Raw genomic sequence first — 57,671 nt, forward strand, 5'->3', positions numbered from 1 at the left:
GACCGGCGAACAATAAACCCACCAGACATACCACGCTGCGATTCATTTGTGCCTCTTTGCGGTTCCGGCCGCGTTGAAGGTGGGCAAATCCAGAACAGATCTGCCGCGACACCCTTTTAGGACGATTTGCTGGCAATAGTGTCACACGCGAATTTTTTCGCCGGCGACTCTCGCTGCCCAAGTAGCTGAATTCGCCGGAATTCAGATGGTCGCCTCCGTTTGCTGGTCACCTCTGTTTACCAGTCCTGAATTCTGGCAAATTCAGCTACTTTCAGGCCGGCGGATTGCTCTTGGTCGCCCGAATGCAGTCAGGCTATAACTTTGGCGGACGGAACCCGGTTTTTGGTCCAGGAAGGACTTGCCGTGCGCACTTCAACACCGATCGCGGCCAAGCCCGAGCTGTCGATCATCGTCACGACATTTCAGCGGCCGCAGCATTTGCAGCGGGTGCTCACTTCCATCGCTGCGCAGCGAGGCCATGGCGTTTCCTTCGAAGTGGTGGTTGCCGACGACGGCTCGACCGATCACACGCCCGATGTCGTCCGCGAGTTCGCTCAAACGGCCGACTTTCCCGTTCACTTCACGACGGCGCCGCACCACGGCTTTCGCGCTGCCGCCAATCGCAACCGCGGGGCCGCCGCCAGTTCGGCTTCATACCTGCTGTTTCTCGACGGCGATTGCCTGATTCCTCCCGATCACCTGGTGAAGCATTTGGCCGCCCGCCGCGCAGGAATCGCCAATACCAGCTACTGCGTTCATCTCGATCAGCCGTCCAGCGAAAGTCTCGGTGTCGCCGAAGTAGCGGCGGGCAAATTCACGCAGCTCGGAACCTGGCGGAACCGTTTCAAACTGTGGAAAGACGCCCAGAAGAGTCGGCTTCATTTCTTCTTGAATCATCCAAACAAGCCGCGGCTGACGTCGGGAAACTTTGCTCTCGCCCGGACCGATTTCGAACGAATCAACGGTTTCGATGAATCGTTCGTCGGCTGGGGCTGTGAGGACGACGATCTGGGAATGCGACTTCGCGCCGCTGGCATACGGGTTGCTTCGATCCTGCACCAGACCCACACCTATCATCTGTGGCATCCCAAATCTCCCTCGGTGCCGAAGACCTGGCGCGATGGCGCGAACGTCGCCTACCTACATCGCCGCGGCAAACTCGCCCGCTGTGCCAATGGCCTCGTGAAGCGTCGCCGGGGTGATCTGCAACTGCATATTTTGGAAAGCGCCGCGCTGCTGCTCGCAGCGCCGGGACTCGCCAAGTCGCTGCAACGTTATCAAGTAATCGCCGAGCCAACGGCTGCCGATGTCGAGATTCGCCTGGCAGGCGACGGCGCGTTTTCGAAATCGGCGAGCGTGAAATTGCTCGTGGTCAATCACTTCACGCCGGCGCTCAAGAGCTGCCGCGGCGCTGATTTGATTTTGTGCGATTTCGAAGTCCCCGCCGAGTTTGCTCAGCGAACTTGGCCGCTTCATGCACTCGACATCGCGCTCGAGTCGTTGCTTTCGCGCCCTGAGGCAACCGAGCCGCGCCGTGCGGCCGCTTGAGGAGTGAAACATGCCCACTTCCACAATCAATGCCTTCTGGTGGCGAGCCGAAAACTTCGGCGATTGCCTGACCGAAACGCTGCTGAATCATTACGGCTTGGGCGTGCAGCACGCTCACCCTTACTTCGCACAACTGATCGGCGTGGGCAGCATTCTCGAACGCGTGCCGCAGGGCTTTGCCGGCTACGTTCTCGGCGCCGGCTTGTTGCATGAACACAGCCGTTGTGAATTGCCAGAGGCAAAGCTACTCGCCGTTCGCGGGCCGCTGACTTGGGAGCGCGCGGGGCGTCCGCAAGGTTGCCTCTTTGGCGATCCCGGTTTGCTCGCGCGACAATTGCTGCAACAAGCGCCCAAGAAACGCTACAAGCTGGGCGTCGTCCTTCATTACGCCGATCAGCAGACGGCAGCCTTTCAAGAATTGGCCGCTGCTCATCCGAGCGATGTGCTGTTGATCGATGTCCGCCGTTCACCAGCTGATGTGATTCACGCGATCGACAGTTGCGACGGCATTGTGTCGTCTTCGCTGCATGGTTTGATCGTGGCCGATGCGTTGCAAATTCCCTGTGCTTGGAAATCGGCCGGCGAAGTTCTCGGCCATGGTTTCAAATTTGCCGACCATGCCCAAGCCGTGAAATCGCCGCGCAAGCCGCTCGATTTTCGCGGCCCGCTCAGTCTGGTTACGGTTCTTTCGCAACTCACTCCACCGCCGCCGCAAGCCGTGAGCGCTGCAGCCGAGTTGCACGATCTGATGCGTTCATTACCCCAGCGGTTGCAAGCCGAACCGCGCCTGCCGCGACTGCCGTGGCTTCGTTATTCCGTCGCCAAGGTGCAGCGCCTGCTGCGTCTGAAGCGCGCTGCCTGATCACCAACCTCGAGAGATTGAACATGAGCATTTTGAGTCAAATCCTGAAGCCCTTGCAGCGTTGGACTTCGCAGGCCTATCCGATCGTCGAGATTCCCGCGCAGGACTTGCCGAACCTGCTGTTCGGCCAGCAGCACTTGGGAACGCAGGATTATTTCAAGCAGAAGTGCGGACAGTATCACACCGTGCCGCTCGCCCAGTTTCCGCATCGGCAGTTCATGCAAGCGCTGGCTGATGACAAGCCGCAACCCGAACAGGCTTATCTCGATTACCTGACGGCGAGCTGGTCGTATCACTACGGCCCGGAGAAGAACACGCCGGAACTGCGCGCTGCGCGAGCTCTGCGCTTCGCCGAGCAATACTTGTTGCTTTCGAAGAGTCGACAGATCGAACCGATTCGTGTTTGCCAGCGACCCGATGGTCGACTGGTTGTCGTCGACGGCAATCACCGCGTCTCGATCGCTCATCAGTTGGGCATGAGCGTGCGGGCCGAAATGATTCCGCTGCAGCAACACCTCCGTTCGGTCGCCACGATCCCCGATGAGTTCTACGGCTCGAAGCGGCTCGACAAACCGTATCAAAGCATCTTCCACCAAGGCAAAGAATTGCTCGAAGGCCGCCGCAAGGATGTCGCCGAGCGGATGAAGATGATTCGGCCTGCCGACCTGCAAGGCAAAAGCGTCATCGACTTCGGCTGCAACCTGGGTATGAGCTGCTACCTGGCCGCCGAGCGCGGCGCGCGAGAAGTACTCGGCATCGAAGGAAGCAAAAACATCGCTACGGCTGCCATTCGTTTGAACGCGCTGTTTGCCGCCCCGTGCTCATTCCGTCAGCACGACTTGGGGATCGAAACCACGACCGGCAAGTTCGACACGGTCTTCTGCTTTTCGATCATCAACCACGTGCAAGATAAAGAAGCCTTCGTGCGTACGATCGATCAAGCCCTCGGCGGCGTGATGTACTTCGAAGGGCACGCCAACACCACGCAGCACAACTACGATTACCTGCTAAACGATCAGCGGTTCTCACAAATGGAACTGCTGGGCTACACGCAAGACGGCATTCACAAGACCTCGGCCTCGCGGCCGTTGTGGCGCTGTGTGAAGCGATAGAACCGTAGAACGTCGTAACTCTCGTAGGACGAACCATTGGTTCGTCCCGCGCGAAGGTAATTTGCAAAACGACGTCAGTACCCGCTGCCGGTACGGACCAATGGTCCGTCCTACGAATCGCTTGGCAACAACAGCTTACGCGACAAACAGCGAATCTCCGCCGCGAATATCAAAGACACGGCGCGGCGTGTTGCCTGCTGCCGGCCGGACGTTTTCACCGAGCGGCTTGAACACGCCTTCGGCAACGTCGTACGAATTAACACCGCCGGTCGCGATGTCATAGATCCAGGCGTGAATGCTGAGCGAATCCTTGGCCATCGCCACGGCCACGGCGGGATGGGTTTGCAGATTTTCGATCTGAGTGAGGACGTTCTCTTCGGTCATCACTCGCAGCAACTCATCGCCGGTGGCTTCGGGATACTTGGCCTTCACCAGCCGACGAGTCGCTTCGGCGTGTCGCAGCCAACTGGCGACCGACGGCATTTCGCCCAGCGCGCCGGGATTGATCAAGCCCTTCATCGCACCACAGCAAGAGTGGCCGCAGATCACAATGTGCCGCACGCCCAAGGCTTGCAGGGCAAACTCGATGGTCGCTTCTTCGCCGCCGGTCTGCACGCCGAACGCAGGAATGAGGTTGCCCGCATTACGAATGACAAACAGATCGCCCGGATCGGTGTGGGTGATCAGGTTGGGATCGATGCGCGAATCGGAGCAAGTAATGAAGAGCGTCTGCGGACTCTGACTCTTGGCAAGTTCCGAAAAAAGTTCCTGCTGCGTGTGAAAGACGTTCTGGCGAAAATGTCGCACACCAGAGAATAGATCGTTCATTCCTGTCCCTTCATTCTGAAAGTTCTTCCCGGCAGTGCGTTCGATCCGACTGCGGCCAAATCTAACGGAACTGTAAGGTTGAGGCCCGAGTGAGGCAAGAGCGGAAATGCCTGCGCGAAGCCGCGAATGCATCGCCCGCCGCCATCATCGCGGCTGACAAGCCGTTTGAGAACTGCGGGGAGACGCAGGCCAAGATGAAAAAACTGAAATAGCCGGGAGTTCACTTTTCGGACTATCATGCGAGCAGAACGCTCGCTGTCTTGTCTTTTCAACATGTTTTTTTGCGGGGAGATTGCCATGGGATTGCTGAAAGAGTTTCGCGACTTCGCAATGCGAGGAAACGTCATCGACATGGCCGTGGGCGTGGTAATCGGTGCGGCGTTTGGCAAGATTGTGACTTCAATCGTTAACGACGTCATGATGCCGCCGATCGCCTATTGGCAAAAAGGAGCCGACTTTTCGAAGCTGGGCCAGGTCATCGGCACCATCAGCAAGGAAGTGGAAAAAGACGGCGTTAAGACAATGGTCACCGAAGACGTCACGGTGAAGTACGGCGCGCTGATTCAAACTTGCGTCGATTTCGCCATCGTGGCCTTCTGCCTGTTCATCGTCATCAAGCTGGTGAACACAGCCAAGAAACGTTTCGAAGAAAAGAAGCTCGAAACCCCCGCCGAAGCGCCGGCCGATATCAAGCTCCTCACCGAGATCCGCGACCTGCTGGCCGCGAAGCGGTAACCAAGGAAGCCCGACGCGTGAGCGAGGGTTTGGGCGAGTGGAGTTAGTTGCCACCAAACGTGCGGCAGCACCAAAACGGTCGAGGTGTGCGAAGTCGGGGATCTGCTACGACTCTTTTTTGTGCTTCCGCACGTCGGTGAACCAGGAGTGAACTCGCGGCCCTCCCTCGCTAACGCGTCGGGCTACCTTTTCGTTGCTACGCAACATCAACAAAAAAAGCCCTCTCGACCGAGAGGGCTTTTTCGTGCGCGTGGCTGACTGCTGGGAGCCGGCGTTGCTGTCGGTAGTGATCGCGATTCCTCAGGGCAGGAGCGGCGGGCACAAGGACGGGTTTGGGTTAACAGGAGCGTGGGCGTCTGCAGGTGCGGCGAAACCAATGCGGACGGTGGTGCTGCTGCCCAGTGTTGCTGCGAGTTCGCAGGTTGATGTTTGCGGTTCGCAGCGTTGTCTTCTCTCGCTCTGCGGAATCACGCGGCTCTGGTAGCAATCTGGTGGGCCTCACGGAGTACCGTTCGACCCACCCTACGAGACGCGTTCTTTTGCGGAGCAAAAGACGACACTACGATCTGCGGCTACACGAGCCGCGGCGGGTCTTCGGCGACGAAGACACAAGTCGAACGGTAAGAGAGCGTAAGTCTCCGCGAACGAGGTGGGGGTGGACCATCGAAGTCCGGGTAAATGTCATACGGCGTGGCCGCGGCGGTGTCGATGAACAACCGCCACTTCGTGCCCTTGGCGACCGGCGGCAGGATGAACTCGCGCGGTTCGCTCGTGGCATTGATCAGGATCAAAACATCGCGTGCTTCGGGATGCTTCTCGACCAGGTCTTCCGCTTTCAATAAGCAGATGAGGGTATTGTCCTCACCATGCCAATCGACCGCGGTGCCGAGAGCGCTGTACCAGCTGACGTCGGGCAGAGCCCCTTCCGGCGCTTTGCCGGTGAGGAACGATTCGCGGCGAATCGTCGGCTGCACGCGGCGGAACTTGATCAAACCCTGCGTGAAGCGGAGCAGATCCTTGTTCTGATTGACCTTTGACCAGTCGAACCAGCTGATGTTGTTGTCCTGGCAGTAGGCGTTGTTATTGCCCTTCTGCGTGCGGCGACATTCATCGCCCATCACCATCATCGGCACACCCTGACTCATCAGTAGCGTGGCCAGGAAGTTCTTGATCTGCCGCTGACGGAGGTTTTCGATCTCCGGCCGAGTCGTCGGACCTTCCACGCCGTAGTTATCGGCGTAGTTGTTGTTGTCGCCGTCGCGATTACCTTCGCCGTTCGCGTCGTTGTGCTTGTCGCGATAGCTCACCATGTCGCTCATGGTGAAACCATCGTGCGACGTAATGAAGTTGATGCTGCAGTGGGGCGTGCGGCCCGAGTGTTCATACAGATCGCTGGAGCCAGCGAGCCGAGTGACGAACGCGCCGAGCAAACCACGATCGCCCCGCCAGAAGCGGCGCACGTCATCGCGATACCGGCCGTTCCATTCCGCCCAGCGCAGATCGCCGAACGAACCAACTTGATAAGCACCGGCAGCATCCCAGGCTTCGGCGATGATCTTGGTATCCGCGAGCAGCGGATCTTCCGAAATCGCTTCGACCAGCGGCGGGTTCGGCACAAGGTTGCCGTTCCGGTCGCGACTCAAGATCGAGGCCAGGTCGAACCGGAAGCCGTCGATGTGATAGTTGTGCACCCAGTGACGCAGGCAGTGGAAGATCATTTCGCGAACGACCGGATGGTTGCCGTTCACGGTGTTACCGCAGCCCGAGTAGTTCATGTAATGCGTGCCACCATTGGCCAGCATGTAATAGGTCTTATTCTCGAGCCCCTTGAAGCTCAAGGTCGGACCCATCTCGTTTCCTTCGGCCGTGTGATTAAACACGACGTCGAGAATCACTTCCATTCCGGCTTCATGCAGGGCTTTCACCATCTGCTTGAACTCGTTCACCTGGCTGCCAGGCTCATTGCTGCTGGCGTAGCCTCGGTGTGGCGAGAAAAACGCCATGGAGTCGTAACCCCAGTAGTTCTCGCGTTCGAGCTTCTGGCCGTAGATGCCACCGATCGGGAACTCATGGATCGGCATGAGTTCAACGGCAGTCACGCCCAGCGATTTCAGGTACGGAATCTTTTCGATGATGCCCGCATAAGTGCCAGGATTTTTGCACTGGCTGCTCGGGTCTTTGGTGAAACCCTTCACGTGGGTTTCGTAAATGATCGTTTCGCTGATCGGACGACGGAGATGGCGATCGCCTTCCCAGTCGAAGTAGTCGTCGACCACCACGCACTTCGGCGGACGAATCACGCCGTCGGTGCTCTCTTGAAAGTTACCAGCCAGGGCTTTGGCATAGGGATCGATCAGCCGGGCTCGCCCGTTGAAGCGATGACCATTGGCGGGATCGAACGGCCCGTCGGCTTGAAAGTGATACAGCTGGCCGGCGCTCAGGCCTGGAACAAAGATGCTCCAGATGTCGCCCCAGCGATCCGTGGCTCGCTCGAAATCGATGATCTCGATGGGTTCGCGGTCTTCGACCGCATCATACAACAGCAAACGCATCGCTTCGGCGCTGCGGCTGTAGACGACGAACTGCACACCATTCTCATGAAGAATGGCGCCGTACGGCATCGTGTAAGTGAACTGAAGTTTGGGATGAACGTGTCGCATGAGCATGTGGTGGGGCCTCGTGCTACTCAGGTGGGTGCGACTGACTGCCATTTCCAAGTGGCTTGTCATGTCGCTGCCCACCGCGGAGAGATGCGGAGAAACCAACGAAGAACAAACCTGGCAGACCACTACGCCCAAAACGTACATCACCTGCAGCGCGAGGCGGCTCAGACAGCCAATATACCTGCAAAAAAAGCCGGATCAGCGGTCTGACACGCGGATTGCCAAAAGTTTGTCCGTCGGCGCGGTCCCTCGCATCGGCTAAACGTTGCCGCCTGCGAAAGCTGTCCGGCGGAAGCTGTGAGCCTGGTTGGGGCTGTAACGGCTGTGCCGGAAGAGGGAGGCGAGGGACGAGAGGCGGGAGAAGGACCGAAGCGTGATCGTGCGTCAGCTCAAGCTCCCTCTCCTCGGTACTCCGGGGAGAGGGTTGGGGTGAGGGGCCGAAGCGCGAAAGGGCACTGACTTACTCGAACGGGTCTTTCTGGAGCTTCGCGGGCTTTACGTTTTCTTCCTCCTGCTCTTCCTCATCTGCGGAGCGCGGCACCACGACCCAGCGCAATTTCGCCTGGGCGCTAGCCTTCAACACCCACGTATCGCCAGTTTTCGAATCAAGCAGCATCGTGTTGCCTGGCAGCGAGACAATTCGAAAACGGCCCGTGTCGTCGGCCGGTGTTTTCCGCAGGTGCAAGTCGTTGATCAGCTCCATATTTTGCGTTGGGTTGCTCGGCTGTGAACCGAACTGCCCCCAACTGACGGCCACTACCATGCCCAGCATCACGAATGACACCAGCGTCACAATTACCACCGAGCGGAGTTTCATGGCGATCCCCCAGAGTTAGCTGCCCCAGGCGATTGATTATAGAAGCTCCCTCGCTTACTCGCTTGTGCTACCTCTCTCCGAAGTTGCGGAGGGGATCCTAAAAAGGCAGCAAGCCGATGGCCGCGTTGTATTGGGCCTCGGCTTGAAAATAGTCCTGCAATGCCTCGATCTCGAGAATCTGCGCGTCGAGCTCGGCTGCTTCCTGGATGGCGATGCGCAGCAGGTCGCTGTTTCCCAACTCAAAGCTGCGATATTCGGCCAGCACCAATTCCTTGGCGAGCGCCGCGCCGCGGCGAGCCCTGCCGACGCGCTCAAAGGCGGCCACACGGCCCACCTGGGCGTCTTGCACTTCGGCGACCACTTTGTTGACCGTGAACTGTTGCTTCTGGGTTAATTGGTTCAGCTTACCGCGGGCGGCTTGGATCTTGCCGTGTGCTTTGTTGCGTTGAACAGGAACATCGAACAACAAACCGGCTTCGAGTTCGAAAGGTGTTTTGTCCCCTTTGCTGCTGGCGGGATAACCGACATCCTTCGAGGCTTCCATCACCGCGGTCAGGTTCGGTAGCAACTCGTTCTGGCTTAATTGCAAATCGACGTCGACCAGTTGGCGGTCGATCTGCAACAGCTGCAGTTCGGGCCGGCGATCGAGGGCGGCGGTGATCGCATCTTCGAGCGGGAGCTCGCGCGGGTCGACCATCGTGGGAAAGTCGATGGGGAGTTGCTTGACGGTGGGAACGATCGGATCGCCCGCGGCGTCGCGCAGGAAGAGGGAAAGTTTGACGGCAGCGCCTTGCAGCTTGCGGTTTGCTTCGATCAACTTGGCCTGGCGAGTGGCGATCAGGCGTTCGTTCTGTTGCACTTCGGTGCGGGGCAAGTTGCCGAGTTCTTCCTGGCGAGCCAAGCCGCGATTTCGCTGCTGGGCGACGTCGAGCAGCGATTCGGTGGTGACATACATTCGCCCCGCGGCCACCCAGGACCAATAGACATATGAAGCCACCAAGAGCGATTCGAGTTGCTGTTGGCGAATGATGGGATCGACCGCACCCGCTTGCAGATCGGTGCGAAAGATTTCGGCGCGTCGTTCATCGATCGCGCGGCCTCGCAGCAACGGCGTCGCAAAGCCCAGCTTGAACTCACCACCTTCGTTCGTCGCTCGTTCGCCGTACCACGGCTGAAAATAGCCGCGACCAATTCGATATTGCCCATACACCGAACCGCCGGCCAGGGTTGGTTGCTCGGCTTTGACCAGATGGCGGTAGTTTTCGTAATAGCCTTGCGGCATGTTCAGCGATTCGGCGACCAGCTTGACGTCGAAAGCCCCCTGGGCCGCTTGTTGCTTGCCGGCAATCACCTGCGCTTCTTGAATAGCTGCCAGCACGAGAGGAAACTGCTGAATCACCGACTGCTGAATTTGCTGCAGCGGCAACGGCCCGGCGGGAAGTGCATTCTCCGGTGTGTCGATGAGCGGCAGCAGCGCATCGAAACGCTCGCGCGCAGTGCGAGAAGGCGTGGCCGTCCCTTTCGGCTGCGCAAGCACTTCGGGAGCCTTGGAATTTTCCTTGGGGCGCGGCGTTTCTCGCGGCGCAGGGAGTTCAGGCGGCGCGGTTACTTCGGGCGGTGCGTCAGCTTGCGCGGATTGCTTCGACTCGGCGAGCATTCCGCGACAACCCAGCGACGTCACGCCAAGGCAGAGTCCAACCCAAAAAGACATCCGTGTCATTTCGGTAGTTTCACTTTCTTCTTTTCTTTCTCGTCGTCTCCCGAATCGTCCGATCCCTTGTCGGAATATGACGCCGCCGGGGGAAATCCATTCAACTGCCGCCACAATTCAAATCCCAACGTGACTTCATTCAGAAGCACCCAGCCATTGGCCCGCGCCCCCTGTCGCAAATAAGTTACCGAGGGCCAATCCTGATCGGCGCCGGGCCGAACGAGCACGCGGAACTTTCCTCGACCGTCGTCAGTTGCATCAACGGCGATTACCTCACCCCCAAAGGTTCCCACGGCGACACTGGGCCACCCGGCAAACTGCACCGCCGGCCAACCCTCGAACTGCAGTCGCACCTCGCGGCCAAGCTGCACGAGGGGAACATCATTGCCATTAACCCACAATTCCACGGCTTGTTGCGAAGTCTCGGGCACGATCGTGAAAAGTGGGGCTCCCTTTTTGAGCATCTGCGCGTTGTCCGACACCAGAATCCGATACAGAATTCCGTCGCGCGGTGCAGCCACGCGTCGTTGACCAAATTCGGCAGTTTTGCCCTGAATTTCTGCTAGATCCTTGCGGGCCAATGATTCTTCGCCCTGGGCGTTCTGATGTTTGGCCGCGGCTTCTTGAACCTTGGTCACGGCTTCGCGCGCCTTGGATTCGCCCTCAGCGAGCTTGGCGCGGCGATCGTTGATGCTGGCGGCCACATAGTTCTCGGCGGCCCGGCGCTTGCTCACCGCCTGATCGTATTTAGCTTTCGCTTCCTGGGCTTTTACGACGCCCACCAAGCCCTCGTTGGCGAGTGTCGATTGCCGTTGATAATCCAACTCGAGTTGCCATTCGGCAGCCTTAGCTGCCGCAAGATCGGCCTCGGCCGCCTGAATCTTTTGCTCGCCGACCGCGACCAGTTGGGCATACGATTCGATGACCAATTTGTTGGCCTGGCGGTATTCTTCGATCTGCGAATGGTACGAACCGACTTTCTCGGTTGCAAAGGCTAGCTTTTGCATGGCGGCTTCGACCTGTTGTTGCAGACGAACGTCGCGCGAGTTGTCGTTGTCGGCAATCTCCAGAATGAAGTCACCCTTGGCGACGCGTGTCCCTTCCACGATGTTTTCACCCCAGCGCGCGACCCGGCCGTCGATCGGCGCCTCCACCGTTTGTGGGCGTTCGGTCGGATGATAGGCGATGACGCGCCCCGCCCCGCGCGACGTCTGTTGCCACGGCACGAACAACATCGCCAGGATGGTTCCCACTAGCGCCACCAGAATGACACTCGCCAGCAAACGAGTGCTGAACAACGGCTTCATGAGCTGCATCGACTTCCACTGCGTGATCGCCTGGGAACCGACAGGAATATTGATCACGGTAGTTGCCATTGCAGTATCGCCAGTGAAATCAGGAGAGGTCGTCGTCGTTGTCAGGTTTCCAGCCGATCGCAACTAGTGCAACGAAACCAACTCAGCGCTCGAATCGGGAAGGTCAGAATCGCGCAGGTAAGGCAAGGCTGACCCGGGCGCCGGATCGCGCGGCGGCAGCGACAACTCGCGATCGCAAAAATCGGCGAGCCGCTCGCGATTCGAGATCAGTAGCACCGTGCAGGGCTGATCGCTCGCACCCATGGCCGTGAGCGCCTGCCGCAAATGCGTCTCCGACAATTGATCGAGGAGTGCGTCGATGAGCAGCAAGCGAGGATGTCCCGCGAGGGCTCGCGCCAGCATCAGGCGAATTCGCTGACTTCCCGAAAGACCACCGCCACCGAACGCGACGTTTGAGTCGAGCCCTTCCGGCAGGTTCATGATCTCCTGCCACAGCCCGACCGCTTCCAGAGAACGGCGGACGTCGCTGTGCGTCACGTTGGGGCGACCGAGGTGAACATTCTCGGCAATCGTGCCGGCGAGTATCTCTGGGTCGCGCAGCAGGACGACTTGTTCCCGCAGCTTTGCAGGGCAGATCGAACGCAGGTCGATGCCGTCGAACTCGATGTAGCCCGCGGTGGTCGAGTAGAGCGCGTAGAGCGTATCGAGCAGCGAGCTCTTACCGCTCGCCGACGGTCCGGTGATCAAAATTCGTTCGCCAGGCCGAATCTCGAAGGTGAGTGCGCGGCGCGGAGCGTGCGAACCGGCAGGCTGTTCGTAGCCCAACGGCCAGTGAACCTGATGAAACCGCAAATGGGCTCCCTGACTGGTTCGCGGCGGCGCGTGACCGGTTTCCTCTTCGATCGGCAGCTCGAAGAGATAGCCGAGCTTGTCGCAAGCCGCGAGCAAGTCGTAGTAGCTCTCCATGTGCTTGCCGAGTTTGGCGAACGAACCGACGACCACGGCCACGATGAGTTCAGCGGCTACCAACTGCCCCAACGTCAATTGGCCGTTGATCACCAGAAACCCGCCGATGCCAATCATTCCCGCCGCGGCGCAAGCCTGCGCTGCAAGGGTGAACGCGATTTGACGAAACAACACGCGGAAATGAGCGGCCCGCGCCTCCAGATAGGCCACGGTCAAGTCGTCGGCCGTTTGCAGCGCGTTGTGCAAGCCACCACCGAGCTTGAACGTGGTGGGATAGAGCGCGAGTTGCTCCAACCACGAGGCCACCGCGTACTTCTTGTAAGACTCGTCGATCGCTGTTTGCACGGCGCCGCGCCCCAAGGCGAAGACCGCAAACAGAACCGTGCCGATCAGCACGATGTTGAAGCCGAGTAAGTATGGATGGTAGAGCGCGAGCACAATCATGCCGATGATGCCGGTAATCACGATCGCAATGCCATCGAGCACCAGCACGGCGGCCGATTTCTGCACCGTAATCACTTCGAAGAAGCGATTGAGCATCTCCGCGCCGTTCTGCCCGGCAAACGCCGAGCCCCGCGCACGCGGCAAACGCTCGGCGAGATAGGCCACCACGCGTACAAAGATCCGCCGCTGCATCACCTCGGCGACGTAAGCCTGCAAGCAACGCAGAAACGCCGCAAACGACAAAAACGTAAACAAGAGCAACGCAAGGACAAACAACGGCTGCAAATACCGGCCGAAGGCGACCGTGTTGACGAGCGCTTCGACGGTGATCGGCGTGGCCAGCGACAGGATGCCGACAATCAACGAGAACAGCGTGACGACGCCAATGTCGAACAACTCGGGTTGCAACAGCTTGGTCAATCGCCGGAGCGGCGACTGATGATGGGCGTCGTTGTGATGTCCAACCATGGGCAGCCCTTAAAATCTGACTTGAGAATACAAGACGCCGAAAAGATTACAACTCCGTAAGTATCGCAACCTAGCCGCCTAAAGGCAAAGAGCAAAGCAGCCGCGCGAGTCATTGAAAAAAGCAATGGCCCCGTCGCCCACAAGCCGGCGACAGTCGTCCCAAATAACCACATCGGCCGCTGTAAATAGCGGTAGAAACGCCTGAAGAGGGGCGACTACAACGCGATCGGCAGACAGTCGCTGCCGATCGCACCATACGCGTGGGCATCCCAATTAGCGGCTAATGCATCCGTCAGCCTGACGCAGAGTCGCCACTCATTCCAAGACTTCGCCGCCGCAGCGCGACAGCATGGCCGAGAAGAGCTTGATATCCATCGAGTTCATCAAAAACTGCGTCGAGCCATCACCGAGCAAAAAGTGACAGCCGCCGGCGTGCCAGCTGTGAAACTCTTGGCCGTAGTCGCAAAAGTTGCCGACCTTGCTCCGTAGCGTCGTGCCGCACGAGCTCCAGGGCGTGCCGATTTGTGAGCTCGGCGGGCTGCTCTGGTCGAAGACGTTCTTGTGGCCGATCCACAGCGAGTGCAGCCCCTCGGGTGCTTCGCCGAGCACGATCGTGTTCGTCAGTCCGTCGGTGATGTCCTTGAAGCCTACGTTCGGCTCGGTGGCCATCAACATCACGCCGCGGCCCGTGCCGGCAAGTTGTCCGGTGTCGCCGTAGTTGTTCTGACAATTGGTGCTGGGAAAACAACGCAAGCCGCGCTCACCCCAGTTGCCACCGTAATCGCTGCGAGCGTAGGTGGTCGTGTTGTTCGGCGTATCGCCATTCGGTCGCATGAGCGGCGATTTGCCAGACGCCGTTGGGCACAGATACACCTTCAACACCGTCTGCCCCGGCACCAAGTTATCGGCGTGGAGATACGGCTCGTTTTGATTGATCGTCGAGTAGAGATTGGTCTGCTCGATCCCCGGCAAGATCGCGGCGCCCCAACTCAAACAGGCCCGCGCTCGCGTCACCGGAATCGTCAAGCTCGCCACACCAGGCCCACCCTTGGGCAACATGAAATGGACGTCGTGATAATTGTGCAGCGCAATTCCCATTTGCCGGAGATTGTTTTTGCACTGCGTACAACGAGCCGCTTCGCGCGCGGCTTGCACGGCGGGGAGGAGCAGCGCGACTAAGAGACCGATGATGGCAATCACGACGAGCAACTCAACAAGAGTGAAAGCTGCGCGACAACTTCCGGCTCCCTCTCCTCGGTACTCCGGGGAGAGGGCTGGGGTGAGGGGCTGATCTACGAGAAGACTCCGGCTGGGCGAGATTAGTACCCGCTTCCGCCCCCTCACCCTAGCCCTCTCCCCGTGAGTACACGACGCGAGGGAATGATTCCTCGCTACGCGAGGCCGGTGACTGCCAGTGTGGAAATACGCGGAAGAGATACGCGACATCGAACAGGGTCCTTTCGGATACTGCGTGCCGCGGCCGCGCGGGGATACCATGGGCGCTAGACTACGAGCGCCGAAACATGCCCCCAGGATGCTTAAAGGCCGAAGCATCGCAGGCTACCCGAAGGGCCGTATTCTGGCTCGCGAGTCGAACGGTCCGGACGCCTTCCCGCGATCGCCCCGGCTGATTTAGCCGCGCAATCGCAGTGGCATATTGTCCGCAACCTTCTCGCTTACAGCGGCGGTCCCGCGCCGGATTTACACCGGCTTCCTGTTCTGCGGCGAGGTTTTTGATCCTCCCCACAAAACGCCCATCGGGCGTGCGTGAATCCTTTATAGCCTCACAGGCTCGATTCGTAAGGTGTCCTCATGCTCCACTCCCTCTCCTCGGTACTCCGGGGAGAGGGCTGGGGGTGAGGGGCCGAAGTGCGATAACCGCCTCCCAAACTTGCGATCGCATTTCCCCCGCAGCTAGAGCGGTCAACGCAATCCCCAAAACCTGTTTGAACCACTCCCGCCCATCGGCCATAATCCACGCTTAGCCCGCCTTCCAATCTGCGATCTGAAATCCTCAATCTGCAATTGGGCCCCTCCCATGCTCCGCCTCCTTGCCGACGGACAGACGTTTTGTGATGGTCATTCGCGCCGCGAAGCCATGCGCGTTGGTGGTTTGGCACTGGCCGGTTTATCGATGGCTGGAGTTGCACAGTCGCGGGCTGCGGTGGAAAAAACCAACAGCACTTCGGCTTCGTTCGGCAAAGCGAAATCCGTCATCGTCTTCGGCTTGATCGGTGGGCCGCCGCAGCATGAGACGTTTGATCCCAAGCCGGATGCGCCAACCGAGATTCGGGGCGAGTTCGGCGTGATCCCGACGAAGACGCCCGGTTTGCAATTTGGCGAATTGCTACCGCAGACGGCGCAGTGGTCCGAAAAGATGGCGATCCTGAGGGCCGTCGTGACTGGAGACAGCGCGCATTCGAGCAGTGGCTATCAGATGTTGACCGGCGTGCCGCACGTGCCGCTGAATGCCGAGAGTGCCACGCCGAAAGCGCCGAACCATTGGCCGTCGCTCGGCGCGCTCGTCCGCACGCAACTCGATCGCGCCGGCCATTTGCCGGCCGCAGTCACCTTGCCCGAACACATTTGGAACGACGGCAACTTTCCCTGGCCCGGTCAAGACGCCGGTTGGCTCGGTCGGCAACGGCATCCGTGGTTGCTGCACTGCGATCCTTCGGCGGCCGATTTTTCGGTGCCCGGTCTCGCACTGCCCGAAGGAATGCCAGCCGTCAGGTTGTCGGAACGGAGGAATCTGCTCGAACAAATGAACGGCGGCCTCGATTCGCTGGCTCGCTCACGACAAGTCGATGGCTATGGCACGCACGCCCGCAAAGCCATCGATTTGCTGACGAGTTCGTCGGCCCGTTCGGCGTTCGAGATTTCGCAGGAGAGCGATAAGACGCGCGATCGCTATGGCCGGAGTCGCTTTGCCCAAAGTGTCCTCCTCGCGCGACGGCTGGTCGAAGCCGGCGTGTCATTGGTGCAGGTCAACTGGACGCGGATCAAAGACCAGCCGAATCAAGGAGGCTGGGACACGCACGCCAAGCACAATGAGTCGTGCAAAAAGCTCCTCATGCCGATCGCCGATCAATGTTTCTCGGCGCTGCTCGCCGATCTGCAAGAACGAGGTCTGCTCGACGAAACACTGGTGGTGTGGTTCGGCGAGTTCGGCCGCACACCGAAGTTCAACGCCAACGGCGGCCGCGATCACTGGGGCCGTTGTTTTTCACTGGCGCTGGCCGGCGGCGGAATAAAAGGTGGCGTGGTGCACGGCGTGAGTGACAAACAGGCGGCAGATCCCGTCGAAGGAATAGTGCGCGCGGCAGACCTGCACGCCACCATTTTTCATTGCCTGGGCTTATCGCCCGAAACACAATTTCACGACGTCGTCGGTCGGCCGTTGCCGCTCACGCGCGGCCACGTGATTGCGCCGATTGTTTCCTGATTCCGTCAAGACATTTGGTATGGATCCCGACTTAGAGCTCGCGCTAAACGATTTCGATGCTCCGCCGGGAAGTGAAGACTGCGCAGACATACTTTTGCTGCGTGCGATTAAGGCCCGCATGTTCTGCATGTACCTGGAGCCGGATTCACCTCACTACGAGTTAGGGGTGAAGCTAAAAGCTTGGCTCAGGTCATCAGAAGGCATGACTCGCATTCGTCGAGGAATCGAAGACCCTCATCCCGAACTACGAGGCCTTTGTGGACGGCTCTTAATTTTGAAGAAAGAGCCCGGAGCAGAAACAACGGCCCTGAAAATGTTGTCCGATCCGGCGTGGGAAGTTCGCGAACTGATTTGCGAGACTCTACATAGCTCACCATTGGCCAACTGCGAAGATCGCCTGCTGGAACTCGCACAACGCGACGACAGTTTCGTTGTTCGCGGCCGAGCCGCGAAAGCCCTCGCCCGTTGTTCACGCGTACGAGCGATTCCGGTGCTCTTGGCGATGATGGAGTCGGACCATGAAGTCGACAGCGATCCCGACGTGCTCATCCCGCCTCCCAGCAGCGTCGCAGCGTCGGCACTCGATGAACTGCTCCATACGAACTGGGTTGAAACTCGCTTGCCAGGAGGAACTGCCACATTTCCACCTGGAATAATCGACCTCGACCGTCTCAAGGAGCAAGCGATTTTGGAACTAGATCGCCTCCGTCGACTCGAGCGATAGCCGTGAATGCCTGAGTGTGCCACTGGCCAGAGCCAGTGCTCGTTGGGCGCCGAACGGCGACACTCGGCGCGACGGTGACACTGGCCATTCTGGCATGAGGCTGAGCTGCGATCCGAAGGTTGTTGGTAACAACCGTGCCCGCCTCGGATGCTAGTGCAAAATCACGGCTCCACCGAGCAAGCTCGGCGGAGGCCGCTCGGCGATTGCGGCTATCCGTCGCATTGGAATTTTCTTTTCCCGAAAAGCCACTTTTTCGGCCTTTTTTGGCATTTCCTCCGCCCCAAACGGACCTTGCTCCGTAAGATGGGGCATGCCTTTTTTAGACTCCATTTCGACCTTCGGAAATGCCTTCCTGCTGGCCGCGGCTGATGCTGTGCCAGTCGTGGCCGACGCCGCCCATGAAGCTGCCGCGCATGGCGGGCATTTGGAACTCATCATCACGCTGACGGTCGGCTTGGCAGCGGCCCTGTTGATGGGCTACATCACGCAGCGACTCGGCTTGTCGCCCATCGTGGGCTATTTGCTCGCGGGCATTTTGGTCGGCCCATATACGCCCGGCATCGAAGCCAACGCCGCGCTCGCGCAAGAGATGGCCGAAATCGGCGTGATCTTGCTGATGTTTGGCGTGGGTTTGCATTTTCATTTCAAGGAACTGCTAGCCGTGCGGCGCGTTGCCGTGCCGGGCGCGATTGGCCAGAGCGTCATTGCAACGCTGCTCGGCATGCTCGTCGGCTGGTTGCTCGGCTGGGATGTCGCGTCGGGAATCGTCTTCGGTCTCGCGATCTCTGTAGCGAGCACGGTGGTGCTGCTGCGCGTCCTCTCGGATAACAACGATCTGCATACGCCGACCGGGCACATCGCCGTCGGTTGGCTGGTGGTCGAAGATTTGTTCACCGTGCTGGTGCTCGTGCTCATGCCAGTGCTGTTTGGGCCGAACAAAGGTTCGCTGGCAACCATCTCGACCGCCGTGGCCTTGGCCGTGGTGAAGATCGCCCTGCTGGTGGCCTTCGTGATTTTCGTCGGCGGTCGTTTCGTACCGTGGTTCCTTGCTCGGATTGCGCGGACTCGTTCGCGCGAACTCTTCACGCTCACGGTACTCGTGATCGCTCTCGGCATCGCCGTTGGCGCCGCAAAAATTTTCGATGTGTCGATGGCCCTTGGTGCGTTTCTCGCCGGCATGGTCGTCGGCCGGAGCGAGTTCAGCTCGCGGGCGGCTTCCGAAGCGTTGCCGATGCGTGATGCCTTCGCGGTGCTCTTCTTTGTTTCCGTCGGCATGCTGTTCAATCCGCATTACCTGATGTCGACGCCCGTGCTGATCGCGGCGACGCTCGGCATCGTACTCATCGGCAAACCGCTGGCCGCGCTGGTGATTGTGATTGTGCTTCGCTATCCGCTCCGCGTCGCGCTGTCGGTCGCCGTGGCCCTGGCGCAGATCGGCGAATTTTCGTTCATCCTGGCCAACGTTGGCATGGGACTAAAGGTGTTGTCGGGTGAGCAATTCAACGCACTTATCGCCGCGGCCATCGTTTCGATCAGCATCAACCCAATTCTCTATCGTCTGGTCGATTGGTTCGAGAATCACGCGAAGAAATCACCGCTCCTGTGGAGCTGGCTCAACGCGCGTTCGAAGATGTCGCTCGTCAGTTCGCCTGACGACGAGGAAGAAGAAGCGGATATCAAAAAGCACAGCCGGGCCGTGGTCGTGGGTTATGGCCCGGTCGGTCGCACGCTTGTTCGTCTGCTCACCGAAAACGGTATCGATCCGACGATTATCGAGCTCAATCTCGAGACGGTTCGTTCGCTGCGCGAAGAAGGAATCAGCGCGGTCTATGGCGATTCGACGCACAAAGAAACGCAACTCGAAGCCGGCATGAATGAAGCCCGCGTCCTCATCCTCAGTGCGTCGGGTCTCAACAACAGTCAGGAAGTGATTCGCGTCGCGCACGAATGCAACCCGGCAATTCGCGTCTTCGCCCGCGCGACTTACCTGCGCGAGATTCCCTCCTTGACCAAAGCCGGCGCCGACGTGGTGTTTACCGGCGAAGGTGAAGTGGCCATGACGATGACGGAGTTCATCCTCCGTCAGCTTGGCGCCAGCGGCGAACAGATCGATCGCGAGCGCGACCGCATCCGCAACGAACTCTTCGGCAGCCCGGCGGCACTAGAGATCCTGCTGCCGCCCGTGGCGAAGACAACTACCGCGATGCCCATCCTCGAGCCACCCAAGGACTAGGCGGCTTCTCCGTAGTCGACTTTCTGCTACGTCGACTACGGATCCTGTGGAGCTGCGCAAAGCACGCAATTCTCGACGATCAGCTGTCTGCCAGTGTGTTGCCGAAATTGGCCTAGCACGGTTAAGGTTTGGCCCTCTTTCAGGTCTTTCCTCAACTCGTCTGCAAGTGACCACGAAAGTTGGGCGTTGGCCCGCGTACCGGTTTCCAGGATCGTGAAGGGTCCTTTCGCATTCAAAACCTTGCCGGTGATGACCACCCACTTGTCCGCATACTTTTTGTTCCTCTCTGCACGCTGATTTGGATCGGCAAAGAAGCTCCCGAGTGCTTCGGCGGTCATGACGGGGGGAGGCGGCTCCTCGGACTTCACGACGTCCGATTCCTTGAGGTAGAGATAGGATTCCCCCTGCACGGCTTTGCCTTTGATCGTGACGCGCATACCGGGCGCGACTGTCTTCAAGTGATGCTTTCCAGGGAGTCTCGCACTGATCGGGATGTCGGTATTCGTCCGGAAATTGAGGGTGGGCTCCGCTGTGCGGTAGTCGTAGTCCACTCGCTCGAGCTCGCCCGAGACTTCCACGATTCGGCCGTTGTACTTGTCGAAAATATCTTTCCAGTTCGAGTCCAAGGCTTCCCGCAGAGTGCGCGCGTTGATCGTCAGGGAAACATCCTTGGTGATCGCGGGCGGGTGAGGATTTTCATCATCCTGGCGAGCTCGCGCTTCGGTGGCCAGCGCTACTTGTTGGCGCTTTTCAATTTTCGCGATTGCCGCCTGCGCTGCTTCCAGGGCTTCAGGAGGGAGCGTGGTCAGCTTCGGCAGTAGCTCGGCAGTCGCAGCGTCGCCGAACTCGCCCAGTTCGGCGATGATGCTTGCCTTTTGCAACTTACCCTTTTCCTCCCCCGCTGGTAGCCAATCCAAAACGCACCGCTCTCCTTGCGGTCCCATGGCTTTCAGCTCGTAGAGATATTGGAACGCCCCTTCTTTTTCCTCGCCTAACGCATCGATCATCAACGTGCAGTAAGTAGCAGCAGCTGCTGGACTGCGAAAATTCTCCAGGCGACGTCGCGCTTTAACTCGCGCGTCAAAGTTCATCGACGTGGAGAGTGTCTCCGCGATTTTTGCCAAGGCATCCTTTTCTTCCGGACTGCCGGGCGGTGGCGGAATGAAGCTGGTCGGCAACTCTTCCCAATTCCAAGTGCGCGTCTTGGAATCGAACTGTCGCCTGCCCGGAGGATCCCAGATAAAGAGAATTCCGAACTTACTACGCATGTCCCGCACCGGGCCGACGATGAGCGTGGCCGTATTATCCTGCAGGTTGACATACGACGATTGTTTGAGTCCGGGCGTCGCTAGGAAAGGGGCTATTCCTCGCAGCCAATCGGCTGTTTGCGGAGGCGCTGGGCCATCGTTGAAATGGAGCACGACCTGGCCGACGCGGTTGTTGCCGTAGTGAGCGACCATTTTTTCCCAGGCATCGTCCACGGCCACTTCGGGTCCGATCGTGATCGGCTCGAGGGTATAAGCAGCGGGAACCGGCGGAACTGCCGACGGGGTCTTGCGCGGCGGCGCGATCTTCACCGGCTGCACTTCCGGCAATGCGGCGCACAGCACGCCGTCTTCGAAACTCAGGTACCGGCCATTGTTACGCGAGAACTTCACGAGCGTGACCAACGTCTGTCCGACTCGCAATTGCTTCTTGAGAGTTTGCGAGAGATTCAACGCCACATACGCTTTGGGCTCCGTGCCTGTTTCCAGAATGGCGAAGTTGCCACTCCCTTGCACCTCCAAGATCTTGCCCGTAAGGACCATCCACTTGCCGGAAAGCTCTTGATTGGTCTGAGTCAGTTTGGCCGGATCACCATGCTCGGCTCCAAACGCTTCGGCAGTCACTTCCGTGGGAGGAGGCCCGTCAACCTTCAGCACCTCGGCGTCTTTCAGTTCCAGAAACATCTGAGCAGCAAGTTTGCCTTTGATGGTCACGCGCATTCCCGGCGCCAGTGTCTTGGGAAAATGCTGGACCTTCAGCTTGGCGGGAATGCTGTCGGAGTTGGTCGCAAGCTCGAGTTTGGGTTGCCCATTCTCCTCCCATCCATAGCCCAAGCTCTTCAAATCACCCGTGATCTCGACGAGCTTGCCATCGTATTTCTGAACGGTCTCCTCCCGATTCGCTTGCAGGGAGTCCCTCAGCTTGCTCGCGGTGATCGTCAACGATGTGTCTCGCGAGAGCGCAGCCGGAGGCGAAGTGTCTTCGTCGAGGCGGGCTTGATTTTCCTTCGCCAAAGCCACTTGTCGTCGCTCTTTGATCTGCGCGATCACTTCTTGCGCTGCTGCCGCTTCTTCGGGCGAAAGCGATGTCATCTTTGGCAGTTGCTCGACCGAGGCCGGGCCGCCGAACTCGGCGAGTTGCCCAATCACATACGCTTTGTTGAGCACACCTTTTTCTTTTCCTTCGGGCAGCCAATCCAAGAGAAAGCCTTCCGCGTGCGGTCCAAAGTTTCTCAAGCTCGGCAGGTAATCGATCCAGTCCGACTTATCGTTGCGCATGCGGTCGAGCATCAATGTGACGAAGGTAGCAGCTCCCGCCGGCGTGCGAAAATCTTTCAAGCGGTGGTTGGCATCAAGCTTCGTTTGGAAATCCTTGCTCGTGGATAATGTTTCCGCGCGCTTGGCCAACTCGGCCGTTTCCTCCGGACTGCCGTCGGCAGGCGGAATGTAGGCCATCGGCAATTTGCCGCTGAGCGTGCGCGATTCACGGTCGAGATTAAACTCGGCGGGGCTTCTTGAAGGGAACGCGTGCAACAAACCGACGTCGCGCACGGGCCCGATAGTCGCCGTGGCCGTCTCGCCTTGCTGACTGATGTGCGACGATTGCTGAATGCCGGGCACCGCAAAGAAATGCAGCAACCCACGTAACCAATCGCTGGTTTGCGGCGGCGCAGCACCATCGGTGAAGTTGAGCACAATGCGCACCACTCGATTGTGGCCATAGTGAGCGACCATCTGTTGGTGCGCGGCATCGGGCGCTACTTCAGACCCAATCGTGATCGGCTCAAGCGTGTAAGCAATGGGTGTTGCAGCAGCCGACGTGGGTTTGACCGGCGGCGTCATCGGCGGACTGGCAACGCCCGGCTCCGGACCGTTTGTCGGCATTGCCGGTGGCGGATTCACGGGAGCAGGCTTTGATTTGCCGCAACCCACGGCGAGCGCTACGCCCAGCCCAGCCAACAACAATAGGTTTCGCACGCCTACTTGCGACATCGCTACATACCTCTTGATAGCCACGTAGTCCCCTCTACTCTGAATGGGTGGTGATTATCAGAGGCTGAAATTGCAGCGTCAAGCGTCTACGAGCGCAATCGTCCAGGTGTTCCCAGGAGAAACCTGCTTGCCGTGGATGCCGAATAAACGGCGGGAGGGCGAGGCGCCTCGCCCTCCCGAAATCAGCACCAGCGTGAATCGTTACCATGCCGATTTCGGCCAGACCAAAGTTGGCAACGCGCGTGTGTCTCTAAGTTTGGGGGATCCTCCGAATTTCAATGTGTCGCCATAGGTAATCATGCTCCAAAAGGCGACTGCTCAAGCAACTTGACAACCACCCGAATTGACTATTATAAAGTGCGATATTCCAACGACGAATTTACGATCGAAATGAACATTAAAGCCTTCACAAAAAACAACTTACGAAACATTTTGAGAATCGCATAACCTGTTATATCTCAATGCCCCGAAAGGTGGGTGCCTGCGATCGGAAAAATCACCGATTCCGGCGAACCCCGCCGTCGATCGGCCACGCTCTCCCCAGGTCGCACAATCCCGATATGATTGGGGCTTACTAGCAACCTAACCAAAATGCTATTCACGGAGGCTCTGTATGTTTCGCTCGTTGGTCGCCGCTGTTTCACTGTTGTTGTTCAGCGCGTGGCAACTCCCCGCCGCTGAAGTCCTTGTCGGCGACGCTGCTCCGCCACTCGCCGTGAAAGAGTTCGTCAAAGGCGAACCGGTGAAGGAATTCGCCAAGGGGAAGGTTTACGTTGTCGAGTTCTGGGCCACCTGGTGCGGCCCGTGCATCAAAGCCATTCCGCACGTCAGCGAACTGCAAGCCAAGCACAAAGCGGTTACTTTCATCGGCGTCGATGTGATGGAGCGGGCCGATGACGAGGTGAAGGCGTTCGTCAAAAAGATGGGCGACAAGATGAACTATCGCGTCGCCATCGATAAGCCCGACGGCGACGGGGACAACGGCGTGATGGCTCAGACCTGGCTCGACGCCAGCTATCAGATGGGCATCCCTTGCTCGATGATCGTCGATGGCGCCGGCAAGCTCGCTTGGGTTGGCCATCCGATGAAACTCGAAGAACCGCTCGAAAAGGTCATCGCCGGCAAATGGGATCTCGCTGCCGCGGCCAAGGAATTCAAAGCCGAAATCGAAGCCGCCAAGATCGAAGCGAATCTCACCGAAGCCGTTGATAAGCTAATCGACGCCGAAAAGTACACCGAAGCCATCAAGCTGCTCGACGAAGGTTTTGCCAAGGCCCCAGCGCTCGAACAGAAGTACGGCATGGTGAAGTTCAGCGCTCTTATCGCGCAAGAAAAGGAAGCCGACGCTTACGCCTATGGCAACAAGTTGCTGGAGAAGTTCGGCAAGGAAGACCCGAACATTCCGTTTGGTCTCGCCATGTCGGTGCTCACCGACGACGACGACAAACCGGTCACCGAGCTCGAAGCCCCCGCCGCCAAGTTCGCCGTGACTGCCACTTCGCAACTCGTCAAAACGATGACCACTTTCAAAGGTGTCGACGACGCCAACCGCTCGGTCGCCAACGAGACTCACGCGTTCGCTCTCTTCCTCAGCGGTAATGCCAAGGAAGCCGCGGCGACTCAGGAAAAGGCCATCGCTCTCGCCAAAGGCACGCCGCGGGAAAAGGACAAGACGATGGTGGAGAAACTGAAGAAGTACCAGGCCGGACTGAAGAAGTAAGAAGCAGGATAGGAGGCGGGGAATACAAGGCATTTGCCTTTCCCTCGTCTCCCGTCTCTCGCCTCTGCTCTTACAGCACTCCATACTTCTTAAACGCCGCTGTCGCCGTCATTCCGTCGGCGATGGCTTGGCGGACGATGTTTTCGTCGTGGACTTTGTTCCAGGCGTGACGGACAACTTCTGCTTCGACGGCGCGCGGGATAACCACCACGCCATCGATATCGGCGACGACGAGATCGCCAGGCACAAACCGCACGCCATCGATTTCAACCGGCACGTCGATGTCGATCACGCGATTGCGATCTTTGCTGTCGTAAAGACTCGTGCCACGGGCCCAGATCGGAAAGCCCATCTGAGTCATCTTCGCTCGGTCGCGGACAGCGCCATCGACGATTGCGCCGACACAACCGGTTCGCCGAGCAGCGGTCGAGAGTAGTTCGCCCCACAGACCTGAGCGAAACGTTCCGCCAGCCGCAGCGATGATCACATCGTCCGGCTGACAAGTGTCGACGGCTTGGAGCTCGAGTTCGTAGGGACTCGGATCCGGATGAGCCATGTCGGCCCAGAGGGTTGTCTTGCAACGGCCAATTAACACGCCAGTCGTCGTCAGCGGCGAGAGCGGCACTCGTGGCGATTGGTGCGGGTAGCCCAGCGCATCGAGGGCATCGCAAACCACGGCAGAATAAAAGACAGCCCGCATCTGCGCGAGCGAAATCGATTCATCGGCAGGCATTTTGTCTTCCCTCGTCTCCCGCCTCTCGTCGCTCGCCTCAGGAACTACCGCCGCCAGCGATCCTGCCACACGCAGCCCGCCCAACTCCAGCCCACGCCGAAGCCGATGAGCATGTTGCGCATCTGGCGGTTGAGTTTTCCCTTACGGCGGAGATCGTCGATCAAGATCGGCAGCGTCGACGACACGGTGTTGCCGCAATGCTCGAGCGCCATCGGCATTCGTTCTTCACTGAGGCCCAGCCGTTCGCGCAGCTGATCGAGCATCTTGCGCGTGGCTTGGTGAAAGAGGAACAGGTCGATGGCATCGCTCGTCAGGTTCGCGGCACGGCAGGTGTCATCGATCAACTGCGGCACGGCCGTCACCGTGAAGTTGATCAGGCTCGGCCCGTCCATGTAGAGCGCGCTCTGCCAGCGATGCCGATGCCGCGGTTTGATCGCAGCGTCTTCGGCGCGATTGCCACCCTTGGTCACAAGCAGCGTATCGGCCCCCGTGCCATCGGTGCCAAACTGAAATGCGGTGAGAGACGGCTCATCGGCTGCTTCGATCAGCGTCGCCGCAGCGCCATCACCAAAGATTGTTCGCAAACTGCGATCGGCTTCGTGAATGTATTTGCTGTAGGTCTCAGCCGTGATCAGCAGCACCCGCTTCACCGAACCGCCGCGGATCAGGCCATCGGCCAGCGACAGACCATACACAAAGCCGGAACAACCGAGGTTGAAATCGAGCGCGCCGACGTTGGTGCGGAGGCCCAAGCGATGTTGTAACAAGCAAGCCGTCGTCGGCAGCGGATAGTCGGGAGTTTGTGTGCAGAGCAGAATGAAATCGATCGACTGCGGATCGATGTGGTGTTCGGCAAATAGCTTCTGACAAGCCTTCACGGCCAAGTCGGAGGCACACTCATCGGGCGCGGCAATGTGCCGGGCAGCGATGCCGGTCTTCTCGTAAATCGTGTCGAGATCCCAGCCGGGAAACAGCTCTTTTAATTGGGCATTCGTCTCGACCCGCTCGGGGAGATGAATGGCGATGGGTCCTACCGCTGCGTACTTCACGATCGCTGTTTTCCCGTTGCTTCGATCCTTATGGCGACCGGCGCGACCGCCCTGCCGAATCACTCAACCTTAGCGGTGGCGGAAACTTGGGTCAATTGGGAGAGCCCGCACATCGGCCCACTCCGCTATCCTTAATCCCCAGTCGCATCCTACCACCGGAACTCTCCATGCCAGCCGTCGCTCAAACCAAAGTCCAAGCCAGCAAAGTCGTCAAAGCCCTCGCCCTGGGTTACCCCGACGCCGAATGTGCGCTGATCCACGATAGCCCGTTCCAACTGCTGATTGCCACCATCCTTTCGGCCCAGTGCACCGACGAGCGGGTAAACATCGTCACCAAGGACCTCTTCGCCCAGTGCCCCACGCCACAAGCCATTGTCGATCTGCCGGTGAAGGATCTGGAAAAAATCATCCAAAGCGCCGGCTTCTACCGCATGAAAGCCAAGAACATCAAAGGCTGCTGCCAGAAGCTTGTGGATGATCACGGCGGCGAAGTGCCGCAGTCGCTCGCCGAACTGGTGGAACTTCCCGGTGTCGGCCGGAAGACGGCCAATGTCGTGCTCGGCACCTCTTTCGGCATTCCCTCGGGAATTGTCGTCGACACCCACGTCACGCGGCTGACCAATCGCCTCGGCTTGACCGACAAGCAGGACGCCGTAAAGATCGAAACTGAACTCATGCCGATCGTGCCGAAGCAGGAATGGATCAACTTCTCGCACCGCTTGATTCACCACGGCCGGCGGATTTGCAAAGCGCGCAAGCCACTGTGCAATGACTGCCTCATGCTGAAGTTCTGCCCGCAGGTGGGTGTGGATCAGATTGGCGAGAAGAAAAAGGACGCCGAGTAAGCCGTTGTCGCCTAGCCGAAATTGAGCACGCCGGGCCGACTCTTTTGGCCCAGAAAGGCGTTGAGTTGCGCCAGGTATTTGGGCGTAACACGGGTTTTGTGCGCGGTCACTTTTTTCAGATCGCGATACTGCTCGCCGGCGAACTCTTGCAGGTCAGCATCGCGAACGTTGGAGCCGGAGAGATCGATTTCCTCCAGGCCCGGGCGATTGCTGAGCCATTCGTGTACCAGTGCGAACATTCCTGGCTGGAAGGGAAAATTGTGAATCGTGACGAGGTGCGGCTGGTTTTTCTTCCAGGTGATCTGGCCGTTAAATGCCTGCATGATTTCGCTGAGGGTCTTATGGCCGAACCACCACTTCAGCTGATAGCCGAGTTCTGAGCCAGAAGCGATCGCCGTGATCACGTGACCAGCCGTGTGAATGATGTGATACACATGGACATTCTCGATCTGCGTTTCGCGAACAGTGATCGAAAGAAGGGCCTCGGACCCGGGCACGAGAGCCCCCAGCGGAATCGGCGCCCAGACGACGGGCTTGCTGATGGCGACCTGTTCGAGCTTGACCTCGATGTGTTTCACCTTGTCCCACGGAACCACCTGCGTGCCCCGCGGCCAAGGATAGTAAATCGTCAGCTCGTCGCCAAAGACCACCTCACGGCCGTTGCGGTAGGCATCGTAGAGAAAGTAGCAGCCGGTAAAACCCGCCAAGATGGCCACTAGCGAAAGCACGTAGCACGGAATGCCGACGAGCATGTTGGTGTCTTCGTCACCGAACGGCTGCGACGCAGAAACCCAAGCCGCGAACGCCAGCAGGGCGATTCCTGCCGGCAACGCCAGCGGCGCGAGGAGCAGTTGAAAGAGACTGTATTGGTTGGAGACCAGGCGATACATGGCAGGACTCGCGCGGGCTAAAGTAAAAATCTGGGCAGATCTGGATGCGAATTCTAATCCCAACTCGTTCGCCGGTTGGCTTTTGTTTGTGACTTGCTTTTCTTCTCGTTCAGCCGCCGCACCTTCGACCCCTTCGTGGGTTTCGTCGGTCGGCGTTTCTTCGGCGGGACGAGAATCTCTAGGATCATACCGCGAAGTTTGTCGAGGCAGAGCTGAATATTCTTCGGCTGATCGCGCGATTCCTGGCTGATGATCACGATCTCGCCCTGCGTGGTAATCCGGCTGGCAAACTTGTCGAGAAAGCGCCGCTTCACATCGTCGGGGAGCGAGGGGGACTGCGTCGCATCCCAATGCATGGTCGCTTTGCTACTGACCTTATTGACGTTCTGGCCGCCGGGGCCGCTGCTGCGAGCAAAGGTGAAGCGGAATTCGCTATCGGGAATCAAGATGCGGGAACTGATTTGCAGATCGGCCATGGATTGAGTTCACGGGTTAAGGTTTTGCTATCTGCAACCTTACAACCCCTGCCGGGCCAGAGCGAGATGCCGGGCTGACAAAATTACGCATGCGCATAAAAAAGCCCCGCGGCGAACCCACAACGCCGCGGGGCAGAAGGCACTCGTTATTTGCCGATCAACTACGGGAGCTGATCGACCTTACCACGGGCAGCGTCCGTATTGTCGGCCGGCTTTTCAAGCCGCACGAACACGAACGTCTGCGTCTTTTCCGGTCCCAGGTGGACCAGCACCGGCGTTTGATCTTGAGTCAGGTTGTAGATACCCGTCTCAAACACGATGTCCTTGTTGTCATCGATCGAGAAGGCCATACGCTGCGTCTTCTGATCGATCTTGCCGCTCAAAGAGTGTGTCTCATCGGTCTTCTTGTTGAAGAAGGTACCAGTCACGAAACCCTTCTTATCGACGGCCAACTGGATGAACCGCGAAGGCTCGATCTTGTCGGTCTCGCCAGGATCAGCCGTCTCGACTACCGCGAAGGTACCGAGGGCGAGCCATTCTTCGGCGTTCTGGCTGGGGACTTGGCTTGGGTCGATCGCGGCCAGAGCCGCAGCCGACTGAGCATATTCCTCGGCCGTACCAACCTGCGTACCGTCGACGTAGACGTTATTGTCGCGATAGACAACATTGCCGCCCGAGCCGTAGTCGTAGTAGTAAGGCGAGTTCCAGCCGTAACCGCTATAGAAGCCATTCACGCCACCCCAACCCGGGTTGCCCCACCAGTAACCCCAGGGGCGGTAACCGATGTAGTTGAAGTAACCGTAGGGGCGATACACATAGCGACCCGACCACCAGCGATTGCCGAAGTACGGATAGTTGTTGTTACCCCACCAGCGATTCACGCCGTTGTGGTAACCACCCCAGTAGTTGCCGCGGCCGACGTGAGCGCCCAGATAGTTGTAACCACCGAGGCCGATCGAGGCACCGATGATGCCGCCGAGGTTTGAGTTCAAACGGCTGTTGTTATAAATGCCGTTGTTGTACCAAGACGGCCGAAAACCATTCCGCGCGGCGAGGTTGGCACCAGCCAGGTTGTTTCCAACCCGTGCATTCACGCCCGCCTGACCGTTGAGGAAGTTATTCACTTGAGTCCGGCCGTCAACACCGACGCGAGCAGCGCCCGGAACATTAGCCCGCACCGCGGCATTCGTACCAGCATTCACTCCAGGCAGAATGTTGCTGCGGATCGGCGAGTTGATTCGATTCGCATTCAAAGCTGAATTTACATTCGCCCGAATGTCGTTGCCGGCTACATTCGCACCAGCGCGGATACCCGTGTTCGCATTCACACCAGGTGCAACCGGACGCAACGCAGCACGTGTATCAGCACCTACGTTCGCACCAACACCTGGTCGCACCGCAGCAGCTGCGCCGACGCCAGGAACATTGGCCCGAACGTTCGCAGCCGTATTGGCGCCCACATTGCTGCGAACTGCAGCACCGGGGACATTCGAACTGATTCTAGGCGTGACTGCAGCATTGGCACCCGGAGCAACAGTTGCCGCCGCTCGTGGAGCTGCGGTGACATTTGCACGAGGAGCAACTGTCGCGGCAGCCCGCGGAGCAGCCGATGCACCGACACCTGCGTTTACACGAGGTGCAACAGTTGCGCTGGCTCGTGGAGCAGCGCTCACGTGTGCTGGAGCAGCAGCACCGCCGCCGACTCGCACACCTCCGCCACCGCCACCGCTTACTCGTGCGGCACCGCCGCCACTAAAGCCTCCGCCGCCGGCGCGAGCACCACCGCCCCCACCGCCGCCGAATCCTCCTCCGCCGCCACCACCTCGTCCACCGCCACCGCCGCCTCCACCACCACCTCGTTGGGCCGACGCTTCCAGCGGTATTACGACGGCCAGCAACATTGCTGCTGCTATGTGCCAATAAGTCTTCATTTCAAAACCCTTTCTGACGAACCAGAAACTTGTCGTCAGGCAATTACTACTTGCCCGCCGCGCGAGGTGAGCCTGCATAATGTCGGGCTCTTGTTCGCGTGGAAACTAATTTGCGAACGTCATGCCGCTAGCTCTTATTCTGATCGAAAAGAGTTGGAATGTCGCTAAACCAGCTAATAAACAGCACTTATTGCGTCCGGATCTTGAGCCAAAGATAACGGAAGCTCAAGAAATGGCGAGAATGTCGCCATTCGGCCGCGTGCGGTAATCAAGCAACGCGCTCTTCTGGCAGCCAGTCCATCACGCCACGCAGATCGGTTAGCGCGCAAAGCGTCTTTGAATCGCTGTCAGTTCGCGAGCCAGGCTCTCGACTTCTTCGAGCGTGTTGTAGAGATAGAAACTCGCGCGGCAGGAGTGCGACACGCCGAGGCGCTCGTGCAGAGGCATCGCGCAGTGATGTCCCGCGCGAACAGCAATCCCTTGCACATCAAGCAGTCGCGACAAATCGTCGGGATGCACGCCGGCAAGTTCGAACGTAACCAAGCCACCTTTCTCTTCTGGCGCCGGCCCCAAAATTCGCAAACCAGGAATCGGCGCGAGCAGCTCGTGCGCGTAGCGAGTCAGTTGCAACTCGTGTTCGCGGATGCTGTGCAGGCCGATCTTTTGCAGGTACTCGATCGCCGCACCCAGGCCGATGGCTTGTACAATCGGCGGCGTGCCGGCTTCGAACTTGTGCGGCAGCGGCGCGGGAGTAAAACCGTTGAGGGTGACCCGATCGATCATACTGCCACCGCCGAGGAACGGCGGCATCGCGTTCAGCAACTGCTCCTTGCCGTAAAGCACACCGATGCCCGTCGGCCCGAGCATCTTGTGACCGCTGCAGGCGAGGAAGTCGCAGTCGAGCGTCTGCACATCGAGCACTTCATGCGGCGCCGCTTGCGCCGCATCGACCAGCACCACCGCGCCGACAGCGTGGGCGCGGGCGATGATCGCGCGGAGCGGATTCATCGTTCCCAGTACATTCGAAATGGCCGTTACCGCGACGATCTTCGTCCGCGGCGTGAACAGCTTCTCCGCCGCAGTGAGATCGAGTTGAAAATCGCTGCCGAGGGGAATCCAGCGAATCACCGCGCCGGTGCGGGCCGCGATCTGCTGCCAGGGAACGATATTGGAGTGATGCTCCATTTCGGTCAGCAGGATTTCGTCGCCGGCTTGCAGATTCGCGCTGCCGTAACTTTGTGCGACAAGGTTGATGCCCGCCGTCGTGCCGCTGGTGAAAATGATCTCCTGCCGCGCGCGGGCATTGAGTAGCGTTTGAGCGCTCGTACGGGCCTGTTCATACAGTTGGGTAGTTTCTGCCGCCAGCGTGTGCCCACCGCGATGGACATTGCTGTAGCAAGTCTCTTCGACGTGTCGCATGGCGGCGAGCACCGCCGTGGGTCGCTGCGTCGATGCGCCGTTGTCGAGATAGACCAGCGGCAAGCCATTCGCAAACTTCCGTTGCAGGATTGGAAAGTCGCGGCGGATGACGTCGGTATCGAGCAGCTGAGAACGATCGACGAGCTGTGATTTGGCAACGACGCTTTTAACTCCGTCTCCTCGGTACGTCGGGGAGAGGGCCGGCTGCGCATTCGAAGTTTCCGCTGGCTCAACCAAAGGATGCGGCGGTTCCAAAACCGCTGCCGGCGACTGCTGAGCCAATTCTGCCAGGCCGCGAATTCGTCCAATCATCGATCGCAGGCCGCTGCTTCGCTGCATGCCGATCAGGTTCGTCAGCCCGGCCCGTTTGAGCGTTTCCTCGATCGGATAATCCAGAATCTCCTGCGGCGTGTGGTCGTCATAGGCTGCGAGCAAAAATACTACGAGGCCGCGAACCAGCGCGGCGTCGCTCGTACCTTGGAACTGCAATTTGGTCGGTTCGTGTGAATAGACCGGTTGCTCGGCGACCTGCGGCACGAGCCAAACCTGCGACATGCACCCGAGCACGCGGTTGGCTTCGGTCTGCCACTCGACGGGGAAGTTGCGGACCTCATCGCCGAGTTCCATCAAATATTGCAGCCGTTCCTGGCCCTCGAGGTCTTCGAGTTCAGTAAGAATTTCGTCAAGAGTCGTTTTGGCGGTCATCGCTCGTGTCATTTCTAAAGATCGCGTGATCCTCGATTATATCCGCAACCTGCTTTGCCGAGTCGCCGCACCTTCACCATTCGATCTTGACACGGGCGGACACTTTTTGGGATCAAACAGGGCCACGTAGTCCGAAGCCATGCTTCGGACAAGTGACTGACCCCTGTAAGTTCGCCGGCCCTCGTTCGAAGCATGGCTTCGAACTACGGGACCTTGACCAAATTCCATCGTAGTTCACCCAGGCAGCCCATCATGCGAATTGGCGTCATCCTCCCCAACTGGGTCGGCGATTTGGTGATGGCCACGCCCATGCTGCGGGCGATTCGTGACAAGCATCCGCAGGCCGAAATCGTCGGCGTTTGTCGGAAGTTCCTCACGCCCCTGCTCGCCGGCACTTCGTTGGTCGATCGCTTCCATCCCTGGGAACACAACGGCCGCGGCTGGCTCGGCCGTTCATGGCAACTCGTTCGCTCCCTGCGTGCGGAACAGCTCGACGCGATGTTCGTCCTCCGCAACTCCGCCTACGCGGCTGGCATCGGTTGGCTCAGCGGCGCGCGGCAGAACATCGGCTATGCTCGCCGCGGCAGTGGTTTCTTTCTGACGAAGGCCTTGCTCGCGCCGCGCGTGAATGGCAAGTTCGCGCCGATCTCAGCCGTCGACTATTACTTGCAGCTGGCCGAAGCCTTCGGCTGCGACATTGAAGCGAAACAACTCGAACTCGCCACCCTTCCCGCCGACGAACAAGCAGCCGACGAGCAGTGGGAACGACTTGATCTGCCGGCTGGTCGCGAAGTCATTTTGCTCAATACCGGCGGCGCTTTCGGCAGTACGAAACATTGGCCGCTGGAACAAAGCGTCGCGCTCGCGCGGCGAGTGGCCGAGGAACTCGATCACCATGTGCTGGTGCTCTGCGGACCGAATGAACGAAAAGAAGCGTCCACCATCGTCGCACAGGCCAATCATCCGCGCGTGAAGAGTGTCGCCGCCGAAGATGTTTCCTTCGGCGTGACAAAAGCCATCATCCGCCGTTCGCGGCTGCTCGTCACCACCGACAGCGGCCCTCGGCACATCGCTTCGGCTCTGGATACGCCGACGGTTACGCTCTTCGGCCCGATCGATCCGCGCTGGAGTCGCAATTATCAGCAGCACTCGGTCGAGCTGCAACTGTCGCTCGATTGTGCTCCTTGCGGCAAAAAAGTTTGCCCCCTCGTGCATCATCGCTGCATGAAAGATCTTTCGGCAGGAATGGTACTGGGAGCCGTGAAGCAGTTGCTGAGTACTTCAACGGGTCGCGTTGCCGCGATTCGCGAAAATTGCGCGGCTTAGTTTGCTAATTCTTAACCGCAGAATGGCGACTGCCTGCAACCTCAAGCCCCCCGCCCACTTGACGCTACGGCGCGGAAGGGGATATTCGAGAGCTTTGGTACATCGAACCGGTTCATCGAATCACTCAGCAGGAGTCGAAAATGCGTCGCGCGAAGATCACCATTGTCGGTGCGGGAAATGTGGGAGCCACTTGTGCTCACTGGTGTGCCGCGGCGGAACTCGGCGACATTGTCCTGCTCGACATTCCCCAAGCCGGCGACATGCCGAAGGGAAAAGCGCTCGACCTGATGCAATCGTCGCCGGTCGTCGGTTTCGACTCGAAGATCATCGGCACCAGCGACTACGCCGATTCGGCGAACAGCGACGTGGTGGTGATCACGGCTGGCATTCCGCGCAAGCCGGGCATGAGCCGCGACGATCTTTTGGCCACGAATGCGAAGATCGTCGGTCTCGTCGCCGAACAAGTGAAAGCGACCAGCCCCAACGCCATCGTCATCGTCGTTAGCAACCCGCTCGACGCCATGGTTCAACGGGCCCTGCAAGTGACCGGCTTCCCGCCGAACCGCGTGTTCGGCCAGGCCGGCGTGCTCGATACGGCCCGCTATCGCACCTTCCTCGCCATGGAACTGGGCGTGAGCGTGGAAGACGTCTCGGCGCTCCTCATGGGTGGTCACGGCGACACGATGGTTCCCATGCCGAGCTGCACCAGCGTCGGCGGCATTCCAATTCGTCGTCTGCTGGCCGAAGACAAGCTGCAAGCGATTGTGCAGCGTGCTCGCGACGGCGGCGCCGAAATCGTCGGCTTGCTGAAGACCGGCAGCGCTTACTACGCTCCGGCCGCTGCGACCGCTCAAATGGTCGAAGCCATTGTCAAAGACAAGAAGCGGATCATTCCGGTCGCTGCCTACTGCGATAAGGAATACGGCGTCGGCGGTTTCTACGTCGGTGTGCCGGCAATTGTCGGCGACAAGGGTGTCGAGAAGATCATCGAACTCGATCTCGATCCGGAAGAAAAGAAAGCCTTCGATCACAGCGTGGCCGCCGTTAAGTCGCTCGTCGGCACGATGAACGAACTGATGAGCAAGGCTTCCTAGTGTTTCTCGGCTAGTATTCGAGCAACACATATCAAGTACACACGGCTCGCGAGGATGGAATGTCCGCAGCCGTCACTCGATGGCGTTGACAGACCCGAATACTTCCCCTAAAACACGCCTCAGCCAATGCCTGACGCAGTGCATAACTGCAAGCAGGATAAGGATTTTGCCAGCACGGCTACGATGGCTCTGCTGGCAATCGAGTCTCCTTGTCGTTGTGGTTTCCTAGCGAGAACCTGCCTTGTTCGCACCACGACTCATCGCTGGTCTCGCCCTTCTCCACTCCATCGTTTTCCGCAGCTCGCCAACTGGGCGAGTCGCTCTCCTCCTGCAATCGCCTCCCGCGGCGGTTCGTAGGCGCTAGTCGCTCTTTCCCGACCCATCAGCCCACTGCCGAGCACGGTATGAATCGCCTCACCAGTCTGCTCTCGCCGGTTCCTTTCACTTCGAAACGAAAGCAAACTGCGAACTCGCAGCAAAAACTGGTGGCTCTGCCCCGAGCCATTTCGCGGCTGCCCCAAGCTGGCGCTGCGAACACGCAAACTGAAATTCAAACCTTCACTCCACTCCACTACGAACCCAACTACAGCTATCCGCTGCTCGTTTGGCTGCACGACGACGGCGGCGAAGCTCGCGACCTGCAACGTGTCATGCCGTTGATTAGTGTGCGAAATTATGTCGGCGTATCGATCGCCGGCGAATCGTTGGGGGCCCGCCGCGGTTCGGGTTGGTCGCAATCAGCCGAAGGTATCGTTGCTGCCGAAAATAAATTGGCCGACGCCCTCGAACTCGCCACGAACAAATTCCGCATTCACGCCGACCGCATCTTCCTCGCCGGCAACGGCGTGGGTGGCACGCTCGCCACGCGGCTCGCCCTTCGCAATCCCGAACGCTTCGCCGGCGCACTCTCGATCGGCGGTGCATTCCCCAGCGGTCAATCGCCCCTGTCGATGCTCGCCGCAGCTCGTCGCTTGCCGCTGTTCATCGCACACTGCCGCGACTCGGAACGTTATCCGATTGAACGTCTCTGCGAAGAACTCAAGCTCTTCCACACGGCTGGCATGAGCGCCGCCATTCGCCAATATCCGTGCGGCGACGAAGTCACCACGCAAATGTTGCACGATATGGACGTGTGGTTGATGGAACGCGTTACCGGTTGCGTCTGTGAACCAACTCCCGCCCCCATCGGCGAAGACTGGAACTAACACCGTAGGTCGCACGATGTAGGCCGGAACAAGCGGTACCCCGCGCAGTTCCGGCAGCCACGCAAATTATCTCCAACCAAATGAAAAGCCGTCGCCCCGCGACGGCTTTTTTCGTTTGCTCGTTGCGGCTCTCCGCTTCTAGTAAGATGGTGAGGCCTCCCGCCACCTTTCCCACCTTGGAATGCTGCGATGTGCCGCGCGTTTCTCTCCCTCGCCATTTGCCTGGCCGTCGCTGCGCCGATCGTTGCCCAACAGCCGCTGACAAAAAACTGGACCACCTCGAAGATCACCGGCAGTCCACAGCCACCTTCGCCGTTTGTGAGCGAACGGATTTTCCCCTCGCTGTCGTTCAATGAACCGTGCGAGCTCGTCGCCGTCCCCGGCACGAATCGAATGCTCGTCATCGAGGTAAAGGGGAAGCTCTACACCTTCGAGAACAAACCAGCCGACGAAAATCTGCAGCCAGAATTGTTTGCCGATGTGACGCAGCTCGATCCACAGTTCTTTCGCGTGTACGGCATCGCCTTTCATCCCAAGTTCGGCGATCCAAAGTTTCCCGATCAGCGCTATTGTTACATCTCGTACGTGCTCAACGGCCGCACGCCACAGGGCACGCGAGTGTCACGGTTCAAGGTCACCGACGCCGATCCACCGACAATCGATCTCACGAGCGAGCAGATCATCATCACGTGGCTCGGTGGCGGCCATAACGGCGGCCATTTGCAGTTCGGCCCCGACGGCATGCTCTATATTTCGACCGGCGATGGCGGCGAGAGTTTTCCCGCCGATGGCAATAACACGGGGCAGGATATCAGCGATCTGCTTGCTTCGATCTTGCGGATCGACGTCGATCGCACCGACGGCTACAAGCTCTATCGCATTCCCGCCGACAACCCGTTCGTCGGTCAGGCCAAAGCCCGCGGTGAAGTGTGGGCCTATGGCCTGCGGAATCCCTGGAAAATGTGTTTCAATCCCGCCGACGGCTCGCTGTGGGTTGGCGATGTCGGCTGGGAGTTGTGGGAGATGATTTACCGCGTCGAGCGCGGCGGCAACTACGGCTGGAGTCTCACCGAAGGAAAACAACCCGTTCATCGCGAGCGTGCCCGCGGGCCATCGCCGATCTTGCCGCCGACGGTCGAGCACGATCATACGGAAGCGAGGAGCATCACCGGCGGCTATTTCTCCCAGACCGGTCGATTGCCCGAGCTGCGCGATACATATATCTATGGCGACTACGTCACGGGAAAAATCTGGGGCGTGAAGTGGGCCGAAGGAGCGGTCACAAAAAAGGAAGAGCTCGTCGACACCACGCTCGCCATCGTCAGCTTTGGCCTCGATCAAAACGGCGACGTGCTGATTCTCGACTACGGCGGCACGTTGCATCGGCTGAAAGAAAATCCCCGCCGCAATCAGAATGCAAACTTTCCCACGAAGCTCAGCGAGACCGGGCTCTTTGCCGACGTAAAAAACGACATGCCGGCGACCGGAGTCATTCCCTACGAGATCAACGCTGAGCCTTGGGCTGACGGCACGACGGCGAAACGGTTTGTCGCGCTTCCTGGCGGCGCGCAACTCACGACTTATGAGAAGACTGACGTGCAAGTCGGTTTGATCAAAGGCGAGTTTCAGTTTCCCACCGACGGCGTGCTCGCCAAGACTATTTATCTGGAGACCGAAAAGGGAAAGCCCTCGTCGCGTCGCCGAGTGGAGACGCAAGTGCTGCACTACGATGTCGATACGTGGAAAGCTTACAACTACATCTGGAATGACGAACAAACTGACGCAACGCTCGCACCCGATGTGAGCAGTGACCGGGCTTTTTCGATCAAAGACGCTCAAGCCGAGGGTGGCCAGCGGCAGCAAACCTGGCATCATGCGAGCCGCACGGAGTGCATCCTCTGCCACACAACACGGGCTGCTTCGATCCACGGCTTTCGCTATCCGCAGCTGAAGAATCTTTCTTCGCTGACGAGCCTGGAAATCTTCGCCGAGCCGCCGCCGGAAAAGATCGACACGTATCCTGCGATCGACGATCAAAGCAAAACGCTTGATCAACGCGCGCGTGCCTATCTGCACATCAACTGTGCTCACTGCCATCGCCGCGGCGGCGGCGGATCGGCGTCGTTCGATGTGCAGTACGAGATCCCGTTCGACAAGACGCGGCTCGTCACCAGGCCGACGCAAGGAACCTTCAATCTTCCCGCCGCGCACGTCGTTACGCCCGGCGATCCCTATCGCAGCGTCCTGTATTACCGCATGGCGAAGCTTGGTCACGGACGAATGCCGCAGTTTGGGTCGCAGGTGGTCGATACTGTGGGGCTGAAGCTGATCCACGATTGGATTGCCTCGCTACCGCCGGAAAAGGGCGTCACGAACCCCCCGCCGCTGCCAACCTCACCCGATTTAAACGTGCCGGTTCAAGCGCTGCAGGTGATCTCACAGCCAGCGGTGAGCAAGAACCTGATCGACGCCGGCATCGCTCATCAGGATCCACTCATTCGCGACCTGTTCGAACGCTACATCCCCGAAGAGAAACGAGCCAAACGCCTCGGCACTTCCGTTCAATCCGCCGATATTCTCGCGCTCAAAGGCGACGCCGTTCGCGGCCGTGACCTCTTCGCAAATTCCAAGGGCGTCCAATGCCGCAACTGCCATCGCATCGGCGACATTGGCAAAGCCGTCGGCCCCGATCTGACGCAGGTCGGCAAAAAGCTCGATCGCGCGAAATTGATCGAGAGTATTTTGGAACCTTCGAAGACGATCGATCCGCAGTACGCAACGCACCTCATCGAAACCACCGACGGCCGAGTGATCAGCGGTTTGCTGGTGCGCAAGACCGTGCTTGTCACCACGCTGAAAACCGCCGACGGCAACGAAGTGACCGTGCCGAATCGCGAGATTGAACAAGCTGTTACGCAGCAACGTTCACTCATGCCAGAACTGCTGCTGCAGGAGATGACTGCGCCACAAGTGGCCGATCTTTTGGAGTATTTGCAGTCGTTGAAATGACCCATTCTCAGCCGTCGCGCTGAAACTTCCCACCTCTCTGGACCACGCCCGATGTCCTCGTTACGCATCCCTGCCACGTGTCTCGCTCTTCTCATTACTCTGGTCACGTTGCTTCGTGCTCAGGACAAAGTCGCCACCGTCGGCCGCACCTTGCAAGAGTTCGGCAGCACAGGCAAACCGCAAGAAACGCAAGAGACTTACAACAAAGCGATCGACGCGCTGCGCACGACCGGTGGTTTGCTCGTGATTCCCGCTGACGCCTGGAACCAGATCAAGCAGCCGAAGTCGCTGCAGGGTTTGATTCGTACACCCGCTTCGCCCGCCGAAACCAAGCAATGGCGCGAAGGGCCTGGCGTGACGGTGGTTACGCAAAACGAAAAACAAACGGTCGTCCACGTACCGCCGTTCACCGGCCTGCGAATCGAACGGCAGTTGCGACTCGACGAAGGAGACAGCGCGCCGCACTGGGGCACGCATTCGATGGTGCAACTCGACAGCAAATTGATTTACGGCTCGATCAGTTATCTCGATTGGATCCAGGCCGATACCGCGAAGGGTAACGACGCGAAGTTCTACGTGCCAACGATTCGTGGTCTCTCGCCCGGGCAGTTCATCAACGTACATGGCCATTCTGGTTACGGCGGTGGCGTGACGCGGGCCTGCATCAAAACGCTCGGTTGGGATGCAGAGAAGCAAATGCACTATTTCACTGCCGACACGAGTCAGGATCACAAAGCCGGCGCGATCGCGCAAAACAAGAGCAACACCGGCATCCTGCACATGACGCAGACCAGCAATGCCGACAACCAGACCTACGACGTAAAGGTCATTCGCAATCAATACGCCCACGGCGACACCTACATCTATTACTGCGATTTCAATTACATGAGCAACGTCCACTCGGCAGCGGGTGACGAGAACGGTAACTGCTATGCGGCGTTCATTCGCAGCATGGACAACAATTTTCGCAGCACGGTCGACAGCTACGATGCTGCGGCGAACAAGCTCGTCTTCGCCAACAGCGCGAACAACGTGGAATCGCTCGGCAACAGCCGGCCGCTCATCAATCTCAATCCAGCGAAGCACATCACCGCCGGCAAGGTGCTGATCGTGCCGGGTCGCTCCGAGTTTGATCAGCCCGATCCGCAGATGTCGATCTTCGAAGGAAAGAACTACGCAACCGAGCTCACCAAGAATCCGATCACCAACGCCACCGAGCGAAAGTTCGGCGGTTTGATTCGCGGCGACAAGGACGTGCCGTGGGACGCGAGCGTTGTTGGCCGCTTCTTCGCCGTTGATGAGAAGAGCGAGAAGACGCCCAAGGGAAATTACCGCTGGTACATGATTACAAAGTTCAACCAGTCGCCGGAAGGACACAAGGAGATCGAGATTCAGCGTTTCTGGTGGGGGGCCAAAAGCGCCGGCAGTCCGACGCTCTATCGCAACGACAACTACACCTGGGATGGTCATGAAAAGCCGTTGTCCTACATCATTGCGCCGGGAACTTATGTGAATGACGTCGCTCGCGCGCTGGCCGGTGGCGATCGCGGTGGGCAACGAACGCTGGGCATCGCGCCGTTTGCCGATGCGACGAATGGCAATACCTTTGAGAAGGGTGACAAGCTCGAGCAGGCGATCGGGCCAGATCCGTTCAAGCCGGAAGCGATGCGCGTTTGGATGTGGGAAGACGTGCCCGGTCAATATCCGGCCGCGGTGCTCGACGCGGCCAACCATGGCGCTGTGTCGCGCTACTCGGTCATCAGCGTTGCCGGCGGTCCTGCCAATCTCGACGACATCGCTAAGCGTCACGAGCCGAAACCGGCATGGGACAACATCATTGTGATGAACTCAGCGGCGACGGTTGGCTTGAACTTCAAAGCCGATTTTGCCAACGCGGCGTTGCTGTTCCAACAGCCCAATCGCGAACAGCCGATCAAATGGCAATACGGCATGAAGGCCGAGGAAGTAAACGCCGGCCAGGCCTCGACGGGCAATGCTCGCCCGATGGATCCGAAGCCCGTGCCGAAAACGGCATCGCTCACGGTGAGCCGCGACGACGGTGAATTCCAACTGCAGGGTGGCGGCTTGAACACCGGTGGCAGCGTGTCGGGCGTGGCCGGATTGTCAGGCGACGAGAAGGCCGCCAAGAATCTCCGCGGCAAGAATCTTTCGCCGACGGAAAACGCCAAGACGTTTGAAGTGAAGTTTCCTCGGCCCGAGGCGGACGCCGACTACGCGGTGTTCCTCGAATTGAGCTGGCTCACCGAACGCGCCGTTTCGAACAAAACGGCAGAAGGTTTCACCGTCACCTTTTCGCAAGCCGCGCCAGCCGGCGCGAAGTTGGACTGGATGTTGGTCCGGTGACCGTACGTAGGACCGGACCATTGGTCCGTCCAGGAAGCGGTAGAAGACTTCGATCCAAAGATTTACATAGACTGAAGCGTCACGCCCCACGGGGACGGACCAATGGTCCGTCCTACGGCTGACACGTGAGAAACAAAATGTGGAACCTGCCGGCGCCACCTGGTTTCATTGGCTTTGACGAGCAGAAGCCGATGCGGTTCTATCGCCGGCATTTGCCGCATTGGCGGCAAGAAGGAGTAACGTACTTTGTTACGTTCCGCCTCGCCGATTCGCTGCCACAGAACAAGTTGAATGAGCTTGCGTCGAGTCAGCGAGAACTGAAGCACCGCAGCAACGAGTTCAAAAAATCCGAAGAGAACTTCGCTCGGCAGGTTCTGGTGGGTATCGAGAATTGGCTCGACGAAGGTCACGGCAGCTGCATGCTGCGCGAGCGCTGGGCAGCAACCGAAGTGGAGCGTTGCCTACTTCATCAGGATGGTAAGCAATTCGAACTCGGGGCGTTTGTGGTCATGCCCAACCACGTTCACGTGTTGGCAAGGCCCTACTCTGATGCCGAGTTTCCCTTAGAGAGACTCGTTCAAGGCTGGAAAACATTTTCCACACTCGCCATTCACAAACAGCAGGAGACCACGGGGGCTTTTTGGCAGGAAGAATCGTTTGACCGAATCGTGCGCGATGAAGAGCATCTCTATCGATGCTTGCAATACATCGGTGGCAATGCAGCACGAGCGGGAATAGCCCCCGATGTCTGCCTTCGCTACGTCCGCAAAGAATGGCGCAACTGCGGTTGGAATTTCTTGGACTAAGGTGCCGGCCGTAGGACCGGACCATTGGTCCGTCCAAGAAGCAACGAATGACTTTTTTGGCAAATCGAAGTAGGCGAAGACTTCGCGACCCACGAGGACGGACCAATGGTCCGTCCTACGGTAGAGCGGTTTAGTACTCAGCCTTCAAGGAGAAGTTCATACCCATCACCCAGTAATCGTCGGTGTTGAAGTTGAAGGCTGGGCGGGGAATGATTTGCAAGGTGTCGATCGAGCGGTCGATCTGCGGGCCGGCGGTGGCGGCAGACGACATCCAGATCAGGTTGTAACCGATGCCCACGCTCCAGTTGCTGTTCATGTGATAGTTGACGTTGGCAGTCAGCTCCGGAATCACGACAAACTGATTTTGCTCGTAGACGCCGATGTTGCTCGGCTGGGCCAGGAAGCCACTCTGGCTGGTCGTAGGCACGCCGGCGAGCGGGGTGGTGACCGTCGAGCCCGAGATTCTCACGCGTTGCGAGCTAGAACCAAGCGAAACCTTGGTGAGCCAATCGAGCGACCAACGGCCACGGGCTTTGCTGCCGGTAAGGCCGAGCATACCGCCGTGGAAAACGTTCGACGTCGAGAAGTTATCGCGAACATCGAAGACCGTGCCGTCGTTGACCACGTCGCGGGCCGTGGTAATGCTGCGAACCGCCAGCGTATCGGCCAGGCGGAAGTAGGAGTAGCCGCCCACGAGATCGACGCGGTTGATCCGGCAACGTTCCATCATGATGCGAGTGTAGACATCGGTCCCGCCGAACGACGAATTGTAGCCGGCGCGGATGCTACCTTCGGCCACACCGGTCAAGGCGACCGCTCGGGCATCTTCGTCCAAGATGAGGGCATTGAAATACGGCCGGGCCAACACGGGATCACCGGTCGAAGTGGCGAAGAAATTGGCAGAGTCACCTTCGAGGCCAAAGGTGCGCACACCCAGCCCCACGTTGTGACTGGCATCGAGCCACACGCCCGCGTTCAAGCGAACGCCGGATTGAATCTCGTCGCCGAGCGTTTCGTTGCCAAAGAGGATTTGCGTTGTCGGCCGACCCAGCACACCAGCGTCGGCTTGTGAGCTGGTGGTGACGAGCGCCGGAGTAAAGGAGCCTTTGCCCCACCACATCAAGTACTCGAGTTGAGCCCAGGCATCGATTGGCTTGCATTCGTTGCAACAGCCGCAGCCATCTTCGCCGCACCAGTTGTCTTCGGCGGGCGCTTCGTTGAACGAGCCATCCCAGTCGTTCCACCAGGTCGCTTGACGGAGCACGTCAAAGGTGTCGGCCATCGCTTGGCGAACCTCTTGGGCCGGCACTTGCGTCGCGGTCAACAGGAGCAAAGCCAGACAGGCACCGACGAGGCGAAGATTAGTCTTCATTGACAGTTCATCCCTGAAGTAGGACGCGCACAGATCGCACGCACAATCGCTACCATCGAATCGACCGGCAGATACAGACAATGCAGACAAGTTTGACTGCGCGTCAAAGTTTGCCTGACTTATCAGATTGAATCGATGAGTCGACGAACGTCGGAACAGCATGCCAATACGGCAGCGCACTTCCTCCGTCACCTAACATTTCGGTTTGGCTGGTTGTATCGAATGAGCAAAAACTGCCGGAAATCCCGGTTGTGCCGCTGCTAGCGACAATTTTGGCCCATCACTTGTAAGGCTCGACGACGGGCGAACTTAGCTGCCGTCAACTGCGTAGAAATGCGCCGGCAGCAAATCTTCATGCGGCCGAACTGGACATTTGGCCCGAGGCGTGCTTAGCAGAAGCAGACCGCGATCGGCTTGCCATTTTGAGCAGGCAGTGACGGTCGATGTAAGTGAATGGATTGTGCCGCCACTGCGAATCCGCTGCGCAAGCAGGGGATTATGGCAGTGAATTACAGCACGTTTGTAGCAAATCGATTTCGTTGCTTTTGTGCAAATTGCGCCGAAAAATGGGAATTTGCTGGCGGTCTGTGCGTCCAAGTGGAATGGTTGCTCCTGGATGAGCGGACATTGACTGACGGATCAGCGAACCGGTTGTAGAGTTGCGGGTTGTGTCTCTTTTCTGTCTCACATTCGACTCTGTCCTCTCATCTCCAAGCGCCTATGACCACGCCGACTGCCGTCAATGGAATTCCGCAAGGCTGGCAGGCACAGGTCCTTTCTTGGATTGGCGGGCCTATCAAGCGCCGGCTCGCCCAGTGGGGCGGACAGTTACAGCAGATCAACGCCTTTGAACCGATCCTGGCCGCGGAAGATAACCGCGACCTGCGCAAGCGGAGCCTGGCGCTTCGCTATCGCGCCAAATCGGGCGAGTCACTTGGTAGCCTGGTTCCCGAAGGTTATGCACTCGTCCGCGAAGCGGCCAAGCGCGCGATTTCGCAGCGCCATTACGATGTGCAAATGATCGGCGGCATGGCCCTGTTCTACGGCTGCATTGCCGAAATGGAAACGGGCGAAGGAAAAACGCTCACCGCAACGCTCCCCACTTATTTGCATGCCCTGATCGGCAAGGGATCGCACGTTGCCACAGTCAACGATTACCTTGCCGAGCGCGATGCCGGGATCATGAAGCCCGTGTACGAAATGCTGGGCTTTTCCACCGGTGTGATCCTCACGCCTGACAACCAAGACACGCGGCGGAAGAACTACGCCTGCGACATCACTTACGGCACGGCCAAGGAATTTGGCTTCGACTTTCTCCGCGACCGCTTGCTGCTGCGGCGGATGGGCATGGCCCAGGCCAATCTGCTGAATCAACTCACCTCAGCCCGCATGGAACCCGGCGGCGAAATGCCGGTGCAGCGCGAGCATCACTTCTGTCTGGTCGACGAAGCCGACAGCATCTTGATCGACGATGCTCGTACGCCCTTGATCATTGGCTCGCTGGGCGACAAAGCCATCGAGCGAATCGTCACGCTCTATCGCTGGTCGGCTGATGTCGTCACCAGTTTCCGCGAAGACGAACACTACGAATACGAGCACGACGAAAAGAAGATCGAGCTCACGACCGAAGGTCGGCAACTCGTTCGTTCACTTCCCAAGCCGGAGATTCTCCGCGGCGTGGGCTTGATCGATTTGTATCAATATGTGGAACGGGCCATCAAAGTCGATCGCGATTTTCTTCTCGACCGCCAGTACGTGGTGAAAGAAGGCGAAATCGTCATCGTCGACGAAAACACTGGCCGTTTGGCCGAAGGGCGTAAGTGGCGTGACGGCATTCACCAGGCCATCGAAGCCAAAGAGAAGATCGAAGTCAGCGTCCCGACCGGCCAGGCGGCGCGGATCACGGTGCAGGATCTCTTCCTCCGCTACAAGCACATCGCCGGCATGACGGGTACAGCCCGTTCGGCGTCGAACGAGTTCAAGAAGGTCTACAAGATGCGGGTCATTCCCGTACCGACCAATCGCCCGGTGCAGCGCAAGCATCTTCCCGACCGCGTGTATGGAACTTCCGATCTCAAGTGGAAAGCCATCGCCGAAGACGTCCGCGAACAGTACCTGAAAGGCCGCCCCGTGCTGGTCGGCACGCGCTCGATCGACAAGTCGGTGCTCCTCGCGAAGTTGCTCACCGACAAAGGCATTCCTCATCAGATTCTGAACGCCCACGAAGTGGCGCTCGAAGCTGAAATCGTGGCCAAAGCGGGCGAGCCCGGCAAAGTGACGGTCGCTACGAACATGGCCGGCCGCGGTACCGACATCAAACTCACTCCCGACGTCAAAGCCGCCGGCGGCTTGCATGTGATCTGCACCGAGTTGCACGACTCGGCGCGCATCGATCGCCAGCTGATGGGCCGCTGCGGCCGCCAAGGGGACCCCGGCACCGTTCAACAATACATGTCGCTCGACGACGACGTTCTCCGCACCGGCTTCGGCCCGGCGACCGCCGAAAAGATGATCGCCCTCGGCGAAAAAGATTCTGCCAACCCGCAGAAATACCTCCGCCTGTTGCAGCGCGCTCAGCAGAAAGTGGAACGTCGTCACCTGCGCGATCGCTTCGTGCTCCTCTACCACGAGAAAGAACGAAAGAAGATGCAGCAGGAAATGGGACAGGACCCCTACTTGGATACACCGGACTAATCGTCATCACCCGACTCGCGTGAATGTCGCCCAAACGCAACCACGTTGCCCTGGATCAACAACCAACAACTCGCATTGCACGCAAAACGCCCTTTTCACCCGCATGGGTGACGCCAATCACCCTAGGCACGCTGTTTGCAAACAACCTGCCGCCGCTCAAATGCACTGCCAGAAAAGAGCGACTTTGCTGCGACAAGATTTGTTCACACAAACGTTCAACAATCGATACACCTTGCTCAACCGTTCAAGCCGACGAACGTTTCGCATTGAATGCCGAACATCGCCGTCAAAAACATTGAGCCGCTGATTGACCACCTTTACATTGAATTGCATCGCTGCGTCACGACCGCCTGTGTCGCACAGCTACTTATCGTCCGCCGACCTCTGTCAGAAACGATGCTCGCATGTCACAAGTGAACTCTGACACCATCGAAAAAACCAAGCAGCAGATCCGCGGCTTGGTGGGTGAAATTCAGCAGCTGTCGAAGAGCGACCTGACGGACGAGGAGTATTACTCAGCGTTCCTGCAGCGGGTCATTCAAGCGTTGGCTGCCATCGGCGGCGCTATCTGGATTCTCGGCGAAGGGAAAAAGCCGAAGCTGGCCTATCAGGTCAACATCAGCCCTACGCTGCTCGAAACCGAAAGCGACGACGCCAGCAAGCACGGCAAGTTGCTCGAATACATCGCCAACACCAACCAAGGTCAGCTCATTCCGCCGCTATCGAGCGCCGGCGATGAACGCCTCGGCGGCAATCCCACGCGGCAGCTGATGGTGGTTCATCCGCTGGGTCACGACGGCATCGTCGAAGGGCTCATCGAAATCTTCCAACGGCCCGATGCTCAGCCAGCCACGCAGAAGGGTTACCTCCGCTTCCTGCAGCAGATGTGCGAAGTGGCTTCCGAGTGGTTCAAGAACCGCAAGCTCGGTCAGCTCACCGACAAACACTCGTTGTGGGCCGATGCCGATCAGTTCAGCCGTGGCGTGCATGAATCGCTCGACCTGCGCGAGACCTGCTACACCATCGTCAACGAAGGTCGCCGGCTCCTGGGCGTCGACCGCGTCAGCGTCGCCATCAAGCGGGCTGGCCGCTGCGAAGTGGAAGCCGTCAGCGGACAAGACACCGTCGACAACCGCTCGAACGTAATGACGATGCTCGGCAAGTTGGCGAGTCGCGTCGCTGCGTCGGGCGAACCGCTGTGGTACATGGGCTCGACCGAGGACATGCCGCCGCAGATCGAGGAAGCTCTCGAAGAATACGTCGACCACTCCTACACCAAGTCACTCTGCGTCCTGCCCCTCCGCAAGCCGCAAATGGTTGACACCGGCCGCACGACCGTGACCGGCGCCGACACGCAACAGCTGGGCGAAATCATCGGCGTGCTGATCGTCGAGCAAATCGAAAGCGAAATTCCCCGCGAAGTTCTCGATCCCAAGCTCGACCTGGTCTTCGAGCACAGTGCTCGCGCCCTGGCGAACTCGATCGAATACAACACGCTGTTCCTGATGCCTGTCTGGCGCGCGATCGGCCATTCGCAGGTGATGGTGCAAGCTCGCAACTTGCCGCGCACGCTCACCATCGGCGGCGGCATTCTGGCCGTGCTCATCGCGCTCTGCGTGGTTCCGTGGGGCTTCGATATGTCCGCCACAGGCGCTGTGCAGCCCATCGATCCAGTGGTTGTGTTCGTGCCGGAACGGACGGTGGTCAATAACGTCAATGTCGGCAACAACCAGATCGTCAAAGCGGGCGACGTGCTGGTGCAGCTCCGCAGTGACGAACTGGAATTGGAAACAAAGCGAGTCGAAGGCGAACTCGGCGCCAAACGCGAACAGCTCAATGCCATTCGCCAACGCTTGACCGATACGAGCCGCAGCACACCCCAAGACCGAGCCCGTGATTCCGCCGACGTGAACTCGGTGCGTGAAGAAATTGCGAGCCTCGAATCGCAACAAGCTTTGCTCCGTCACCGGCAGGACAAGTTGACCGTGGTTGCTCCCAAAGATGGCAAGGTCATCACTTGGGATGTTCGCCGCCAACTCGAAAATCGACCTGTCGAAACCGGACAAGTCCTCATGACGCTCGCTCCCGCCGAAACGAAGTGGGAAATCGAGCTCTTCATGCCCGAACGCCGCGTGAACCACATCATCCGCCGGCAAGAACAACTCCGGGCCAAGGGCCTGCCCACGAATCTGCCCGTCAGCTTCGTCCTCATGACGCAGCCTGGCACGCAGTACCACGGCGAGGTACAGGAAATTCACTGGACCGCCGAACCGCACGAACAACAAGGTCACATGGTTCGCATTCGCGTGGCCACCAAGGACGACCTGAGCTTGACCGCTCGCCCGGGTGCCAGCGTGAAAGCCAACGTCAACTGCGGCACGACCGTTCTCGGTTGGGCCAAGCTGCACGAAGCCTGGGAATGGCTGCAAGCCAACGTCTTCTTCATGTAGTTCGCTGCGTCCCTTCACTGTTTTCTCGTCTTCGCACATTCGAATTTCGATTTCAACGGACTGAAACCCTTCAGGAATAAGGACTCCTTGTCATGAAACGTTTTCCGAAATATCTCGCCGGTGCCGCAGGTGTTGTCGCCTTGGGTTGGATCGTCCCCGCGATCGGCCAACAGCCGAACGCGCCGCGATTGAATCCTGGCTTGAGCGTTCCTCCAGCCGCCGCGCCCGCTCCCGTGTTTCCTGGTCCTGCCAGCCCAGTGCCGGGGAGTGCTGCACCAGGCAGTTACGCCCCGAACAATGCCGCTCGCCCCGCCCAGCGCGGCATGGTGATGGTGCCGCACGCACTCGTCACTGCGATCGATGACGTGAAGGTTCCTGCTCGCGACGCCGGCACGTTGACCAAGCGAAACGTGAAGGGTGGCGAACTTGTGAACGTTGATTTCGTGCTCGGCGAAATCGATAGCCGCGACACGCTCGCCAAACAGCGAATCGCACAGGGCGAATACGACGCATCGCTCGCTCAGTACAACAGCAAAGCCGAAATCGAAGCCGCCAAGAAGGGCTACGAAGTCGCCAACGCTGAATGGGAACAAGCTAAGGATATTCGCGCAAAGAATCCAGGCGCTATCTCAATCCAAGAGTATCGCCGGGCCGAATTTCAAGCTCAGCGAGCTTGGGCTCAGATTCAAGTTGCCGAAACGGACAACCTCGTCGCCGGCCTGACTTCGAAGATGAAGAAAGCTCAGCTCGACGCGACCGACATCGAGCTCTCGAAGAAGAAGATCGAAGCGCCGATTCAAGGTCAAATCGTCGAAGTCTACAAGCACATGGGTGAATGGGTTCAGCCTGGTGACCCGGTCTTCCGCCTCGTCCGCCTCGACAAGGTCCGCGTCGAAGGTTTCGTCTACGCTGCCGAAGCAGGCCGCAACGACATCGAAGGTAAGCCGGTCAGCGTCACGGTGAAGTTGCCAGGCGAAAAAGAAACGACGGTCAATGGCCGCGTCGATTTCGTCAGCCCGATCATCGAAGGCTCGGGCCGCAATCGCCAGTACCGCATCTGGGCCGAAGTCGAAAACCAATTTGTCGACGGCAACTTCGTCATTCAGCCGGGTGCCTCGGCTGAAATGACCATCAACACGCTCGCCGCCAAGTTGCCAGCAGCCGCCGCCGAAGCGGCCCCGGCGCTCAACGGCTTTGGCGGTGCCCGCAGCGAAGCCCCGGCAACCGAAACTCCCGCCGTGGAAACACTGAAGCCCGTCGTCGATGAAATGCCGGCTCCTGCAGCGCCGATGACACCTGCTGCTGCACCGATGGCTCCCGCTGCCACTCCCATGGCAACACCGATGGCTCCCGCTGCCACTCCCATGGCAACACCGATGGCCCCTGCCGCCACGCCAGTGACATCGGCCCCGGCAGTTCGCCCAATGGCCACGCCGGTTACTCAAGCCGCCGCGCCAATGCCAGCCGCTCGTCCTGCTACTCAACCCAACAACACCACGGCTCCCCGAGCCAACCCAGCCCCGCGCCCGACTCAACCTCGGTAACGCTGGTCCTGTCTCAGAACTAAGAACTTCAAACTCAGAACTACTAAATGGCCACTCTTGCAGAAAGCTTAGTCAGCAGCACGTCGCGACCGTTGCTGCTGCGCATGCGGCCCGACCTGCAAGCGCGGCGGCATCGCTACCGCGGCCAGGCGTTCTGGGTCGTGAAGGAACCGGTCGGGCTCAACTACTTCCGCTTTCACGAAGAAGAGTATGCAATTCTTTGCATGCTCGACGGCATGACGAGCCTGGAGTCGATCAAGGAGCAGTTCGAGTCGCAATATGCTCCGCAAAAGATTACGTACACCGACTTGCTGCAATTCGTCGGCATGCTGCACCGCAGCGGCCTGGTGATCAGCGAGTCGCCCGGTCAGGGCAAAGCGCTCAAGCAACGTCGCGATGAGAAAAAGCATCGCGAGCTGATGGGCAAGTTGGCGAACGTGTTCGCGCTGCGGTTTCGCGGTGTCGATCCGGAAAACTTTCTCAACTGGCTGTACGGTTACACCTGGTGGTTTTTCACCTGGACCGCGCTGTTCATCAACCTGTGCATCGGCCTCGCGGCTCTTTCGCTGGTGGTGGTGCAGTTCGATCAATTCACGGCGCGGTTACCGGCGTTTCATGAATTCTTCGGCCCCCGCAACTGGTTCATTCTCGCCATTGTGATGGGCACAGTGAAAGTCTTGCACGAGTTTGGCCACGGCCTGTCGTGCAAACACTTCGGCGGTGAATGTCACGAACTCGGGGCAATGCTGCTGGTCTTTACGCCGGCCTTGTATTGCAACGTTTCCGATAGCTGGATGCTGCCCAACAAATGGGCCCGCGCAGCGATTGGTGCTGCCGGTATGTACGTCGAGTTGGTTTTAGCCTCACTCGCGACATTCATTTGGTGGTTTAGTTCACCGGGCTTATTGAATCACGTCTGCTTGAGTGTGATGTTTATCTGCTCGGTCAGTACGGTGATGTTCAACGGCAATCCGCTGCTGCGGTTTGACGGTTATTACATCCTGATGGACTTGCTCGAAATTCCGAACCTGCAGCAAAAAGCCAAGGAAGTGCTGAAGCGGTTCACGATCGATCTCTGCATGGGCATCGAGCAGCCCGAGAACCCGTTCCTGCCGCAGGGCAATAAGTGGATCTTTGGTTTGTATACCGTTGCCTCGGCCGCTTATCGCTGGGTCGTGGTGTTCTCGATTCTGTTTTTCCTCAACAAAGTGTTCGAGCCCTACGGTTTGAAGATCATCGGCCAGATGATTGCCCTCTCGGGCTTTGTCGGCCTGGTGGTTCAGCCAGTGTGGGAACTCGGTAAGTTTTTCTATACGCCCGGAAGGATGCACAAAGTGAAAAAAGAACGCATGATCGCGACGGCCTGTGTGTTGGTCGCGGTCGCGGCGGCCATCTTCCTTGTGCCGCTGCCGTACTCGGTCTACAGCCCGTTTGAGGTGCAGGCCCAGAACTCGGCCCAGGTCTTCTCGTCGGAGCCCGGCAACATTGCCGAGATCTTCGTCAAGCCGGGCGATTACGTGAAAAAGGACGACAAGCTATTGCGGCTCGTGAATCCTGACCTGGAGCTCGAGCTCGAACGACTCAAGGGTCGCTTCCTGGGCGCCCAACAGGCTCGCGACAACTTGTACTTGCTCCGCTTCACCGATCAGGCAGCCGTCGATCAACTCGAAACGGCCGAAGAAGTGCTGGCCTCGTCCAAAAAGCAATACGCTGAGAAGCAGAAGGAATACGATCGCTTGTTGGTCCGCGCTCCGCGCGATGGCATGGTCATTCCGCCGCCGACTCGCGAAGCCAAGCCAGGCGAATCGAAAGATCGGTTGGCGTCGTGGACGGGTAATCCCTTCATGCAGAAGAACATCGGCGCGCCGCTCATGCCGACTGATCTGATCTGCCAGATCGGCGATCCCAAGGAACTCGAAGCAGTGATGATCGTCGACCAGGCCTACATCGACCTGGTTCACTCCGGCGAAGCCGCTCACAAAGTGCGCTTGCTGCTCGATTCGCAAACGCACACGGCCATCAATTCGCACGTCGCCGAAATCGGCACCGACGAAATGGAAGCCGTCAATCCAGCCCTGTCGACCGCCAAGGGTGGCCGCCTGGAAACGGTGACCGACCCGAGCGGCATGACCCGGCCGTTAAGCTCGTCATATCCGGTGCGAGCTCCGCTCGGCGCTTCGACCGGTATGGTGCAGGTGGGAATGCAAGGACAAGGCCGGATTTACACCGGTTGGCAGCCGATTGCCCGCCGCATTTACCGCTATGTGGCCAAAACTTTCCACTTTGATTTATAAAACTTCGCCCCCAGGACGACTAGGCGGAAAACTGTGAACTAGATTTGTAGACCGGTTGGGGTGCCAGTTTCGGCAATTGAAGGAACTTACTCTGCTGAAACTGCGTCACACTGACTCAAGATTTTGTGTATTTATCGGCCGGATGTTTTCAAACAGTGTTGCCTTCACAATGCTGACATCCATGCCGTTCTCGTCGTTGGTTCTTGTTTGTGGCGACTGAAGGAGCCACGCATCGTTTGCCGCCCTCGGGTGGCTAGGGAGATTTACAGAATGTCCGCAGAGAACACCGCAGAAGGCGCAGCACCAGAAGCCGCCGCCCCCGCTCAACAGCAGATGGTTCAGGTCGAAGTCGATGACGGCCACGTCACCGCGACCTACTCGAACTTCTGCCGCGTCACCGGTTCGCCGGAAGAGCTGATCATCGATTTCGGTCTCAATCCGCAACCGGTCGGCATCCCGACCAAGGCCATTCCGGTGACCCAACGCGTGATCGTGAACTACTTCACCGCCAAGCGTCTGCTGCACGCTCTGTCGCTGTCGGTTCAACGTCACGAAGCCGTCTTCGGCGTCCTGGAAACGGACATCCAAAAGCGGCTCAAGCCAGGCCTGCGCTAGTCCAGCATCATCGCTGCGAATACGCAGACTGTGCAGTCTGCTAACCAGACTGCAACGGGTTTTGAAAAGCAAGCAAACGCTTCCGGCCGAGATGGCAACGTCTCGGCCGGAAATGTTTCTTGAGAAGGCTACGGCAATTGACTGGCAGCAGCGTCGTTCCCTGCAGCGCCGAACAGCGTGTTGGCGTCAAAGCTGCCGCGGAAGCGCCGATCGGTGAGGTAATTGATCCGGCGACTACGGATCTCGCCGTGCCCTTGGATGAGCAGCATCTGCTCATCGGCAGGCAATTTGCGCAGCTCGTTGGCAGAGGAATCGAGGCACTCGGCCCAAGCCGACGCCATCTGGCGGTTGTTCATGCCGAACACTTGCAGAACACCGCAGTTGTTCAGAATCGTCCGCCACGATTGTGGAAACGCAGCCTGCAGCTGCGCCAGATCCTGATAAATCAGCCACAGCCACAAGCCATAACCCGCGCAGAGCGTGGCCATCGTTTCCAGAAATGGAAATCCTCCCAGCTGCCCCGCTTCATCGAGCAGCACGAGCGTCTTTTGCGGCGGCTGCACTCGGCGCGCGAGAATCGCCTTGAAGAAAGTTGCCAGCCAAAGCTTTAGCAGGCTGGAGTGACTTTCGATCCGCTCGCTCGGCAGAATCATGTAAATCGAAAGCGGCTTGCCGGCGACGATATCCTGCAGCGAAAAAGTGCTCTGCTCGAAAGACCGGCGGACCCGCGCGCTCCCCAGCATTTTTACGTAGGCTTGCGTCGTCGAGAGAATGCCCGAGCGAGTCACATCGGTGATCTGCAGGAACGAGGCGATCTCGCGATAAGCAGAGGCCGGTATCTGCTTGCCGCTTTCGTCCAAAAATTTTGCGATGCCGTAAACAACATCGTCGCTGCTGAGCATGTCGAACGCCCAACTAAGACTGCGATGTGGTGCAGTACGAGTCGCTGCCGCCATGATCAAGGCGGCCAGCAGACTCACCGCGCTGTTATCCCAGAAGGGTTCCTTGGTTCCTTTCATGCCGCGTGAAAACGTCTCGGCGAGCGTTTGACTATCGGTTTCGGCATCGGCATTGGGCAGCAGCAACGCATCGAGCGGATTGATGGCATCGGTCGCTTCGCCGGCGATTCCAAACGGGTCGAGCTTGACGATCGTGTGCCCCATCTGCTGCCGCGCTCGCGCGGTTACGGAATAGTTCTCTCCTTTGGGGTCAAAGACGATGACCGGCCCGCGATAGTGCAGCAAGTTGGGCACGATCGCTCCCGTTCCTTTGCCGGCTCTCGTCGGTGCGACGGTGCATAAATGTCCGCCGCCGGAATACAAGATCAAGTCGTCCCGCCGAGCCGGTTGGCGGTCGAGATTGAAGCCGAACGGCCGAGGCTGCGACAGATGCTCGCCAAGTAGCAACTCGGCGGAGTGGTTTGACAAATTGGTGCGTTTGAATCGGTCCACGGGATGGGCTCGCTCATGAGGGTGCGGCGCCCGCACGGGGCGTATAGCAATCAAGAGCGCGGGACCACCGACATTTTTCTCTCGCCAGAAAATCCCCAAAAAACGGTCGCTCGCAAAAAAAATCCCAGCCGACGTGCTCTTGATTGATGTTGCCGCGCTGCAGTGTTCGCCGTTGCGAATGCCGCGGGAACAAATCGACTGAGGGAGAAGAGACATGTTTGGAACGGAAGACTCGAACGATCGCGACATCTTCGGCAATCGGCCGAACGACATCTGGGGAAACACGCCGGGAGACGTACACGGCAGTCCGCCGAGCGACGTCTGGGGTTCGCCCCTCGATATCGATCACGGCGACAGCTTCGTCGACTCGGTGATCGATTTGCTGGGAGGACTGTTCGGCGGCTAACTGCCCCGAATTCCTGACCCCTGAATCCTGAGTTCCTTCAATTTCTTTTCAAACGAGGTGCAATATGTTGGCTTGGGCAGCTTCGCGACTGGCAGGTGCGGCAGTACGTTTGGCCGGAGGTTCGCCAGATGCGGTCGACACGGCTCGAGTGAGTGTGGGAGCACTTTTGGCGGTGGTGGATCCCGTTGGTGGTGCGGCGGCACTGGGCCATGCAGCCATCAGTGCCGAAGCCCGCAACGGCAATCCCGCAGCCAAGGTGGCCAACGCCGCTTTGACGGTTGGCTCTATTCTGAGCGGTGGCCTCGACCTGCCAACTGACGAGTTCCCGGATACCGAGGCTTAGCGGTGCTTGCTGACCGTGGTAATCCATGGTTCTGGATTGATGCCGCTTTAGTCCAGAACCGTTTTTGGCTCGCAATCGCCTCACGGCTCCCGGCCAGCATTTTTGCTGGGCGCCCAGCACGGACGGTGGGGCTGCAGGAAATCTGGTTGCGGGATTCCTCGCTGAGCACCGCTGGTTGAGGGAGGTTTGCCCGGCAAATCAAGGCTTAAGCCTTGCCTATGCCGCAATCCTTGCCATCGGCAGAGCAAAAACAATCGTTGGCACGCGACTCGCTTAATCGAACTTGCCCGTGTACTGGTTCGCGTTCGATTCGAAGGGAATCGCCCCCATGTCGGTTTCGCTGTTTCGCTCCCCTCGCCGCTCGGCCTTCACACTCGTCGAGCTTTTGGTCGTCATCGCCATCATTGGCGTGCTCGTGGCCCTCATGCTCCCAGCCGTGCAGGCTGCCCGTGAAGCCGCCCGCCGCATGCAGTGCGCGAACAACCTCAAGCAGATCGGCCTGGCCTCGCAGAACTTTCACGATACCTATCTCTACCTGCCGCCGGCCTTCCTCGGCGACAACAGCGATACGGCCAACGGCAACGGCGGTTGGGCCACTTGGGGCGCGATCATCCTGCCGTTCGCCGAAGGGACCAACCAGTTCAGCAAGTGGGACCTCCGCTATCGCGTGGTCGATCAGCCGGCCGAAGCCTATCAAACCAAGGTGAAGATGTATCAATGCCCCAGCCGTTTGCCGCACGTGCTGAGCATCAACGACTTCCTCACGCCGGGCGGCTCGCTCAGCGATTACGCGGCTTGCTTTGGTTCCGATGCCGAGTACCTCAAGTCGAACGGCGCGATGATTCCCAACATGCCCGTGGTGCAAAACATCGGCGGTCGCGACACCCTCGTCAGCTGGAGCGGTCAGCTCAACCTGGCCGCGATCACCGATGGCACGAGCAACACCGTGCTCGTCGGCGAAAAGCACATCCGCCCGAACTCGCTCCGCGGCAAGAACGAAGATCGCAGCATTTTCAGCGGCGTCCGCAACACGCACCGCCGCATGATGGGCATCAATCCCGACGGCACCGAGCAACGCCCGCTCATGCCCGCCAATGCCCAGACCACGGCCTACGCCAACCAATCGTTCGGCAGTGCTCACCCCGGCACCGTGCAGTTCGTCTACTGCGACGGCAGCGTCCGCGGCCTGCAACTACAAACCGACCTCACCACCCTGACTCGTTACGTCGTGCGGAACGATGGCGAAGTGGTGAACTAAAGGCAGAAGTAAGAGTCTAACTCCCTCGCCCCTGTACTCAGGGGAGAGGGCCGGGGTGAGGGGCCGAAGCGGGTACAGAGCTTCTTCCTCCAGAACCCACACCGCAACCAACAATCACAAACGAAGAACACAAACCCATGAAACGCCTCCTGCTACTAACCGCCCTTCTTGCTCTCACTGGTTGCTCGCAATCGGGACCCGCTGTTCATCAAGTCAAAGGCTTGGTGCAACTCACCGGTGGCGATGCCGCGCCGCTGGCGGGGCACATCGTTGAGATAGCGCTCGCCAGCGATCCCCAGGTGCGGGCCTCGGGCGAGATTAAACCCGATGGCAACTTTCAGCTTGAATCGATTCTCGAAGGGAAGGTGCGCAAGGGAGCTCCCGAAGGGAAGTACATCGCCCGCATCGTTCTCGCCGACGACGATGTCCAGCTGAAGCGAACCACGTTTGCCACGATCAATCCGAAGTTTCTGCAGTTCGCATCCTCCGGTTTGTCATTCGAAGTTCCCGCCAAAGAACCGGTGCAGCTCGAAATCCAACGGC

Annotated in this window: 42 protein-coding genes and 1 riboswitch (2 of these 43 only partly in view); of the genes, 25 read left to right on the forward strand and 17 right to left on the reverse strand. The window is 58.8% G+C overall.

Going from position 1 to position 57,671, the window contains the following annotated elements; genetic code table 11:
- On the reverse strand, positions 1–46 hold the 5' end (the start) of the coding sequence (locus tag M9Q49_RS22900; protein WP_254511224.1) for a hypothetical protein. It extends 404 nt beyond the left edge of the window; only the first 46 of its 450 coding nucleotides appear in the window; it begins with the start codon at positions 44–46; the stop codon falls past the left edge of the window.
- Between the two features lie 317 nt (positions 47–363).
- Here M9Q49_RS22900 and M9Q49_RS22905 point away from each other — a divergent pair, with 317 nt between their 5' ends.
- From M9Q49_RS22905 to M9Q49_RS22915, 3 genes are read left to right on the forward strand one after another with little or no spacing between them, the layout of a single operon-like run.
- Positions 364–1,548 (forward strand): glycosyltransferase, encoded by a 1,185-nt coding sequence (locus tag M9Q49_RS22905; RefSeq protein ID WP_254511225.1) that lies wholly within the window; start codon positions 364–366, stop codon positions 1,546–1,548.
- 10 nt (positions 1,549–1,558) lie between these two features.
- Positions 1,559–2,410 carry a polysaccharide pyruvyl transferase family protein gene (locus M9Q49_RS22910; protein WP_254511227.1) on the forward strand — a complete coding sequence of 284 codons (852 nt, stop codon included), beginning with the start codon at positions 1,559–1,561 and terminating at the stop codon, positions 2,408–2,410.
- Positions 2,411–2,433: 23 nt separating this feature from the next.
- The gene (locus M9Q49_RS22915; protein ID WP_254511232.1) at positions 2,434–3,522 is read left to right on the forward strand and encodes a methyltransferase domain-containing protein; all 1,089 of its coding nucleotides are present in this window, start codon (positions 2,434–2,436) and stop codon (positions 3,520–3,522) included.
- A 135-nt stretch (positions 3,523–3,657) separates the two neighbouring features.
- On the opposite strand, the gene M9Q49_RS22920 is transcribed toward M9Q49_RS22915, so the two are convergent.
- Complete coding sequence (locus tag M9Q49_RS22920) at positions 3,658–4,350, reverse strand: carbonic anhydrase (RefSeq protein ID WP_254511234.1); 693 nt, start codon at positions 4,348–4,350, stop codon at positions 3,658–3,660.
- A gap of 297 nt (positions 4,351–4,647) precedes the next feature.
- Between M9Q49_RS22920 and mscL the strand changes: the two genes are divergently transcribed.
- Positions 4,648–5,085 (forward strand): large-conductance mechanosensitive channel protein MscL, encoded by a 438-nt coding sequence (mscL, locus tag M9Q49_RS22925; protein ID WP_254511236.1) that lies wholly within the window; start codon positions 4,648–4,650, stop codon positions 5,083–5,085.
- Between the two features lie 572 nt (positions 5,086–5,657).
- On the opposite strand, the gene glgX is transcribed toward mscL, so the two are convergent.
- From glgX to M9Q49_RS22955, 6 genes are all read right to left on the reverse strand, one after another.
- The gene (gene glgX / locus M9Q49_RS22930; RefSeq protein ID WP_254511238.1) at positions 5,658–7,751 is read right to left on the reverse strand and encodes a glycogen debranching protein GlgX; all 2,094 of its coding nucleotides are present in this window, start codon (positions 7,749–7,751) and stop codon (positions 5,658–5,660) included.
- Between the two features lie 457 nt (positions 7,752–8,208).
- Positions 8,209–8,565, reverse strand: coding sequence for a hypothetical protein (locus M9Q49_RS22935; RefSeq protein WP_254511240.1), 357 nt, complete (start codon positions 8,563–8,565; stop codon positions 8,209–8,211).
- Positions 8,566–8,662: 97 nt separating this feature from the next.
- The gene (locus M9Q49_RS22940) at positions 8,663–10,276 is read right to left on the reverse strand and encodes a TolC family protein (RefSeq protein ID WP_254511241.1); all 1,614 of its coding nucleotides are present in this window, start codon (positions 10,274–10,276) and stop codon (positions 8,663–8,665) included.
- 5 nt (positions 10,277–10,281) lie between these two features.
- Entirely contained in the window at positions 10,282–11,652 is a 1,371-nt protein-coding gene (locus M9Q49_RS22945) for an HlyD family secretion protein (protein WP_254511243.1), read from the reverse strand.
- Between the two features lie 63 nt (positions 11,653–11,715).
- A complete protein-coding gene (locus M9Q49_RS22950) occupies positions 11,716–13,470 on the reverse strand; it encodes a peptidase domain-containing ABC transporter (RefSeq protein ID WP_254511244.1) in 1,755 nt (584 codons plus the stop codon).
- A 315-nt stretch (positions 13,471–13,785) separates the two neighbouring features.
- A complete protein-coding gene (locus tag M9Q49_RS22955; protein WP_315861190.1) occupies positions 13,786–15,024 on the reverse strand; it encodes a DUF1559 domain-containing protein in 1,239 nt (412 codons plus the stop codon).
- A riboswitch (cobalamin riboswitch) is annotated at positions 15,024–15,243 on the reverse strand. Its footprint overlaps the gene before it by 1 nt.
- Positions 15,244–15,508: 265 nt before the next feature.
- On the opposite strand from M9Q49_RS22955, the gene M9Q49_RS22960 reads away from it, so the two are divergent.
- From M9Q49_RS22960 to M9Q49_RS22970, 3 genes are all read left to right on the forward strand, one after another.
- A complete protein-coding gene (locus tag M9Q49_RS22960; protein WP_254511246.1) occupies positions 15,509–16,915 on the forward strand; it encodes a DUF1501 domain-containing protein in 1,407 nt (468 codons plus the stop codon).
- A gap of 313 nt (positions 16,916–17,228) precedes the next feature.
- On the forward strand, positions 17,229–17,639 hold the full coding sequence (locus M9Q49_RS22965; RefSeq protein ID WP_254511247.1) for a HEAT repeat domain-containing protein: 411 nt from the start codon (positions 17,229–17,231) through the stop codon (positions 17,637–17,639).
- 310 nt (positions 17,640–17,949) lie between these two features.
- Entirely contained in the window at positions 17,950–19,872 is a 1,923-nt protein-coding gene (locus M9Q49_RS22970; RefSeq protein WP_254511249.1) for a cation:proton antiporter, read from the forward strand.
- Between the two features lie 35 nt (positions 19,873–19,907).
- Here the strand turns inward: M9Q49_RS22970 and M9Q49_RS22975 are convergent, their stop codons facing one another.
- On the reverse strand, positions 19,908–23,129 hold the full coding sequence (locus M9Q49_RS22975) for an OB-fold putative lipoprotein (RefSeq protein WP_254511251.1): 3,222 nt from the start codon (positions 23,127–23,129) through the stop codon (positions 19,908–19,910).
- 613 nt (positions 23,130–23,742) lie between these two features.
- Between M9Q49_RS22975 and M9Q49_RS22980 the strand changes: the two genes are divergently transcribed.
- Positions 23,743–24,849 carry a TlpA family protein disulfide reductase gene (locus M9Q49_RS22980; RefSeq protein ID WP_254511253.1) on the forward strand — a complete coding sequence of 369 codons (1,107 nt, stop codon included), beginning with the start codon at positions 23,743–23,745 and terminating at the stop codon, positions 24,847–24,849.
- A gap of 70 nt (positions 24,850–24,919) precedes the next feature.
- On the opposite strand, the gene M9Q49_RS22985 is transcribed toward M9Q49_RS22980, so the two are convergent.
- Both M9Q49_RS22985 and M9Q49_RS22990 read right to left on the reverse strand, forming a co-directional pair.
- Positions 24,920–25,582: an RraA family protein gene (locus tag M9Q49_RS22985; RefSeq protein WP_254511255.1), complete on the reverse strand. Its 663-nt coding sequence runs from the start codon at positions 25,580–25,582 to the stop codon at positions 24,920–24,922.
- A 44-nt stretch (positions 25,583–25,626) separates the two neighbouring features.
- On the reverse strand, positions 25,627–26,631 hold the full coding sequence (locus M9Q49_RS22990; protein WP_254511256.1) for a 3-oxoacyl-ACP synthase III family protein: 1,005 nt from the start codon (positions 26,629–26,631) through the stop codon (positions 25,627–25,629).
- 167 nt (positions 26,632–26,798) lie between these two features.
- On the opposite strand from M9Q49_RS22990, the gene nth reads away from it, so the two are divergent.
- Complete coding sequence (gene nth / locus M9Q49_RS22995) at positions 26,799–27,476, forward strand: endonuclease III (protein ID WP_254511258.1); 678 nt, start codon at positions 26,799–26,801, stop codon at positions 27,474–27,476.
- A gap of 11 nt (positions 27,477–27,487) precedes the next feature.
- Here nth and M9Q49_RS23000 read toward each other — a convergent pair whose 3' ends face one another.
- The 4 genes from M9Q49_RS23000 to M9Q49_RS23015 form a co-directional block, all read right to left on the reverse strand.
- A complete protein-coding gene (locus tag M9Q49_RS23000) occupies positions 27,488–28,366 on the reverse strand; it encodes a hypothetical protein (protein ID WP_254511260.1) in 879 nt (292 codons plus the stop codon).
- A 53-nt stretch (positions 28,367–28,419) separates the two neighbouring features.
- Positions 28,420–28,842, reverse strand: a complete 423-nt coding sequence (arfB, locus tag M9Q49_RS23005; protein WP_254511262.1) for an alternative ribosome rescue aminoacyl-tRNA hydrolase ArfB — start codon at positions 28,840–28,842, stop codon at positions 28,420–28,422.
- A 161-nt stretch (positions 28,843–29,003) separates the two neighbouring features.
- On the reverse strand, positions 29,004–30,773 hold the full coding sequence (locus M9Q49_RS23010; protein ID WP_254511264.1) for a hypothetical protein: 1,770 nt from the start codon (positions 30,771–30,773) through the stop codon (positions 29,004–29,006).
- 318 nt (positions 30,774–31,091) lie between these two features.
- Complete coding sequence (locus M9Q49_RS23015; RefSeq protein ID WP_449224118.1) at positions 31,092–32,897, reverse strand: SufS family cysteine desulfurase; 1,806 nt, start codon at positions 32,895–32,897, stop codon at positions 31,092–31,094.
- Positions 32,898–33,149: 252 nt separating this feature from the next.
- Here M9Q49_RS23015 and waaF point away from each other — a divergent pair, with 252 nt between their 5' ends.
- From waaF to M9Q49_RS23050, 6 genes are all read left to right on the forward strand, one after another.
- Positions 33,150–34,223: a lipopolysaccharide heptosyltransferase II gene (gene waaF / locus M9Q49_RS23025; RefSeq protein ID WP_254511265.1), complete on the forward strand. Its 1,074-nt coding sequence runs from the start codon at positions 33,150–33,152 to the stop codon at positions 34,221–34,223.
- Positions 34,224–34,363: 140 nt separating this feature from the next.
- Complete coding sequence (gene mdh / locus M9Q49_RS23030) at positions 34,364–35,317, forward strand: malate dehydrogenase (protein WP_254511267.1); 954 nt, start codon at positions 34,364–34,366, stop codon at positions 35,315–35,317.
- A gap of 404 nt (positions 35,318–35,721) precedes the next feature.
- Entirely contained in the window at positions 35,722–36,522 is an 801-nt protein-coding gene (locus M9Q49_RS23035) for an alpha/beta hydrolase (protein WP_254511269.1), read from the forward strand.
- Between the two features lie 189 nt (positions 36,523–36,711).
- The gene (locus tag M9Q49_RS23040; RefSeq protein WP_254511271.1) at positions 36,712–39,531 is read left to right on the forward strand and encodes a PQQ-dependent sugar dehydrogenase; all 2,820 of its coding nucleotides are present in this window, start codon (positions 36,712–36,714) and stop codon (positions 39,529–39,531) included.
- A 51-nt stretch (positions 39,532–39,582) separates the two neighbouring features.
- The gene (locus M9Q49_RS23045; RefSeq protein ID WP_254511272.1) at positions 39,583–41,895 is read left to right on the forward strand and encodes a hypothetical protein; all 2,313 of its coding nucleotides are present in this window, start codon (positions 39,583–39,585) and stop codon (positions 41,893–41,895) included.
- 137 nt (positions 41,896–42,032) lie between these two features.
- Entirely contained in the window at positions 42,033–42,701 is a 669-nt protein-coding gene (locus tag M9Q49_RS23050) for a transposase (protein ID WP_254511274.1), read from the forward strand.
- A gap of 130 nt (positions 42,702–42,831) precedes the next feature.
- On the opposite strand, the gene M9Q49_RS23055 is transcribed toward M9Q49_RS23050, so the two are convergent.
- Entirely contained in the window at positions 42,832–44,073 is a 1,242-nt protein-coding gene (locus M9Q49_RS23055) for a BBP7 family outer membrane beta-barrel protein (RefSeq protein WP_254511276.1), read from the reverse strand.
- A 720-nt stretch (positions 44,074–44,793) separates the two neighbouring features.
- Between M9Q49_RS23055 and M9Q49_RS23060 the strand changes: the two genes are divergently transcribed.
- The 6 genes from M9Q49_RS23060 to M9Q49_RS23085 all read left to right on the forward strand — a co-directional run bounded on the left by M9Q49_RS23060 (position 44,794) and on the right by M9Q49_RS23085 (position 53,670).
- A complete protein-coding gene (locus tag M9Q49_RS23060; protein WP_254511278.1) occupies positions 44,794–46,767 on the forward strand; it encodes a preprotein translocase subunit SecA in 1,974 nt (657 codons plus the stop codon).
- Between the two features lie 23 nt (positions 46,768–46,790).
- Positions 46,791–47,066, forward strand: a complete 276-nt coding sequence (locus M9Q49_RS23065) for a hypothetical protein (RefSeq protein ID WP_254511280.1) — start codon at positions 46,791–46,793, stop codon at positions 47,064–47,066.
- Positions 47,067–47,171: 105 nt separating this feature from the next.
- On the forward strand, positions 47,172–49,217 hold the full coding sequence (locus tag M9Q49_RS23070) for a GAF domain-containing protein (protein ID WP_254511282.1): 2,046 nt from the start codon (positions 47,172–47,174) through the stop codon (positions 49,215–49,217).
- Positions 49,218–49,309: 92 nt separating this feature from the next.
- Positions 49,310–50,761 (forward strand): efflux RND transporter periplasmic adaptor subunit, encoded by a 1,452-nt coding sequence (locus M9Q49_RS23075; RefSeq protein ID WP_254511284.1) that lies wholly within the window; start codon positions 49,310–49,312, stop codon positions 50,759–50,761.
- 47 nt (positions 50,762–50,808) lie between these two features.
- A complete protein-coding gene (locus M9Q49_RS23080) occupies positions 50,809–53,055 on the forward strand; it encodes a biotin/lipoyl-binding protein (RefSeq protein ID WP_254511286.1) in 2,247 nt (748 codons plus the stop codon).
- Between the two features lie 270 nt (positions 53,056–53,325).
- On the forward strand, positions 53,326–53,670 hold the full coding sequence (locus M9Q49_RS23085) for a DUF3467 domain-containing protein (protein WP_254511288.1): 345 nt from the start codon (positions 53,326–53,328) through the stop codon (positions 53,668–53,670).
- Between the two features lie 128 nt (positions 53,671–53,798).
- Here the strand turns inward: M9Q49_RS23085 and M9Q49_RS23090 are convergent, their stop codons facing one another.
- Complete coding sequence (locus M9Q49_RS23090; protein WP_254511290.1) at positions 53,799–55,121, reverse strand: type IV secretory system conjugative DNA transfer family protein; 1,323 nt, start codon at positions 55,119–55,121, stop codon at positions 53,799–53,801.
- A gap of 214 nt (positions 55,122–55,335) precedes the next feature.
- On the opposite strand from M9Q49_RS23090, the gene M9Q49_RS23095 reads away from it, so the two are divergent.
- The 4 genes from M9Q49_RS23095 to M9Q49_RS23110 all read left to right on the forward strand — a co-directional run.
- Entirely contained in the window at positions 55,336–55,527 is a 192-nt protein-coding gene (locus M9Q49_RS23095) for a hypothetical protein (RefSeq protein WP_254511292.1), read from the forward strand.
- A 64-nt stretch (positions 55,528–55,591) separates the two neighbouring features.
- Complete coding sequence (locus M9Q49_RS23100; RefSeq protein WP_254511294.1) at positions 55,592–55,870, forward strand: hypothetical protein; 279 nt, start codon at positions 55,592–55,594, stop codon at positions 55,868–55,870.
- Between the two features lie 328 nt (positions 55,871–56,198).
- Positions 56,199–57,128: a DUF1559 family PulG-like putative transporter gene (locus tag M9Q49_RS23105; RefSeq protein WP_254511295.1), complete on the forward strand. Its 930-nt coding sequence runs from the start codon at positions 56,199–56,201 to the stop codon at positions 57,126–57,128.
- Between the two features lie 137 nt (positions 57,129–57,265).
- Positions 57,266–57,671: the 5' portion of a hypothetical protein gene (locus M9Q49_RS23110; RefSeq protein WP_254511296.1), read on the forward strand. 5 nt of this gene lie beyond the right edge of the window; 406 of the gene's 411 nt are visible here — the first part of the coding sequence; the start codon lies at positions 57,266–57,268; its stop codon lies beyond the right edge, outside the window.

Source organism: Anatilimnocola floriformis, from assembly GCF_024256385.1.
Classification (GTDB): domain Bacteria; phylum Planctomycetota; class Planctomycetia; order Pirellulales; family Pirellulaceae; genus Anatilimnocola; species Anatilimnocola floriformis.

Bases quoted from the DNA above. Each gene is read 5' to 3' on its own strand.
- M9Q49_RS22940 (WP_254511241.1), bottom strand. From the start codon at position 10,276: ATGTCTTTTTGGGTTGGACTCTGCCTTGGCGTGACGTCGCTGGGTTGT.
- M9Q49_RS23040 (WP_254511271.1), top strand. From the start codon at position 36,712: ATGTGCCGCGCGTTTCTCTCCCTCGCCATTTGCCTGGCCGTCGCTGCG.
- M9Q49_RS23010 (WP_254511264.1), bottom strand. From the start codon at position 30,773: ATGAAGACTTATTGGCACATAGCAGCAGCAATGTTGCTGGCCGTCGTA.
- M9Q49_RS23045 (WP_254511272.1), top strand. From the start codon at position 39,583: ATGTCCTCGTTACGCATCCCTGCCACGTGTCTCGCTCTTCTCATTACT.
- M9Q49_RS23015 (WP_449224118.1), bottom strand. From the start codon at position 32,897: ATGACCGCCAAAACGACTCTTGACGAAATTCTTACTGAACTCGAAGAC.
- M9Q49_RS23065 (WP_254511280.1), top strand. From the start codon at position 46,791: ATGTCGCCCAAACGCAACCACGTTGCCCTGGATCAACAACCAACAACT.
- M9Q49_RS22965 (WP_254511247.1), top strand. From the start codon at position 17,229: ATGTTGTCCGATCCGGCGTGGGAAGTTCGCGAACTGATTTGCGAGACT.
- M9Q49_RS23055 (WP_254511276.1), bottom strand. From the start codon at position 44,073: ATGAAGACTAATCTTCGCCTCGTCGGTGCCTGTCTGGCTTTGCTCCTG.
- M9Q49_RS23075 (WP_254511284.1), top strand. From the start codon at position 49,310: ATGAAACGTTTTCCGAAATATCTCGCCGGTGCCGCAGGTGTTGTCGCC.
- M9Q49_RS23100 (WP_254511294.1), top strand. From the start codon at position 55,592: ATGTTGGCTTGGGCAGCTTCGCGACTGGCAGGTGCGGCAGTACGTTTG.
- M9Q49_RS23070 (WP_254511282.1), top strand. From the start codon at position 47,172: ATGTCACAAGTGAACTCTGACACCATCGAAAAAACCAAGCAGCAGATC.
- M9Q49_RS23080 (WP_254511286.1), top strand. From the start codon at position 50,809: ATGGCCACTCTTGCAGAAAGCTTAGTCAGCAGCACGTCGCGACCGTTG.
- M9Q49_RS23085 (WP_254511288.1), top strand. From the start codon at position 53,326: ATGTCCGCAGAGAACACCGCAGAAGGCGCAGCACCAGAAGCCGCCGCC.
- M9Q49_RS22960 (WP_254511246.1), top strand. From the start codon at position 15,509: ATGCTCCGCCTCCTTGCCGACGGACAGACGTTTTGTGATGGTCATTCG.
- M9Q49_RS23095 (WP_254511292.1), top strand. From the start codon at position 55,336: ATGTTTGGAACGGAAGACTCGAACGATCGCGACATCTTCGGCAATCGG.
- M9Q49_RS22985 (WP_254511255.1), bottom strand. From the start codon at position 25,582: ATGCCTGCCGATGAATCGATTTCGCTCGCGCAGATGCGGGCTGTCTTT.
- M9Q49_RS22980 (WP_254511253.1), top strand. From the start codon at position 23,743: ATGTTTCGCTCGTTGGTCGCCGCTGTTTCACTGTTGTTGTTCAGCGCG.
- M9Q49_RS23105 (WP_254511295.1), top strand. From the start codon at position 56,199: ATGTCGGTTTCGCTGTTTCGCTCCCCTCGCCGCTCGGCCTTCACACTC.
- waaF (WP_254511265.1), top strand. From the start codon at position 33,150: ATGCGAATTGGCGTCATCCTCCCCAACTGGGTCGGCGATTTGGTGATG.
- M9Q49_RS22915 (WP_254511232.1), top strand. From the start codon at position 2,434: ATGAGCATTTTGAGTCAAATCCTGAAGCCCTTGCAGCGTTGGACTTCG.
- M9Q49_RS22945 (WP_254511243.1), bottom strand. From the start codon at position 11,652: ATGGCAACTACCGTGATCAATATTCCTGTCGGTTCCCAGGCGATCACG.
- glgX (WP_254511238.1), bottom strand. From the start codon at position 7,751: ATGCTCATGCGACACGTTCATCCCAAACTTCAGTTCACTTACACGATG.
- M9Q49_RS23060 (WP_254511278.1), top strand. From the start codon at position 44,794: ATGACCACGCCGACTGCCGTCAATGGAATTCCGCAAGGCTGGCAGGCA.
- M9Q49_RS22920 (WP_254511234.1), bottom strand. From the start codon at position 4,350: ATGAACGATCTATTCTCTGGTGTGCGACATTTTCGCCAGAACGTCTTT.
- arfB (WP_254511262.1), bottom strand. From the start codon at position 28,842: ATGGCCGATCTGCAAATCAGTTCCCGCATCTTGATTCCCGATAGCGAA.
- M9Q49_RS23035 (WP_254511269.1), top strand. From the start codon at position 35,722: ATGAATCGCCTCACCAGTCTGCTCTCGCCGGTTCCTTTCACTTCGAAA.
- M9Q49_RS22935 (WP_254511240.1), bottom strand. From the start codon at position 8,565: ATGAAACTCCGCTCGGTGGTAATTGTGACGCTGGTGTCATTCGTGATG.
- M9Q49_RS22955 (WP_315861190.1), bottom strand. From the start codon at position 15,024: ATGCTTCGGCCTTTAAGCATCCTGGGGGCATGTTTCGGCGCTCGTAGT.
- mscL (WP_254511236.1), top strand. From the start codon at position 4,648: ATGGGATTGCTGAAAGAGTTTCGCGACTTCGCAATGCGAGGAAACGTC.
- nth (WP_254511258.1), top strand. From the start codon at position 26,799: ATGCCAGCCGTCGCTCAAACCAAAGTCCAAGCCAGCAAAGTCGTCAAA.
- M9Q49_RS22970 (WP_254511249.1), top strand. From the start codon at position 17,950: ATGCCTTTTTTAGACTCCATTTCGACCTTCGGAAATGCCTTCCTGCTG.
- M9Q49_RS22910 (WP_254511227.1), top strand. From the start codon at position 1,559: ATGCCCACTTCCACAATCAATGCCTTCTGGTGGCGAGCCGAAAACTTC.
- mdh (WP_254511267.1), top strand. From the start codon at position 34,364: ATGCGTCGCGCGAAGATCACCATTGTCGGTGCGGGAAATGTGGGAGCC.
- M9Q49_RS23000 (WP_254511260.1), bottom strand. From the start codon at position 28,366: ATGTATCGCCTGGTCTCCAACCAATACAGTCTCTTTCAACTGCTCCTC.
- M9Q49_RS22975 (WP_254511251.1), bottom strand. From the start codon at position 23,129: ATGTCGCAAGTAGGCGTGCGAAACCTATTGTTGTTGGCTGGGCTGGGC.
- M9Q49_RS22950 (WP_254511244.1), bottom strand. From the start codon at position 13,470: ATGGTTGGACATCACAACGACGCCCATCATCAGTCGCCGCTCCGGCGA.
- M9Q49_RS23050 (WP_254511274.1), top strand. From the start codon at position 42,033: ATGTGGAACCTGCCGGCGCCACCTGGTTTCATTGGCTTTGACGAGCAG.